Raw genomic sequence first — 56,381 nt, forward strand, 5'->3', positions numbered from 1 at the left:
CGCCTCGACCGTCCCCGGGATCGGGGTGCCGCTGTGCCTGATCTCCGCGGAGCTCGTGGCCAAGCGCCTCCTCGGCGCGGTGGACGCGGCCCCGCTGCCCACGCCCGCGCCGCCGGGCTTCCTCGCGCGCTCGCGCGACCGCGGCGTGCTGGGCAACCTCGCGCGGCGGGCCCGCGCGTGAGCGGATCCGCCTACCTGGCCGCGCTGCTGGTGTCCCTGGGCGGCCTCGGCATGATCGACCGGCGGTACCGGCTCGCAGTGTTCGACCGTCCGCGCGCCGCGCTCGTCACCGTCGCCGCCACCGTGGGGCTCCTGCTCCTGTGGGACCTGGTCGGCGTGGGGCTCGGCGTCTTCTTCGTCGGGCCGTCGGCGTGGCTCACCGGCATCCGCATCGCGCCCGAGGTGCCGCTCGAGGAGCCCGTGTTCCTCACGCTGCTCGCCTACCAGACGCTGCTGGTGTGGCGCTGGCTGGACCGACGGGAGCGCCCCGCGTGACCTACGTCGTCCTCTCCGTCGCGGTGCTCGCCGTGCTCGCCTCGGCGACCCTGCCCACGCTCCGCCGCCTCCCGCATCGTCCCCTCCTGCTGACGGCGCTCATCATCGTCGCGCTCACCGCGGTGTTCGACCCCCTGATCGTGGCGGCGGGCATCGTCGACTACGACGAGGCGCTGATCTCGGGCGTGCGTGTGGCCGGCGCACCGATCGAGGACGTCGCCTACGCGCTCGGCACGGTCATGCTGGTCCCGACCCTCTGGACCCTCCTCGCCGCCCCCGGTCGGGACGAGGAGGGCTGATGATCCGTTCCCTCCTCAAGGCCTCGCGCCCCGTCTCATGGATCAACACCGCCTTCCCCTTCGCCGCCGCGTACCTGCTCGCGACCCACGCGGTCGATGCGGTCCTGGTGGTCGGCACGCTCTTCTTCCTCATCCCGTACAACCTGCTGATGTACGGCATCAACGACGTCTTCGACCACGAGTCCGACCTCGCCAACCCCCGCAAGGGCGGCGTCGAGGGCGACGTGATCCGCGACCGCGACCAGGCCCGACGCGTGCATCGGGCGATCCTGTGGGCCTGCGCGGTCACGGTGATGCCGCCGGTCGTGTGGCTGCTCGCGCAGGGCTCGCTCGCGGCCGGCGTCACGCTCGTGCTGGTGCTGGCCGGCGTGCTCGCGTACTCGGTGCCGGGCCTGCGCTTCAAGGAGCGGCCCTTCCTCGACTCGCTCACGTCCGCGCTGCACTTCGCCGGCCCGCTGCTCTACGCGCTCGTGCTCGCCGACCAACCGCTGCTCGCGCGCACCACGTGGCCTGTCTGGGCCGCGTTCATCCTGTGGGGCATGGCCAGCCACGCGTTCGGCGCGGTGCAGGACGTGCGCGCGGACCGGATCGGCGGCATCGCGTCGGTCGCGACCGTCATCGGCGCTCGCGCGACCGTGTGGCTCTCGATCGGCCTCTATGGCGCATCGTCCCTGGTGCTGCTCGCGCTGCCGTGGCCCGCGACCACCGCCGCGCTGCTCCCGGTCGCCTATGTCGCGTCCGTCGCGAGGTTCGTCGGCGTCACCGACGAGACCTGCGAGGACGCGAACCGTGGCTGGCGCACGTTCCTCTGGCTCAACCAGCCGGTCGGCTTCGCGGTGACGATGCTGGTGATCGGCGCGTGGAAGGGCTGGGGCTAGCGCCGCATCCCCTCGTCGAGGCGCCCCAGCACCGCGGCCACGTCGGCCGCGGCCCCGACGTCTATGCCCATCGCGTCGCGGATCCGGGACGCCCAGAAGGCGCGCAGCCTCGCGATCCCCTCATCCGCGAGCGGCGTCGCGTGCAGGACGGCATGACGATGGTCGTCCGGATCAGGCTCCCGGCTCACCAGCCCCTTGCCCTCGAGGCTCCGCAGCGCGACCGAGAGGTTGGGCCGCTTGAGCCCCGTGGCCTCAGCCGCCGCGCTGGGCGAGGTTCCCGGGTTGCGGTGGATCCACCGCAGCACGGCAGTCTCCGTGCCGGTGAGGGGCACCACGTCGACGCCCGCGCCCGCGGCGTGCGGGTCGAGCTCGCGCGCGATCCGCAGGATGCACTCGGCGAGCTCCGCGAGGTCGCGATCCTCGAGGGACGTGTCGGGCATGCGATCGAGGCTACAACCGGGCGGTGCGATCGACGGAACCCCGCGCCATCGGTTATGATTTCATAATCACCCCGCCCCGAGAGGATCACCCATGCCCGCTGCGCCGGACACCGCCACCGTCGCGAACCCCACGACCGCCGCTCCTCGGCCCGCCTCGGCCGCCCCCGCATCGTCCGGCCTGTCGGCAGGCGAGGGGATCACCGCGGCCCTGCTCGGCGTGCTCGGGCTCCTCTCCGCGATCGCCCCGCTCGCGACGGACCTCTACCTGCCGGCGTTCCCGCAGATGGCACAGGACCTCACGACGGGCGCCACCTCCATCCAGCTCACGCTCACCGCCTTCCTGCTCGGCGTCACCGCAGGCCAGCTCGTCTTCGGGCCGCTCTCGGACCGGTTCGGCCGCATGCCCCCGCTCATCGCGGGCGCCGCCCTCATGGTGGTCGCAGGCATCGCGACGGTGGCCGCGCCGACCGTGGGGGTGCTCGTGGCCGCCCGCCTGCTCCAGGGCCTCGGCGGCGCCGCGGGCATGGTCATCGGTCGCGCGATCATCTCCGACCGGGCCACGGGCACGGCCGCGGCGAGCGCCTTCAGCCTCATGATGATCGTCGGCGGTGTCGCCCCGGTGATCGCGCCGGTCCTCGGCGGCGTGCTGGTGGAGCCGCTCGGCTGGCGGGGCATCCTGGGCATCGTGGTGGCGCTCTCCGTCGTCATGCTGGTCGCGATCCTCGCGGTCGTCCGCGAGTCCTACCCCGCGTCGCGTCGCGTCGCGGACCGCGCCGAGCGCCTCGCCTCGGGCTCGCCGTTGCGCGCGCTGCGCTCGCGCCGCTTCCTCGGCTACTCCGCGACCTTCGCGTTCTCCTTCGCCGTGATGATGGCCTACATCTCCGCCTCACCCTTCCTCTACCAGGACATGATGGGCCTCGACGAGACGGCCTACGGGCTCGCCTTCGGCGCCAACGCGCTCGGCCTCATGGTGGTGAGCGGCGCCTCCGCCAAGCTGGCCACGACGCACGACGTCCGACGGCTCCTGGCGATCGGCATCGGCCTCACCCTGGCCGCCTCGCTGGCGGTCGGCCTGCTGGTGGCGTTCGCCGCTCCGACGGGCTGGCTCGCGCTCCCGCTGTTCGTCGCGGTCTCGAGCCTGGGCCTGGTGTTCGGCAACGCGACGGCGCTGGCGCTCGGGGCCGTGCCCCTCGCCGCCGGCGTGGGCTCCGCCGTGCTCGGCGCCTTCCAGTTCGGCCTCGCGGCGCTCGTGTCCCCGCTCGTGAGCATCGGCGGCGCCACCGCCGCACCGCTGGCGATCACCATGGTGGCGTGCGCGGGGATCGCCGCGATCGCCTTGGCGCTCGCCCCGCGCGCAGCCGACGCGTCGCCGGCGCCGGCTAGCGTCGCACGAGCGGGCTGAGCCCCGCGGAGCGCCCCTCGGGATCGGGCATCCCGCACACCTCGAGCCAGTTGGCGAGCAGGCGGTGCCCGCCCTCCGTCAGCACGGACTCGGGATGGAACTGGACGCCGTGCAGCGGGAGCTCCTTGTGCTGGAGCCCCATGATGATGCCGTTGGCGGTCGAGGCCGTCACCTCGAGGTCGTCGGTCACCGTCGGGTTCTCGACCGCGAGCGAGTGGTAGCGCGTCGCCGTGAAGGGCGACGGCAGGCCGTCCATCACCGAGCCCCCGACATGCGTGACCGAGGACGTCTTGCCGTGCATGAGCTCCGGCGCGTGCGAGACCACGCCGCCGTAGACCTCTGCGAGCGCCTGATGGCCCAGGCAGATGCCCAGCATCGGCGTGCCCGTCTCGGCGCAGGTGCGGATGACGTCCATCGACGCGCCGGCCTCGGCCGGCGTCCCGGGCCCGGGGGAGATGAGCACGCCGTCGTAGGCGGAGATGTCCCCGGCCTCCGCCACCGCGTCGTTCCTCACCACCACGGTCTCCGCGCCCATCTGGCGCAGGTAGCCCACGATCGTGTAGACGAACGAGTCGTAGTTGTCGACCACAAGGATGCGGGTCACGGCACGGCCTCCACGTTCTGGTCCTGGATGTCGAAGGTCACCGAGAACCACGGGTAGACCCAGTGGAACAGCGCGGCGACGATCGCGAGGATGAGGGCGATCAGGAGGATCACCCGCAACCATGCGGGGCCGGGCAGGACGTTCCAGACGGCGGGGAAGATCATGGCTGCGGGATCTCCTCGAGGATCTCGGGCGGGACGCCGTTGCCGGTGGGCGCCCAGTACTCGAGCTCGCCGTGCACGATGTACCGCTCGGCTGCGGAGAACATCGGGTGGCACGTGGTGAGCGTGATGTACTGCGCGTCCGCTGCCGCCGTCGGGTCGTACGGGTTGGGCGCGATCACCTCGACCTGCGTCGGTTGGACGATCAGGTCGTCGGTCATGCGGTAGACGTACCAGGCCTCCTCCGTCTGCACCACGAGCGCGTCGCCGTCCTGCAGCTCCGCGATCCGGTTGAAGGGCTTGCCGTACGTGGTCCGGTGCGCGCTGATGGCGAAGTTGCCGACCGCTCCCGGCATGCCGGTGTCGGGATAGTGGCCGATCCCGAGCACGTCGAGGATCTCGGTGCGCGTGACGCCCTCGGAGATGGGCTTGACGTAGTCCGTGCCCCAGCGCGGGACGTAGAAGGTGGCGAACGTCTCCCCGAACGCGGGCTCGTCCATGACGGGCGCGGTGTCGGGGGACAGGTGCAGCTCGGCCGGGATGACCAGCGGGCCCTCGTCGGCGCCCTCGCCCGCGGTGATGGGACCGGTGTAGGCCCAGTCGAGGCCGTCGACCACCTCGGCCTGCTCACGGTCCGCGACGATGTCGGTGTAGAACAGCTGCCACAGCACGTACAGGCCGATGACCGCGCCCGCGATGATGCACAGCTCGCCGATGAGCGAGATCAGGCGCGTGCCGATGCTCGGCCGGCGCGGCGGCTCGGGTGCCGGCGCGCCCGGCTGCGTGGGGACCTCCACCGATGTGGGCATGATCGCCCAGCCTACGGGAGCGCGCATCGTGCGGGAATCCCGTGCTCGGCACAGCGCTCGGTACCCTTATGCCTGAGCACCGCGCGCGTGCGCGGTCACAGCAGAGCGACGGAGTGTGCAGTGGCAAGGTCGAAGAAGCGCGACGAGAACGTCTACAAGGCCCCCCGGAACCTGGGCAAGCCCCAGTCCGACAACCCCAAGTGGCTGCTGCCCACCGCGCTCACGCTGCTGGTGGCGGGTCCCGTGTGGATCGTCGTGTACTACACCGCCAAGGGTCAGTACCCGATCCCCGGCATCGGCGACATGAACCTCATCGTGGGCTTCGTGCTGATGGCGACGGGCATGGGCCTGCTCACCCGCTGGAAGTAGGAATCACACGCCTGTAGTTCTCCCCAGATTCCTCCACAGCGGTGGAGAAAAACACACCGGTGTAGTTATCCCCGGTTGTGGATTGAGGTGGGGATAACTACACGGATGTCATTCACATCTGTGGATGAGTGTGGGGAAACCGGGGGTTCGCGCCGTACTTCTCCACAGGTTCGGCCTGTGGATGGACTGGGGACGATGCGGGGTCCAGGCCTGTGGGGGAACCCGGGTGAGCCCCACGCCCACCCCTTCCCGAAGTGGTACGTCATGGTCGGTTCCTGAAGGTTCTCGCCTCACAGTGGTGGCTGATGGTCGCCGCCGGCCAGGCGCGCCGATGCGCCCGACAACCAGCAACCACTGCCGCGCGGCGATCTCTCAGATCCGACAACCAGCCACCATTTCCGCAGGCTGGGGACGCGCTCGGGTGGCGCGAGCCGGGACAGCACGAAGGCCCCGCCGCGGATGCGACGGGGCCTCGACGAGGGACGGCTACGCGGGCCTGCGCTCCACCCAGTGGAGCATCGCGAGCATCGTGAGCGCGCCGGCGACGGCGCCGCCCAGGTGCCCCTGCCACGAGATGTTGGGGATCACGAAGCCGAGCACCAGCCAGAGGCCCGCCGTGGTGAGCAGCGAACGGTAGTCGAGCCTGAGCTTCGAGAGCACCACGGCGTAGGCGGCGATGAGCCCGAAGATCGCGCCCGAGGCGCCGCCGTGCAGCGCGACGGACGGGGCGATCAGCGTCGCGACGAGCGAGCCGCCGAGCAGCGACGCGAGGTAGAGCGCCGCGAACCTCACGCGGCCGAGGATCGGCTCGAGCTGCGTGCCGAACTGGAACAGCACCAGCATGTTCATGCCGAGGTGGAGCAGTCCGAAGTGCACGAAGCCGGAGGAGATCCACCGGTACCACTCGTCGCCCACGTTGGAGTACATCGCGAGCTCCGCGGGGCTGAGGCCCGTCCACAGACCCCAGGCGTCCTGCCACGTCGCGGTGCCCATGGCGACCGTGCCGTAGACGTAGGCCAGCACGTTGAGCGCGATGAGCCCGTACGTGACGTAGGGCGTCCCGTAGGCGCTGGTGAACCCGAGCCGGTTGACGATCGGCCGGCGCTGCGACGCCGCCTCGCGCACGCAGTCGACGCACTGGATGCCGACCGATGCGGGGCGCTGGCACTCGGGGCAGGCGGGACGTCCGCAGCGCTGGCAGCGGACGTAGGACACCCGGTCCGGGTGGCGCGGGCACGTGGGCGCCGCGGCACCCGGATCGGATGTCATCGGGTCTTACTCGGCGATGGTGATGCCGGTGATCATGACGTCCTCGAGGGGACGGTCACGGCCATCGGTGGGCGTGGTCGCGATCTTGTCGACCACGGCGCGCGACGCGTCGTCGGCGACCTTGCCGAAGATCGTGTGCTTGCCGTTGAGCCAGCTCGGCTTGTCCACGGTGATGAAGAACTGCGAACCGTTGGTGCCGCCCGGGCGGCCGGTGATCGGGTTGAGACGCTGACCCGCGTTCGCCATCGCGAGCAGGTAGGGCTCGTCGAAGCGGAGCTCGGGGTGGATCTCGTCGTCGAAGTTGTAGCCCGGGCCGCCGGTGCCCGTGCCGAGCGGGCAGCCGCCCTGGATCATGAAGCCGTTGATGACGCGGTGGAACACCAGGCCGTCGTAGAACGGGTCGTTGGACTTCTCGCCGGTCGCGGGGTTCTTCCACTCCTTCTCGCCGGTGGCGAGGCCCACGAAGTTCTTCACTGTCACGGGCGCGTGGTCGGGGTACAGCTCGATGTTGATGTCCCCGGCGGTGGTCTGAAGAGTTGCGATCATGCCCGCTATTGTTCCATGCCCCTCGCCTCGACGCGCCTCAAGTGGCACGATGGACGGAACAGCCTTCTGCCTGGGGACGTTGCCCCCCGACAAGGGGGCGAAGTCCCCACGGACCAGGAGGAGCGCAGCATGAGCAAGGTGACTTTCCAGGGCTTCGACGCCGACAAGGCGCGCGATCAGGCGGCCGATGCGGCGAAGGCGGCGCAGGAGGCCGCCCGCGAGGCCTCGGTCGCCGCGCGGAAGGCCGCGAAGCGCGCCAAGGAGTGGGCGGGGCCGCAGATGGAGCACGCGAAGGAGTGGGCCGGGCCCAAGGTCCAGGAGGCCTACCACTCGGGTGCGCGCAAGGCGTCGCCCTACGTGAAGAAGGCCGGCTCCAAGGCCTCCGAGTGGACCGACGTCGCGCACGCCGCGATCGTCGGCGCGGCCATCCCGGCCGTGATCGCCGCGATCGAGGACGCCGCGCACGAGGAGCCGGAGCCCAAGTCGGGCCGCTCGTGGGGCAAGGTGCTGGTGCCGCTCGCGCTGGCCGCCGCGGCCGGCGCGGCCGTCGTCGTCTGGGCGCGTCGCGACCAGGGACGCGACGCCTGGGCCGGCGAGGACGAGGAGTGGGAGTTCGCCGCCGAGGGCGACCTCAAGGACCAGGTGCGCCGCAACGTCAACAAGGCCGTGGACGCCGCGGCCGATGCCGCGAAGAAGGCCGCGGACGCCGCGAGCGCTGCCGCCGCGGCCGCCGCCGAGGTCATCACCGAGAAGGCCGGTCCCGCGTTCACGCAGGTCAAGGACACCGCCGTCACCGAGGCCAAGAAGGTCGCCGAGGTGGCCGGTCCCGCGTTCACGCAGGTCAAGGACACCGCCGTCACCGAGGTCAAGAAGGTCAAGGAGGCGGCCGACGAGGCCCGCTCCCGCGCCGCGGACGGCGTCGTGTCGACCATCGACGACGCGGGCGACGTCTGGGAGGACGCCGTCGAGGAGCTCGGCGAGCAGATCGACGACCTCAAGGACGAGTACAAGGCCGACGACAAGTAGGCGCACGCGAAGCGGGGCCCGGCCGGATGGCCGGGCCCCGCTTCCATGTCGCGACGCGCGAGGCGGCGTCAGCCCGTCGCGGTCATGAGCGCGACCGCGGCCACGCCCGCCGTCGTCCCGCCCGGGCCCGCCTCGAAGCGCACCTCGATGCCGTCGGCCGGCGCGTCGACCTCGTAGAGCGACTCGATCACGTCCCCGTACAGCGGCACGTTGCGCGCCACGGTCGACGCGGGCGCGGCGACCTCGCCGCCCAACCGCACCACCGCATCGTCCCCGCCGGACGGCAGCCCGACCAGGGTGCGGATGCGCACCAGGTGCGGTCCCGCGACCTTCGGCTTGAGGACGTAGGAGAACCAGTCCTCCGCCATGCGCCAGCTGCGCGCGTTGGTCCACTCGATGCGCGACGCGTGTGACAGGTAGCCGTGGTCCATCTCGGACTGCTGCTCGCCCGGCGCGACCACGTCGACCACGGCGGCGTCCTCGAGCTCGTCGGCGTCGAGCTCGGCGAGCATCTCGCGGAGCTCCTCGGCGGAGCCGCCCACCGGGAGGTAGACCGTCGCCCGCTCGTCGTGGATCTCGTTGTACGGCTCGAGCTCCAGCGTGACCGGTCGGGGAGCGTCCCCGTCGAGCCGGGTGGCGGTGAGCATCGCGCGACGGCCGAGCACGCCGACGTCGAGGGCGGCGTCCTCGCCCGCGCCCACCACGGCCGGCGTCTCGATCATGCGCCGCCGTGGACCGAGCGCGATGTGCGGCGCGTCCTTGCCGGTCGCGACCAGGCCCTCGAGATCGTCGGCCCCGTCGCGGTGCGCGAGCACGAACGGTCCGAGACGGAACGATGCCCACGGCGAGCCGTCAGGAAGGGGCTCGAGAGCGAGGCGGGGGGACAGCTCGAGGACGATGCGTGAGGTCCCCTCCCACCGGCGGTCGAGCGCGACCTCGCGCGCGTCGGGCGCGACCTCGACGATCTCCCCGTCGACGTTCACCTCCGCGCCGTCGGACCAGTCGGGGATGCGCAGGCGCACGCTGCGCTCCTGCGGCTCCCCGACGCTCACCTCGATCGTGACGCTCCACGAGGCCTTGAGATCCGCGCGCACCTCGATCCGGATCCCGTCCCAGTCGAGCACCGCGGGCTCGTAGATCTCGACGCGCGGGCTGTCGCCGTCGCGCGAGAACAGGAAGCGGGCGTAGCGGCAGTGGCTCTCGAGGCCGCTGCCCACGCAGCACCACATGGACTCCCCGTGGCTCGAGTACACGCGATAGTGCGCGGGCCGCAGCGGGGAGAAGTACACGAAGCCGCCGTGCTCCGGGTGCTGGACCGTGAGCGCGTGGTTGTAGATCGCGCGCTCGGCGAAGTCGACCGGCCCGAGGTCGGACGAGGTCTGCCGGAAGAGGTCCGCGATGGTCAACATGTTGAACGTGTTGCACGACTCGGGGCCGAGCGCCTCGAGGATCATCGCGCGGAAGTCCTCCTTGGGATGGAAGTGCTCGCGCACCCCGTGGCCGCCGAGCGAGATGGTGCGCTCGTGGACCACCGCGTCCCAGAAGACGTGCGCGGCATCGACCAGGTCCGCGTCGCCCGAGCGCGCGTAGCCGATCACCTTGGGCACCTGCGTGTTCGCGTGCAGCCCGGTCAGCCGGTCCTCGCCCGCGAGCAGCGGGTCGAGCAGCAGATGATGCGACCACCGACGGCCCTCGACGGCGAGGTCCTCGCGTCCCGTGAGGGCGGCGAGCCGGAAGAAGGCGTCGTTCATGCCGCCGAACTCGGCGGTCAGGATCGACTCGATCTGCGCGTCGTCGAGCTCGGCGGAGATGCCCAGCCACCAGTCGGCCCATGCGACGGCCATCGCGAGCGCGTCGTCCTGGCCGGCCGCCTCGTACGCGTCGATGAGCCCGTTGAGCGTCTTGTGGAGGTTGTACATCGGGACCCAGCGGCCGTTGAGCGCGAACGGCTCGGCCTCGATCCGACCGGCACGCAGCTCCTCACCCAGCTCCACGCCCCGCGGCGCGCCGCCCAGGTAGCCCGTGCCCACGGCGTCCTGGCACTCGCGCCACCCGTCGAGCATGGTGCGCAGCCGCGCGAGGATGTCCTCGCGTCCCGTGGCCGCGTAGAGGTGGGACAGCGCGGAGACGTAGTGGCCGCCGATATGGCCCCCCATCCCGCGCGACTCCCAGTCGCCGTAGCTCTCGACGACGGCGGGCAGGCCCGCCTCGTGCCGGTAGGGCGCGAGGAGACGATGCGGGTCGTGCGCGAGCGCGGTCGCGACCGAGCGCTCGAGCGCGGCGAGCAGCGGACCGCCGGCGAGCGTGATGGAGCCCGCGGGGAAGGACCGCGGAGCGGGGTTATTACAACGTTGGAAATCGCCCATGGCTCGAGGATAGACCGGCGCCGCGACCGGGGGATCCCGGTCGCATCCGCACGAGGTGTGGCGAATCGCACACTTCCTGGCAAAACCTACATCTTGAGGGAAGTGTGAGCCTGCCGATAGGAGACGCAACAGGACATGGAGGTAGCGATGCCGCAGACCGCCGAGGCCCGGCCATGAGCCCGTGGCCGACCGCGACGCGCGGGCGCACGGCGACGCCGACCGTCCCGTCCCCGCTCGACGACGACCCGGCGCGGCACCGCGCCAGGCTCGACCGCCTGCTGAACGGACCTCTTCTCGACGCGCGGCCGCGCCAGCGTCGGATCCTGTGCGGCGCGGTCGTCCACGTCGACGAGCTCTCCGGCCGGGTCCTGCGCTGCACGCGCGATCACGGCCATGCGGGCACCGATCACGACAACCTCGGCGCGCAGGTGCTCACCGACTGGGCCGAGTCGGGCGGCGCCGAGCTGCTCACCTCGCGCGCCCCCGTCACCCCCACCGGCCAGGCGATCGCGACGATCATGGCCCACATCCGCTCGTACGAAGGCGTGCGCCAGTGGCGCCTCGAGCGCGGGCTCGAGGACGATGCGGCGGCCGCGTGGGAGCGTGCCGAGGCGCTGCGGCTGCTGGTGAGGACCCTCGGGCGCTGAGCCCGACCGCTTGCGCCGGGAGGCGTCAGCCGCTGCCGGCGACGGCGAGCGTGCCGCCGCAGCCCGGGACGGGATGCCACTGCCATCCCTCGCCGAGCCGGCGCGCCGGCGTGCCGGGCTCGACCGCGGCGTCGGTCGCGGCGATGACGCGTCCCGCGGCGGTCCCGACCACGGCCGGCACCGCCGCCGCATGGAGCACGCCGTCGGTGAGCCGTTCGAGGCGTGCGACGGACAGGTCCGCGCCGACCACGCCCGCGAGCCTGCCGTCGACCGTGACCGGCGCGGTGAGCGTGAGCGTGAGCTCGTCCGTGCAGAGGTAGTCGATGTACGGGCCCGTGAGGTAGGCCCCGCCTGACTCGACCGCGCCGCGCCACCACTCGAGCCGCGTGTAGTCGTGGAAGGACGCGTCGAGCGGGTTGTCCACCGAGGCGAGGCGCCGGAGCGTCCCGGGCCTGGAGCCGAGACCCACGCCGTTGGCCGCGCTCACCCACCACGCGAGGTGCCAGGGAGCGTCCTCGAGATACCCGGGCGCCGCGACGAAGCCCGCGCCGATCATGGGTCGCGCATCGTCGAGGGACGGCGCCACGAGCCACTCGACCGCCTCGTCGACCGAGGGCCCGGAGGCCGCACCCGAGGACAGCGCCCCCGCGAGGCGCTGGCGCCAGTCCGACACCTCGGCGAACACGGGCCCCAGCGCGGTGCCGAGCACGTCCGCGATCTCGAGGATCGCCTCGGCGATCATCGATCCGCCGCCTCGCGGATCGCGAGCAGCCGGTCGACCAGCCAGCCGACCTGCTCCGAGACGATCGCGCGTGCCTGCTCGGGGCTCTCGTCGTCGATCGCGGCGAGCAGGCGACGATGCCGGGCCGCGTTCCCGGTCACCACGCCGTGCTCCTGCAGGGCGATCCACAGCAGCGGACCGAACTCGGCCTGGAGCCGCACCTGCTCGGACACCAGGCGCGCGGAGCGCGACAGCGCCGCGACCTCGACCCGGATGCCGTTCTCGGCGCGGCGCGCGGCCACGCCGTTGGCGACGGCACCGTCCTCGATGAGCGTGCCGAGCATCGCGACCTCGTCGGGCGTCGCGAACAGCGCCGCGCGCTCGGCCGCGGCACCCGCGATGAGCCCGTAGTGGAGCCCCATGTCGCGCAGCTCGACGCGTGACAGCCCGGTGAGGCGCGTGGTGAGCGCGGCGCGAGCATCGTCCCCGCTGCCGCAGACGAAGCTGCCGCCCGCGCGGCCACGGCGCGTCTCGATCAGCCCCGCGGTGCGCAGCGACTCGAGCGCCTCGCGCGCCGTCACGGTCGCGACGCCGAACTGCCGTCCGAGGTCCTGCTCGGTGGGAAGGCGCTCGCCCTGCTCGAGCAGGCCCAGCTGGATGGCATCGGCGAGGCGCTGCGCGACGGCCTCGGCGCGGCCCACCGGAGCAAGCGGCGCGAAGATCGCGGCATGGGTGGCGGAGCGCGCGGCGTACGCGCCGGTGCCCCAGATCAGTCCCACCGCGCCATTGTGACGGGCGCTCGTCGCCCCGGAAAGGTCTGGAACCAGAGATTTAATCAACTCGTTACACGCGACGTCTTGCAAAAGACATCTGGAACCAGATGAATAAGGGGGCATGGACCCCGCCATCCGCCTCCGCGGCCTGCACAAGCGCTTCGGCGACACCATCGCGGTCGCCGACCTCGACCTCGACATCGCCGAGGGAGAGTTCTTCTCGATGCTCGGGCCCTCGGGCTCGGGCAAGACCACGGTGCTGCGCATCATCGCGGGCTTCGAGCAGCCGACGTCCGGATCGGTCGCGCTGTTCGGCCGCGACGTCACCGCCCTCGCCCCCTTCGCCAGGCCCGTCAACACGGTCTTCCAGGACTACGCGCTCTTCCCCCACCTCAGCGTCATCGCGAACGTCGAGTACGGCCTGCGGGTCGCCGGCGTCGCGCGCAAGGAGCGCCGCGCCAAGGCGGAGGAGGCGCTCGCCTCGGTCCGGCTCGCCGGGTTCGAGGACCGGCGCCCTCACGAGCTCTCGGGCGGCCAGCGCCAGCGCGTGGCCCTCGCCCGCGCGATCGTGCTACGCCCCCAGGCCCTCCTGCTCGACGAGCCGCTCGGCGCGCTCGACCTCAAGCTGCGCGAGCAGATGCAGGTCGAGCTCAAGGAGCTCCAGCGCTCACTCGGCATCACGTTCGTGTTCGTCACGCACGACCAGGACGAGGCGCTCACGCTGAGCGACCGCGTCGCCGTCTTCGACGCGGGCCGCGTGGTCCAGCTCGGCACCCCGCGCGAGGTCTACGACCACCCCCGCAACCCGTTCATCGCCTCGTTCGTGGGCTCGTCGACCCTCCTCGAGCCTGACGTCGCGGAGAGGTTCGGGCTGCCCGCGATCGCCACGGCCGTACGGCCCGAGAGGGTCACGCTCGACGCCCCCGACGGCGGCGTGGCCGGCACCATCGCCGAGGTCATCTACACCGGCCCCGAGCACCGCATCGTGATCGACCTCGACGGCGTCGGCGCGCGGATCACCGCGCTCGAGCCCAACATCGGCGCCGCACAGCGCCGCAGCCGCGGCGACCGCGTGACCGTGAGCATCGACCCCGCCGCCGCGGCACCCCTCGAGTCGGACGCGCCTGCGGCCTGACCCACCCACCGAGCCAGCACCACCGAGCAGCATCCAACGAAAGGAATCACCCGTGTCGAAGTCCCCGTCCCGCACGGCCCTCCGGGCCGGCCTCGCCGCGACCGCGGTCGTGTCCCTCGCCGCGTGCGGCACCTCCAGCTCCGACGGCGGCTCGGAGGCCGCCGCGTCGCTCGGTGCCACCGAAGGCTCCGTCTCGATCCTCGCGTGGCCCGGCTACGTCGAGGACGGCTCCAACGACGCCTCGGTGGACTGGGTGTCCGGCTTCGAGGAGGCGACCGGCTGCATGGTCGACGCCAAGACGTACGGCACCTCCGACGAGGCCTACCAGCTCATGCAGAGCGGCGGCTACGACGTGGTCGCGGCGTCCGGAGACCTGACCCTCCGCCTCATCGCCGCTGACCTCGTCGCCCCGGTCAACACGGACCTGCTCGAGAGCTACGACGGCATCTTCGACTTCCTCAAGGACAAGGAGTGGAACTCGGTCGACGGCGTCTCCTACGGAGTCCCGCACGGCTACGGCGCCAACCTCCTCATGTTCAACACCGACGAGGTCACGCCGGCCCCCACCAGCTGGGACGTCGTCTTCGACAAGGCCTCGGACTACTCGGGCAAGGTCACGGCGTACGACTCGCCCATCTACATCGCGGATGCCGCCGTCTACCTCATGACGCACAGCCCCGAGCTGGGCATCGAGAACCCGTACGCCCTCGACGAGGACCAGTTCGCAGCCGCCGTCGACCTGCTCAAGACCCAGAACGCGAGCATCGGCGAGTACTGGTCGGACTACCTCCTGGAGATCCAGGCCTTCGAGTCCGGCGACTCCGTGGTCGGCACCACGTGGCAGGTGATCCAGAACTCGATCTCGAGCGGCAACACCGATGTGGTCCTGCCCGACGAGGGCGCGACCGGCTGGTCCGACACCTGGATGATCGCGTCGGAGTCCGAGGCGACCAACTGCGCGTACGCGTGGCTCGACTACATCGCGAGCCCCGAGGTCAACGCCCAGGCGACCGCGTACTTCGGCGAGGCGCCGTCCTCCGAGGCCGCGTGCGACTTCCGCGACGACTGCGAGGCCTACCACGCGGGCGACGAGGACTACGCGTCGCAGATCTGGTACTGGACCACGCCGGTGAGCGACTGCGTCGACGGCCGTGAGGACGTCGAGTGCGTCGACTACTCCGAGTGGACCAAGGCCTGGCAGGAGATCAAGGGCTGATCCACCCCTGACCGGCGCCGGGCCCCGCCCCCTCGGGGCCCGGCGCCCCCATCCCCCGCATCGTCCCTCGAAGGAACCATGACCTCGCATCGCGTCTCCACCTACCTGGCCCCTCGCCGGCGCCTGCAGCTCGCGAGCCTGCTGACCGCGCCGGTGCTGTGGCTGGGCCTCGTCTACATCGTCGCCCTCGCGGCGCTGCTCGTGACCGCGTTCTGGACCGTCGACGAGCTCACCGGCCAGGTGCAGATCGAGTGGACCACCGAGAACGTCGTCGAGGTGTTCACCGAGGCGCTCTACCGGACGGTCACGCTGCGGACGCTCGGCATCGCGCTGCTGGTCACCCTGATCGACATCGCGGTCGCGGTGCCGGTCGCGTTCTTCATGGCGAAGGTCGCGAGCACCCGCCTGCGCCATCTGCTGGTGATCGCGGTGCTCGCCCCGCTGTGGGCGTCCTACCTGGTCAAGGTCTACGCGTGGCGCGCGCTGCTGTCCTCGGACGGGCTCATCGAGTGGGCCGCCTCCCCGTTCGGAGGCTCGACGCCTGGCTACGGGCTCGTGGGCGTGGTGCTCACGCTGTCCTACCTGTGGCTCCCCTACGTCATCATGCCCATCTACGCGGGCTTCGACCGCGTGCCGGACCGTCTGCTCGAGGCCTCGGCGGACCTGGGGGCCCAGGGCTGGCGCACGCTCGTGTCGGTGGTGCTCCCGATGATCCGGCCGGCGATCATCGCGGGCTCGATCTTCGCCTTCTCGCTCAGCCTGGGCGACTACATCTCCACCAAGATCGTCGGCGGCGCGACGCAGATGCTGGGAACGCTCGTGTACGACAACGTCGGCGCCGCCAACAACCTCCCGCTCGCCGCCGCGATCTCCTTCATCCCGATCGGGATCATCCTCGTCTACCTCGCCGCGGTCCGCCGGACCGGGGCGCTCAGGAGCCTCTGATGCAGCTCGGACGCGTCGCCCGCATCGTCCTCGGTGCCATCACCCTGGTGGTGCTCGCCCTCATCTACCTGCCGCTCGGGGTGGTGTTCCTCAACTCGATCAGCACCTCGGAGAGCCTGTCGTGGCCGCCGCCGGGCTTCACCCTCGAGTGGTGGGGGCGCGCGCTCCACAGCACGGGGGCGCTCGAGGCGCTCGGCACGTCCGTGGTCGTCGGGCTCATCGCCTCCGCGATCGCCCTCGTGCTGGGCACGCTCGCGGCGATGGCCCTCTCGCGCTACCGGTTCTTCGGCAAGGAGACCGTCAACCTCCTCATCGTGCTGCCGATCGCCCTCCCCGGCATCGTCACCGGTATCGCGCTCAACAACGCCTTCCGCACGCTCATGGGCGTCGACCTCGCGATGTGGACGCTCGTGGTCGCGCACGCGACGTTCTGCATCGTGACCGTGTACAACAACGCCTTCGCGCGCCTCAACGCGTCGGGCACGCGCCTCGAGGAGGCGTCGATGGACCTGGGCGCGGGGCTCTTCACCACGTTCCGGCTGGTGACCTTCCCGCACCTCAAGTCCGCGCTGATGGCCGGCGGCCTGCTCGCGTTCGCGCTCAGCTTCGACGAGATCATCGTCACCACCTTCACCGCGGGCACCGGGGTCACGACCCTGCCGCTGTGGATCCTGCAGAACATGTTCCGCCCGTCGCAGGCGCCGGTGGTCGCGGTCATCGCGGTGATCCTCGCGGTCGTGTCGGTGATCCCGCTCGCGATCGCGCAGCGCCTCACGGCCAAGGATGCCGAGGCCGTGTCGCGCTGACCCCGCCGCACCGTCCCGCGACACCCCGGGACCAAGGGTTGACCTTCCAGCCCAGGGGAAGGCTTACGGTCGTGCCATGAACGACACCACGCTCGCCGGCGGGACCGGCACCGTCATCGACCTCGTCGTCTCGGGGATGACCTGCGACGGCTGCTCCTCGAGCGTGCACGATGCGCTCGTCGCCCTGCCCGGCGTGCGGTCCGCCTCCGTGGACCACGCGACCGGACGCGCCGTCGTCCTCATCGCCCCGGGGGTCCTCGCGGAGGACTTCGCCTTCGAGGCCGATGCCGCGGTGCACGACGCGGGATACACGCTCGAGTCCGCCTCGATCGCCGCGCTGGCGGCCGTCGGCGACGACGCGGGCCTCGAGTCCTGCGGCGGCCACTGCGGCTGCGGCTCGGCGCAGGACGCTGCGCCCACCCAGGTCGACAAGGACGCCGGCTGCTGCGGCGGGGGAGCGGGCGGCAGCTGCTGCTGAGCCGCGCATCGTCCCCGGACACCGGACACGACGAAGACCCCCGCCATGCGGCGGGGGCCTTCCGTGTCTGGTGGAGCCTAGGGGACTCGAACCCCTAACCCCCTGCTTGCAAAGCAGGTGCGCTACCAATTGCGCCAAGGCCCCTCGTGGTCTGCTGGATCAGCGGACCGGGTGGTGGACATCGTCCCACACGTCTCGATCGGAGTTCTCGGTGATGAGGATGTACGCCACGGCGCCGGCCACGAAGGCGGCTGCCAGGATCAGCGTGCTCTTCATCGAATCACCTCGGTGGGCCCAGGAGGACTTGAACCTCCGACCTCTTCGTTATCAGCGAAGCGCTCTAACCGCCTGAGCTATGGGCCCCTCGCGGCATCACTGCCGCGGCGATAAACGATACCGGACGCCAGCCGCGAAACAAAATCGCGGCCGGCGCAGGCCGGATCAGTCGTCCGTGAGGGTGACGTAGACGCCGCCGACGACGGAGGAGACCACGTTGTAGAGGAACGCGCCGATGGTCGACAGGGCGGTCAGCAGCACCACGTTGATGACGGCCACGAGCGTCGCCGCCCCCATCACCTTGTTCTGCTGCACGAACTGCATGATGTCGACCTCGGAGTCGGTCGAGAACAGCTTGACGACCCACTCGTTGACGAGCGTGAAGACGCCCATCTGGTTGAGCACGGTCCACAGCACGAAGACCGCGACCACGAACATGATGCCCGCGGCGATCGAGAGCAGGAAGCCGAGCTTGAGCGCCGACCATGGGTCGATGCGCGAGAGCAGCACACGCGCCTTGCGCGGGCCGCCCTTGGCCGTGGGGGTGCCCAGGTCGTCGCCGGCCTTGAAGCTGTCGGCCGCGCGGCCTGCGAAGTCCTTGACCTTGGCCGCGCCGGCACCGAGCACCGCGGTGCCGGTGCCGATCGCGCCGTCGCGCCGCGCGGGGGCCTCCGCCGGGGCGGCCGGCGTGGCGGGAGCGGCGGGGGCGGCGGGAACGCCCGTGGGGGCGAAGGCCTGAGGCTGCGTCGGGCGCACGGTCTGCGGCGCGCTCTGGCGGGGGGCCTGCTGGGGCGCGGCCTGCGGTGCGGCCTGCGGCGCGGCGGGGCGCGCCGTCGGGATGCCCTCGGGAGCCGTCTGCGGGCGCAGCGCGGTGCGGGTGGGGATCGAGCCCGTCGACGTCGGGGCCGCCGCGGGAGCGGACTGCGAGGTCGGCGACTGGGTCGACACCGGCGCCTCGGCGCCCACCGGCATGAAGGCGCGGCGCGCCGGGACCTGTCCGGTGGTCGGCTCCGTCGGCCGCGGCGTGTAGAGGCCGCGGGCCGTCGAGGTGGTGCGGTCGTCCGCGTTCATCCATGCTCCCTGTGTTCTGACGCGCTTCCCAGCGGTCCGGTCCGCACGCTCACGCGTGCGGGCATCATCGTCAAGGGTAACCGAGGCGCGTGCGCAGGTCATTCCCCCTGGTGGTGTGCCGCAGATCCCCTGCCGCAAGCGCCCCAGGTCGGTTAGCGTGGCCGCATGGCGGCCGTGGCCTCGGATCCGGAGAGCATGTCGACCGCCGCGCGCGCCCTCGCGTTCGCGCGCCGCGTGCCGGGCACGATCGCGGTCACGGTCGTGATCCTCGCGGTGGGCGCGCTCACCGGCGCGCTGTGGACGTCCGCCGAGTCCAACGGTCTGGTCGACAGGTGGGGCTGGGGGGTCGACGAGTTCTCCGACGGCCGCTGGCTCAACCTGATCGCCGGGGCCGCGATCGCGCCCGAGCCGTGGATGTACGGCCTGATCCTCGCCGTGTTCTGCGTCGGGGGCGGCTACCTCGAGCTGCACTACGGCACGCTCCGGATGCTGCTCGCGGTCCTGGGGACCCATGTGGTCGCGGTGCTGGCGACCGCGGGGCTGCTGCTGGCGCTCGGCGCCGCGGGGGTCGACTGGGCCGAGGAGCTCGCGCACGTCCCCGACGTGGGCTTCAGCAACGGCGGCTTCGGAGCGCTCGGCGCGGCGACGGCAGGCTTCCCGTTGCTGTGGCGCCGGCGCGTCCGGCTCGTGGTGTCGCTGTACTGCATCGCGATGATCCTCTACGCCGCCGAGATCTGGGACTTCACCCACGCGACGGCCTTCCTCACCGGCGTGCTCATCGGCCCCTGGGTGGTGGGTCGCGCACGCGAGAGCGTCGACTGGCGGTTCGGCACGCAGGAGGTGCGCGATGCCGCAGCCATCGTCCTCGCGTTCGGGAGCCTCCATCAGCTCCTCACCCGCATCTGGCCCGGCTCGGGCGGGATCCTGGACTTCGGTGGCAGCACGGACGATGCCACCATCACCACGCTCGGCCTCGTGGGCAGCGCGGTGGTCTCGCTCGCGTTCGCGTACGCGCTGCACAAGGGCCGTCGGGGCGCGTGGTGGGTCATCGTCGTCCTCGCGTCCCTCGCCCTCATCGGCGGCTTCTTCGCGGAGCTGACCCCCTCGGTGGTGCTCGACCTGCTGCTCGACGCCGCGCTCGTGGTGCTGCTGGTGGGCTGGCGGCGCTGCTTCGCGGTGAAGGCGTCGAAGGCCAACCGGCGCCGCGTGTGGCGGCGGGGCCTCATGACCCTGGCGGGCCTCATGACGTTCACGGTCGTCGCGATCCTGGCGCTCGGCGATCAGATCTCCCCCGCGCCCACGCTCGGCCGTGCGGTCGGCGAGGCGGCCGCTCGCGTGGTCGGCGGCACCACGGGCCTCGAGGGCACCACCGACCTCGCGCGCACCCTGCTCAGCGCGATCGGGATCGTCTGGTTCATCGCCTTCGCGATCTTCCTGGCCTCGCTGCTGCTCGCGTCGCGCCAGCACAGCACCGAGGCCGCCGTGCGGGACCGCTACATCGCGCTCCAGCGGGACACACCCGCCATGACGAGCATCGGGTACATGACCCGGTGGGACGGCATCGACCACTGGATCACCGACGACGGACGCGGGGGCGTCGGCTTCAAGCAGGTCGGCAGCACCGTCATCGTCCTCTCCGATCCCGTGGGCGACGCGGGCGTCTCCGCGACGCACGCCGAGCTCGCGGACCACTGCCGCTCCCGCGGGTGGCGCCTCGCCTACTTCGCCGTGAGCGAGGACGCGCGGATCGCGCTCGAGGAGGCGGGCTGGAAGGGCATCCAGGTCGCCGAGGACACGGTCATCCACCTGCCGGAGCTTGCCTTCACCGGCAAGGCCTGGCAGGACGTGCGGTCCGCGATCAACCGCGCCAAGCGCGAGGGCGTGACGATGCGCACCGTGCGCTTCGCGGATGCGCCCCGCGGCATGAAGGACCAGCTCGAGGCGATCTCCGCGCAGTGGGCGGGGGACAAGTCGCTTCCCGAGATGGGCTTCACGCTGGGCGACCTTCACGAGGCGGACGACCCCAACGTCGAGATGCACGTGGCGGTCGACGCGGACGGCACCGTCCACGGCATGACCAGCTGGCTGCCGGTCTACCGGGACGGCGACGTGGTCGGCTGGACCATCGACATCATGAAGCGCCGGCTCGACGACGGCGTGATGAGCGGGGTGATGGAGTTCCTCATCGCGCAGTCCGCTGTCGAGTTCAAGGAGGCGGGCTACGAGTTCATCTCGCTGTCCGCCGCGCCGCTCAGCTACTCAGGCGAGGTCGAGGGGACCATCGAGCGCCTGCTCGACGTGCTCGCCGACAAGATGGAGCCGTACTACGGCTTCACGAGCCTCGAGCGGTTCAAGGCGAAGTTCAAGCCCGAGCACCGTCCGCTGTTCCTCATGTACCCGGACGAGGCTCAGCTGCCCGCGATCGCGGCCGCCATCCTGCGCGCCTACCTCCCGGACGCGACCGCCGCCGACCTGGTGCGCGCGGCGGTGACGCGCCCCGACTGAGGCCGTCCGGCATCGTGCTCGCGCCTAGTGCCCCGCACCGAGGTGCCCGGACATGCGGCCGTGGAACTCGCGCGACGCCTCGTTGAGGCCCACGATCTCCACCTCGATGCCGTGCGTCGCGTACTTGTGCTCGATCGCGTCGAGCGCCGCGACGGTCGACGCGTCCCACACGTGCGAGTGCGTCATGTCGATGACCACCTTCTCGGGGTCGCCCGCGTAGTCGAACTGGCTGTAGAGGTCGTTCGAGCTCGCGAAGAACAGCTCGCCGGCCACCGAGTAGCGACGGACCCCCTCCTCGATCGGGCCGCCCGTGACCTCCGCAAGGTGCGCGACGCGGCGCGCGAACAGCACGCTCGCGAGCAGGACGCCTGCCACCACGCCGTAGGCGAGGTTGTGGGTCACCACCACCACGGCGACGGTGAGCAGCATCACCGAGGTCTCCGAGCGCGGCATGCGGCGCAGCGTGGACGGGCGGATCGAGTGCCAGTCGAAGGTGGCCCACGAGACGAACAGCATGACCGCGACCAGCGCCGCCATGGGGATCACCGCGACCACGTCGCCCAGCAGCAGGATGAGGATCAGCAGGAACACGCCCGCGGACAGCGTCGACAGGCGCGTGCGCGCGCCGCCGGCCTTCACGTTGATCATGGTCTGGCCGATCATCGCGCAGCCGCCCATCCCGCCGAACATCCCGGTGATGACGTTGGCCGCGCCCTGGCCCCAGGCCTCGCGCGTCTTGTCGGAGTGGGTGTCGGTGACGTCGTCGACCAGCTTCGCGGTCATGAGCGACTCGAGCAGTCCCACGAGCGCGAGGCCGAGCGCGTAGGGGAGCACGATGCGCAGCGTCTCGAGCGTCCAGGGCACGTCGGGCACGAACAGCCCGGGCAGCCCCTCAGGCAGCGCCCCCTCGTCACCCACCGTCGGCACCGCGATGCCCGCCCACACGGTGACGATGGTGAGCACGATGATCGCGACCAGCGGCGCCGGCACGGCCTTGGTGAGGCGCGGCCACAGGAAGATGATCGCGAGACCCACCGCGACCAGGGCATACACGGTCCACGGCTTGTCCGTCAGATGGGGCAGCTGCGCCATCGCGATGAGGATCGCGAGCGAGTTCACGAACCCGACCATGACCGAGCGGGGGATGAAGCGCATGAGCTTCGCCACGCCCAGCAGCCCGAGCGCCACCTGGATGAGCCCGCCGAGCACCACCGCGAGCACCAGGTAGTCGAGCCCGTGCTCCTTCGCGAGCGGCGCCACCACGAGCGCGACCGCGGCGGTGGCCGCGGAGATCATCGCGGGACGGCCGCCCAGGAACGCGATCGACACGGCCATGGTGAACGAGGCGAACAGGCCCACGCGCGGGTCGACGCCCGCGATGATCGAGAAGGAGATCGCCTCGGGGATGAGCGCGAGCGCGACCATGAGGCCGGAGACGAGCTCGATGCGCAGCGTGCGCGGCTTGAGCGCTGCGCGCCAGGACGATGCGGCGGCGGCCTCGGGCACGCCGGTGGCGGTACGGGCGGCGGTGGGCATGGGGACTCCGTCCGGGCAGGTGCGGGCGCGCGGCGGCACCGCGTGCGAGGAAGGGGAGGCCGGCATCGGCCGCCACCAGGGTACCCGGCGCCCCTCGCGCGGCTCCGCCACACGGATTCGCGGCTCCGCCACACGCCGCTCGGCGTGTCGTCGGCGTGTCGGGTCGATCAAGGCCCGGATCGACCGGTCGGGCCGTCGCCTGTGTGGCGGAGCCGCGGGGCATGACGAAGGCCCGGACCCCGCGAGGGGATCCGGGCCTTCGGGGGACTGCTTAGACCGTCACGGGCTCCACGCCGGTGCCGGGCTCGCCGGCCTCCACGGGCGCCTCGCCCGAGAGGTTCGCGCGGAGCTTGGCGCCGAGGTCGGCGTCGACGTTGGTCCAGTACTGGATCGCACGCTCGCGGATCTCGTCCGACTTCACCGCGCCGACGTGGCCGGTGATCTGCTCGAGGATGTGCGCCTTGCCCGCGTCGTCGAAGACCTCGCGGTACATGGTGCCGGCCTGACCGAAGTCGTCGTCCTCGGCGTGCAGGGTCGCGGCGGCGCGGACCATCTCGCCGTCCGACTCCCAGTTGCCCGCGTCACCGGCACGGGCGGCGTCGGCGTGCGCGCCGCCCTTGCTGTTCGGCGCGTACACGGGGGTGTCGGGCGAGGCGAACGAGTAGCGCATCGCGCCGTCCTTGGCGTACGAGTGACCGTTCGCGTCCGCGGCGTGCGGGGAGTTGACCGGCAGGTCGGCGTGGTTGGTGCCCACGCGGTAGCGGTGCGCGTCCGCGTAGGAGAAGATGCGCGCCATCAGCATCTTGTCGGGCGACGCGCCGATGCCGGGGACGAAGTTCGAGGGGGCGAAGGTCGCCTGCTCGATCTGCGCGAAGTAGTTCTCGGGGTTCTTGTTGAGCTCCATGACGCCCACGGGGATGAGCGGGTAGTCGCCGTGCGGCCACACCTTGGTGAGGTCGAACGGGTTGAAGCGGTAGGTCTTGGCGTCCTCGTAGGGCATGACCTGCACGTAGAGGTCCCAGCGCGGGAAGTCGCCGGCCTCGATGTGCTCGTAGAGGTCGCGGATGTGGATGTCGCCGTCCGAGCCGGCGAGCTGGCCCGCCTCCTCGATGGTGAGACCGTGGACGCCCTGCTGGCTCTTGAAGTGGTACTTCACCCAGAAGCGCTCGCCCTCGGCGTTGATCCACTGGTACGTGTGCGAGCCGTAGCCCTGCATCTCGCGCCACGAGCGGGGGAGGCCGCGCTCACCCATGAGCCACGTGACCTGGTGCGCCGACTCGGGCTGAAGGGTCCAGAAGTCCCACTGCATGTCGTTGTCGCGCAGGTGCGAGCCGGGGAGGCGCTTCTGCGAACGGATGAAGTCGGGGAACTTGATGCCGTCGCGGATGAAGAACACCGGGGTGTTGTTGCCCACGAGGTCGTAGTTGCCCTCGGTCGTGTAGAACTTCAGCGCGAAGCCGCGGGGGTCGCGCCAGGTGTCGGGCGAGCCGTGCTCGCCGGCCACCGACGAGAAGCGCGCGAGCATCTCGGTCTGGACGCCGTCCTGGAAGAGCGCGGCACGCGTGTACTTCGCGATCTCCGGGTTGGTGGTGGTGAACGTGCCGAAGGCGCCGCCGCCCTTGGCGTGCACCACGCGCTCCGGGACCCGCTCACGGTTGAACTGCGCGAGCTTCTCGACCAGGTAGTGGTCGGTCAGCGCGGTGACGCCGTTGTTGCCCACGGTCAGCGAGTGCTGGTCCGAGGCGACGGGGGCGCCGGCGTTGGTGGTCGTGAACTTCTCCGACATGGAGGTCCTCCTAGGAAGTGGTGACGTTCAGGTGGTGACGGGGACGGGGTCCGACGCGGTGACCAGATCGGCCTGGCAGTCCGTGCAGAGGCCCCAGAAGGTGACCTCGGCCTCGCTGAGCACGAAGCCATGGTCGTCGTCCGGGGTCAGGCACGGGGCATGACCGATCACGCAGTCCACATCGGTGATCGCGCCGCAGCGCGTGCACACGAGGTGGTGGTGGTTGTCGCCCACACGGAGCTCGTACCGCGCCGGGTGGTCGCCCGGCTCGATCGAGCGGGTGAGCCCACTGCCGGTGAGATCGCGCAGGACGTTGTAAACGGTCTGGAGGGACACATCGGGCAGCGTCTGCGCCACCTTGGCGTGGATCGCGTCGGCCGAGGCGTGCGGCAGGCCCCTGAGGGCCTCGATGACCGCACGTCGCGGCTCGGTGACGCGCAGGCCTGCCCCACGGAGCAGGTCGGTGGCGTCGCTGAGGTTCATACGGGACAGCATACGGACTTTTTTTGAATGACTCAAATGAAAGTTCCTGTGCCGCACCCACACACCCCCAACGAGCGCGGCCCAGCCCGCGATCCCATGATGGAGGGGTGACCAAGTACCCCCAGGTGTGGATACCCCGGGGGATATCTTGGTGCACAGGATCAAGTACCCCGGGAGGTATGACATGAAGCTGGTCGTCGTCGGCGGAGTCGCCGCAGGAGCATCCACCGCCGCACGGGCGCGGCGTCTCGACGAGTCTGCCGAGATCATCGTCTTCGAGCGCGGCCACCACGTCTCCTTCGCCAACTGCGGTCTGCCGTACCACGTGGGCGAGGTCATCACGGATCGCTCGCGCCTGCTGCTCCAGACCCCCGAGAGCCTGCGCGAGTCGCTCAACCTCGACGTCCGCATCGCCACCGAGATCGTGTCGATCGACCGCGAGGCCAAGACGGTGACCGCGCGCGAGGTCGACAGCGGCCGCGAGTACACCGAGTCGTACGACAAGCTCGCGCTGTGCATGGGCGCCGAGGCTGTCCGGCCGCCCCTGCCCGGCATCGACCACCCCGCCGTCGAGGTGCTTCGCCGCATCGGCGACATGGACCGCATCAAGACGCGCCTCGACTACGCGATCGCCGAGCAGAAGGCCGGCCGGCGCGGCACCGTGACCGCGGTCGTCGTCGGCGCCGGCTACATCGGTCTCGAGATGGCGGAGAACCTCCACCACCGCGGCGTGCGCGTCGACGTGGTCGAGCTGTCCGACCAGATCCTGCCGCCCGTGGACCACGAGATCGCGATCCCGGTCGAGCAGCACCTCCGCATGCGCGGAGTGGGGCTCCACCTCTCGACCGCCGCCGCGGCCTTCCAGCCGCTGGACGATGCGGATGGCCAGGGCCGCGTGAGCGTCGAGCTCAACTCGGGCACCGTCCTCAAGGCCGACCTGGTGATCCTCGCCGCGGGCGTCAAGCCCGCCGTGCAGCTGGTGAAGGACGCCGGGATCGAGCTGGGCGAGCGCGGCGGCATCAAGGTCGACACGCACATGCAGACGTCGGACCCGGACATCTACGCCGCCGGCGACGCGGTCGAGACCCCTCACCCGGTGCTCCCGGGCCAGTACCTCGCGCCGCTCGCGGGCCCCGCGAACCGCCAGGCCCGCGTCGCCGCGGAGAACATCTGCGGCCGCGACACCGAGTACAAGAGCACCCAGGGCACCAGCATCGTCAAGGTCTTCGACATGACCGCGGGCGGCACCGGCGCCACCTCGCGCCAGCTCGACGCCGCGGGCGTCGAGTACCGCGTCGCCCACGTGCACCCGTCGGGCCACGCCGGCTACTACCCCGGCACCGCGATGATGCACATCAAGCTGCTGTTCTCCCCGACCGACGGTCGCGTGCTCGGCGCGCAGGCGTGCGGCTTCGACGGCGTCGACAAGCGGCTCGACCTCTTCGCGATGGCGGTCCGCTCCGGTCTCACGGTCTTCGACCTCGAGGAGCAGGAGCTCGCGTACGCCCCGCCGTTCGGCTCCGCGAAGGACCCCGTGAACATGGCCGGCTTCGTCGCCGCCAACACCATCCGCGGCGACTTCACGCTCTGGTACGCGCAGGAATGGCCGCTCGCGGACGGCGCGCGGCTCGTCGACGTGCGCACCCCCGAGGAGTACGGCATCCACCACCTGCCCGGCGCCGAGTCCGTGCCGCTGGCCACCTTCCGCGAGGCCATCAAGGGCTGGGAGGACAAGGACCAGCCGATCCGCCTGTACTGCGCGGTCGGGTTCCGCTCGTACCTGGCCCACCGCATCCTGGTGCAGAACGGCTTCACGGATGTGGCGACCCTGTCGGGCGGCTCGACCACGTTCGGCCACGTCCACGACAACCCGGCCGACCAGTACTCCGCGCGGCCCCCGATGGAGAACTACGCGGAGAAGGTCTCCGTCGCGTCGGCCGTCGCGGCCGCGACGGGTCAGATGACCGAGCTCGACTGCACGGGCCTCGCGTGCCCCGGCCCGATCATGCGCCTCGCCGACACCATGAAGAAGGCGAACGCCGGCGACGAGGTCCGCGTCACGGTGTCCGACCCGGGCTTCGCGCTCGACGGTCCCGCGTGGGCGTCGAAGAACGGCCACACGCTCGTGTCGCTCGACCCGAAGGGCCCCGGCTTCGTGGGCACCTTCCGCAAGGGCGGCGTGGAGCCCGTCGCGAGCGGGAAGGCGGTCGGGGGCAAGAACAAGACCTCGATGGTGGTCTTCAGCGGCGACCTCGACAAGGTGCTCGCGGCTTTCATCATCGCGAACGGCGCGGTCGCGATGGGCGACGAGGTCTCGATGTTCTTCACCTTCTGGGGCCTCAACGCCCTCCGCAAGGCCGAGCCGCCGAAGCGCGAGAAGAAGATGATGGACAAGATGTTCGGCGCGATGATGCCGCGTGGCGCGGAGAAGCTCACGCTGTCGCAGATGCACATGGCCGGCGCGGGCACCGCGATGATCAAGAACGTCATGAAGCAGAACGACGTGCCGTCGCTGCCCGAGCTCATCAAGTCGGCCCAGGACGGCGGCGCGCGCCTGCTGGGCTGCACGATGACGATGGACCTGCTGGGCATGGCTCAGTCGGACCTGCTCGACGGCGTCGAGCTCGCCGGTGTCGCGACGTTCCTGGGCGAGGCCAACGAGAGCGGCACCACGCTCTTCATCTAGGCCCCCACCAAGCCGACACGCCGCATCGTCCCCTCGAGGGGCGGTGCGGCGTCGTCATGTCACCCGGCGGTGACCGCCGTGTGCGAGGCGGGATTCTCGACCTGCTGCGGCTGGCCGATCCCGAAGATGCTCACGTAGCCGACCGCGCAACCGATCGCCACGAACGAGGCGAGCGTGGTGACGATGCCGACGGCCATCCCGGACCCGCTCCCACGGCGCACCCCGATCACCAGCGACGCGACCGCGAGACCCGCGGCGACGACCGCCACGATGATCCCCGCGAGGGGCGCCCAGAAGAGCACCAGCGCGATGATCGCCGCCACGATCGCTCCGACGCCCAGCCAGAAACCCGCACCCGTCACGCGATCCTCCGTCCACGTCCTGTTCGGAATCTAACAAGCGTGGCGCCGGCCCGCGCGGGCGGGCTACGCCCGGGCGACGCTCAGCGTGGTCGGATCCGGGAACCACACGCGGGCGGATCCGCCCTCGGAGGTGGGCACGATGAAGGCGTCGCCGTCGCGGGCCACACCGCCGAGCGCGTCGTAGTAGTCGGCGAGCTGCGGCTCGGAGAGGAATGCCCCCACCTCCCACTGCGTGTCGGTCTCGGCGGTCGCGAGCGCGGTCGTCGGATCGGCGACGGGCGGGAAGGGGATCTCGAACGATGCGCCGTGCCCGTCGGTCACCGTGAGCGTGTCCGAGCTGAGGATGTAGACGTCGTCGCCCTCGGCGGCGTCGTCGAGCCCGGTCCGAGCGACGCGATACCTCAACCCGTCGACGACCACGGTCCAGTCGTCCTCGACGATCCCACCCGGATAGGCCTGGAGGAGCTCCTCGACCAGCCGCTCCGATCCGTCGCCGTAGCGGAAGACGTACGTGGAGCCGTCGAAGGAGAGGCGCTCGTTGCGGATCTCCGCGGAGAACCCGACGCCCGACCCGTCGAGCGTGCTCGACTGCAGCAGCGGCTGCGTGTCGCGCGCGGCGATCGCCTCCCCCACAGAGGTGGCCGTGATACCGAGCGCGGCGGCGACGACGATGCCCACGCCGATCCCGAGCGCGCGGTGGCGGCGCGCCTCGACCGCGCGCATCACCGCGACGCCGACGAGCGCCGCGACGACCACCGCGCCCGCGTATGCCCAACCCTCCACGATGCCCCCTCGCTCCGCGTGATGATCGGAATCTAGCAGCGGCGACACTGGGCAACCACTGTGACGCGAGGACCTCCCGAGGCCGACCAGGTGCTACCACTTCGGTGGGAGGCGCGCGGGAGCGGACGCACGAGGGGCCGGTCGCGTGCGCCACCGGCCCCTCGGGTACAGCGTTGTCTACTCCCCGGCGGGAGCCTCCGGCGCCTCGGCCTCGGGAGCAGCGACGGACTCGGCCTCGACCGCGCCCTCCTCGGCGTCCTCGCCCTCGAGCGGCTCGTCGCCCTCGAGGTTGCGCTCGACGTTGCGGGCGATGCCGATGATGCGGTCGCCCTTGCCGGGCTTCGCGAAGATCACGCCCATCGAGTTCTTGCCCTTGACGGGGACCTCCGACACGGCGGAGCGGACGACCTTGCCGGACTCCATGATCACGAGCACCTCGTCGGTGTCCTCGACGAGCAGCGCGCCGACCAGGTCGCCGCGCTCCTCGGTGAGGGTCGCGACCTTCACGCCCAGGCCTCCGCGGTGCTTGGCGCTCCACGCGGATGCGCCGGTGCGCTTGGCGTAGCCGTGACGCGTCACCACGAACGAGTACGGGCCCTCGCCCGCCTGGACCTCGTCCTCCGACGCCTCCTCGGCCTCCGCATCGTCCGTCGCGACGGCGGTGCCGGCGAGGATGACGTCCATCGCGAGCAGCTCGTCGTCGCCGCGGAAGCTCATGCCCTTGACGCCCGAGGTGGCGCGGCCCATCGGGCGCAGCTCCTCGTCCTTGGCGTTGAAGCGCAGGGACTGACCCAGGCGCGACACCAGCATGAGGTCGTCCTCGGCGGACACCAGGCGCGCGGAGACGAGCTCGTCGGACTTGAGCTCGCCGTCCTCGGACTCGACCTCGCGCAGGTTGATCGCGATGAGGCCGCCCGTGCGGTTGGAGTCGTACGCCTTGAGCTCGGTTTTCTTCACCAGGCCGCGCTTGGTGGCGAGGACCAGGTAGTCCGCGTCCTCGTAGCTGCGCAGGTCGAGCACCTGGGCGATCTCCTCGCCCGGCTGGAACGCGAGCATATTCGCGACGTGCTGGCCCTTGGAGTCGCGGCCGCCCTCGGGCAGCTCGTACGCCTTGGCGCGGTACACGCGTCCCAGGTTGGTGAAGAACAGCAGCCAGTGGTGCGTGGTGGTGACGAAGAAGTGCTCCACCACATCGTCGTTGCGCAGCGTGGCGCCGCGGACACCCTTGCCGCCTCGCTTCTGCGCGCGGTACTGGTCCGAGCGCGTGCGCTTGACGTAGCCGCCGCGGGTGATGGTGACCACCATCTCCTCCTCGGCGATGAGGTCCTCGATCGAGACCTCGCCGTCGAAGGGGTGGATGACCGTGCGGCGGTCGTCGCCGTACTTGCGCACCACCTCGGCGAGCTCCTCCGAGATGATGGTGCGCTGACGCTGCTCGTTGGCGAGGATGTCGCGCAGGTCCGCGATCTCGACCATGAGGGCGTTGTAGTCGTCGGTGATCTTCTGGCGCTCCAGGGCCGCGAGGCGGCGCAGCTGGAGGTTGAGGATCGCGGTCGCCTGGACCTCGTCGACGTCGAGGAGCTGCATGAGGCCCTCGCGCGCCTCCTCCACCGTGGGGGAGCGGCGGATGAGGGCGATGACCTCGTCGAGCGCGTCGAGCGCCTTGAGGTAGCCCTGCAGGATGTGGGCCTCGCGCTCGGCCTCGCGCAGACGGTACGCGGTGCGACGCTGGATGACCTCGAGCTGGTGCGTGGTCCAGTGGCGGATGAAGCCGTCGAGCGACAGGGTGCGGGGCACGCCGTCGACGATGGCGAGCATGTTCGCGCCGAACGTCTCCTGAAGCTGCGTGTGCTTGTAGAGGTTGTTGAGCACCACCTTGGCCACGGCGTCGCGCTTGAGCACGATCTCGAGGCGCTGACCGGTGCGGCCCGACGTCTGGTCGCGGATGTCCGCGATGCCCGAGACCTTGCCGTCCTTGACGAGCTCCGCGATCTTGATCGCGAGGTTGTCGGGGTTGACCTGGTACGGCAGCTCGGTGATCACCAGGCACATGCGGCCCTGGATCTCCTCGATGTTCACCACCGCGCGCATCGTGATGAGGCCGCGGCCCGTGCGGTACGCGTCCTCGATGCCCTTGCGGCCCAGGATCGTCGCGCCGGTGGGGAAGTCCGGGCCCGGGATGCGGCGGATGAGCTCCTCGAGCAGCTCCTCGCGGCTCGCGTCCGGGTGGTCGAGGTGCCACTGCACGCCGTCCGCGAGCTCGCGGAGGTTGTGCGGCGGGATGTTGGTCGCCATGCCGACCGCGATGCCGGCGGAGCCGTTCGCGAGCAGGTTGGGGAAGCGCGCCGGCAGGATGGTGGGCTCCTGCTCGCGGCCGTCGTAGTTGTCCTCGAACTCGACGGTGTCCTTGTCGATGTCGCGGACCATCTCCATGGCCAGCGGCGCCATCTTGCACTCGGTGTATCGCGAGGCGGCGGCGCCGTCGTTGCCGGCCGAGCCGAAGTTGCCCTGGCCGGCGATCAGCGGGTAGCGCAGCGACCACGGCTGCACCATGCGCACGATCGCGTCGTAGATCGCGGAGTCACCGTGCGGGTGGTACTTGCCCATGACGTCGCCGACCACGCGGGAGCACTTAGAGAAGGCCCGGTCCGGGCGGTAGCCGCCGTCGAACATCGCGTAGAGCACGCGACGATGCACGGGCTTGAGGCCGTCACGCACGTCCGGCAGGGCGCGGCCGACGATGACCGACATCGCATAGTCCAGGTAGGACCGCTGCATCTCGGTGTTGAGGTCGACGGCCTCGATCTTCCCGTGGTCGAACTCGGGGGTCTCAGATGTCAAGGAACCTCACGTCCTTCGCGTTGCGCTGGATGAAGCTGCGGCGGGACTCGACGTCCTCGCCCATGAGCACGGAGAAGATCTCGTCCGCGGCGGCAGCATCGTCCATGGTGACCTGGAGCAGGGTGCGGGTCGCGGGGTCCATGGTGGTGACCCGCAGCTCCTCGTGGTTCATCTCTCCCAGACCCTTGTAGCGCTGGACCCCGTTCTCCTTGGGGATGCGCTTGCCGTTGGCCTGGCCGTCCCTGAGCACGGCGTCGCGCTCACGGTCGGAGTACACGTACTCGTGGTCCGCGTTGGTCCACTTGATCTTGAACAGCGGCGGCTGCGCCAGGTAGACGTAGCCGGCCTCGATCAGCGGGCGCATGTAGCGGAACAGCAGCGTGAGCAGGAGCGTGCGGATGTGCTGGCCGTCGACATCGGCATCGGCCATCAGCACGATCTTGTGATAGCGCGCCTTCTCGATGTCGAAGTCCTCGCCCATGCCGGCGCCGAACGCGGTGATGAGGCCCTGGACCTCCTGGTTCGAGAGGGCACGATCGAGGCGCACACGCTCGACGTTGAGGATCTTGCCGCGGATGGGCATGATCGCCTGGTTGTAGGGCTCGCGGCCAGCCTTGGCGGAGCCGCCGGCAGAGTCGCCCTCGACGATGAAGATCTCGCACTCGGCGGGCTTGCGGCTCTGGCAGTCCGAGAGCTTGCCGGGCATGCCGCCCGACTCCAGCAGGCCCTTGCGTCGGGTGGCCTCGCGCGCCTTGCGGGCGGCGATGCGGGCCTGCGAGGCCTGGATCGCCTTGCGGATGATGTCCTTCGCCTCGTTCGGGTGGGCGTCGAACCAGTCGGTGAGCTGCTCGTTGACCACGCGCTGCACGAAGGTCTTGGCCTCGGTGTTGCCCAGCTTGGTCTTGGTCTGGCCCTCGAACTGCGGCTCGCCCAGCTTGACCGAGATGACGGCGGTGAGGCCCTCGCGGACGTCGTCGCCCGTGAGGTTGTCGTCCTTGTCCTTGAGGATCGCCTTCTCGCGTGCGTACTTGTTCACCAGCGTGGTGAGCGCGGCACGGAAGCCCTCCTCGTGCGTTCCACCCTCGGTGGTCGAGATGGTGTTGGCATAGGTGAAGACGCCCTCGGAGTAGGCGGACGTCCACTGCATCGCCATCTCGAGCGAGATCTTCTTCTCGGTGTCCTCGGACTCGAGCGAGATGACCTCGGGGTGCACCAGCTCGGCCTTCTTGGCGGCGTTGAGGTGGGCGACGTAGTCGACCAGGCCGCCGTCGTACTTGTACGTCACCGTGCGGGACGTCGGCTGCTCCTCGGCCTCCGCATCGTCCTCGGCCGCGATGTGCTCGGGGCGCTCGTCGGTGAGCGTGATGCTGAGGCCCTTGTTGAGGAAGGCCATCTGCTGGAAGCGGGCGCGGAGCGTCTCGTAGTCGTAGTCGGTGGTCTCGAAGATCAACGGGTCCGCGTAGAACGTCTGCTGCGTACCCGTCTCCTCGGTGGCCTCACCCTGGACGAGCGTGCCCTGGGGCTTGCCGCCCTCGGCGAAGCTCTGACGCCAGACATGACCCTGGCGCTTGACCTCGGTCTCGACCTTGTAGGAGAGGGCGTTCACCACGGAGATGCCGACGCCGTGCAGACCGCCGGAGACGGCGTAGCCGCCCCCGCCGAACTTGCCGCCGGCGTGAAGGATGGTCATGACCACCTCGACGGTGGGCTTGCCCTCCGTCGGGTGCATGTCCACGGGGATGCCGCGCCCGTTGTCGGTCACCTTGACGCCGCCATCGGCCTGCAGCGTCACCGTGATGGTGTCGCAGTAGCCGGCCAGAGCCTCGTCGACAGAGTTGTCGACGACCTCGTAGACCAGGTGGTGGAGACCTCGCTCGCCCGTGGACCCGATGTACATGCCGGGACGCTTACGGACGGCTTCGAGGCCCTCCAGGACGGTGATGTTCTCGGCGCCGTAGGCAGGCTCGTTCGCCCGCTCTTCGCTATTCGCCACAGATTCGCCTTTCACGCCGTCGACGGGACCTGGTACAAGTCCCGTCGTATCTCCAGCCATTCTAGTGGCTCTGAGGGGCGAATTCGCGCGTTTGAGGGGCGATTGGGGACAAGTCGACGGCCCGCCGAAACGGGGAGCGCGGGAGGCGCACCCTCCCTGCGGCCCTCAGGCGGTCTCGCAGGCCGGGCGCTCCCGCGCCCCGTCGGCACTCGGATGGGGCGCGAGCGGGAGAGGAGTCCCGCGCGCCCCATCCGTCGCACCGGCGAGCAGCGGCGCCCATGAGGCGCTTGCGACACAACGTGCAATTAACACGGTACGCCACGCGGGAGGCGCTCCCTCAGACCTCGGTCCCGGGAGACGCGTCGGGGCCGCGGATCGATCATGATCCGCGGCCCCGACGGGACAGGCTGGTGTCAGCCGACCTTCTCGATGTCGACCAGGCCCTGGAAGCTCACCACGGAGCCGTCCTTGGCGACGACGTCGAAGATGACGTTGCCGGAGTCGCCCGTGTTGAGGTCGATGATGTCGTTCTTGGCGCTGTACTGCGAGATCATGCCGACGGCGATGAGCTGCTCCTCGTCGACGGTGCCACGGTAGCGGCCGGCCTCGATCTCGGTGCCGACCAGGTAGTAGCTGTTCTCGAGCTCGTCGACCATGGAGAGGTTGGCGTCGGCGGTCGTCGTGATGTCCTCGCAACCCGAGAACGAGACGATCGAGTCGGTCGCGTCCTTGATGGTCATGATGACGTGGCCCTCGGTGGTCGAGGCGATGTCGATGATGTCGCCGTCGGTGCCCTCCTGGGTGATCATGCAGACCTCGAACAGGCCGGCCTCGACGCCGGCGCGGTACTGGCCGGGCTCGATGTCGGTGCCGACGATGTAGTCGCCGTTCGCGAAGGCGGGCTCGGCCTCCTCCTCGACGACCTCCTCGGTCGGGGTCTCCTCGGGCGCCTCGGCCTCCTCGGTGGCGTCGGCGTCGGCCGACACCTCCTCCGTGGCCTCGACGGTGGCGTCCACGGCGACCTCGGTGCCCTCGGCCTCGACGGTGTCGGTGTCCTCGCCGCCGCCCATGTTCGCCGCGGCGGCGATCACGATCACGGCGCCCACGCCGGTCAGCACCTTGTGGCGCATGAACCAGTTCTGCTTCTTCTCGGGGGCCTCGGGGATGGGGGCGGGTGCCGGCTGCTCGGTCATGTTGCTTCTCCTTGGCGCGCTGCCGCGCCTGTCGCTGGACGTTCGGGGCACACAGCGTCCTTCTCATCGGGGGACGCGAACACCGCGCACGGCGGACGCGAACCCGCGGCCGTTAATTCGACACGGAATGCTGATATATGTGCGGCAGCAATCGTAGGCACGCCCACCGACACCTCCGGGCGGTTTCGGACGTGAGAAGGCCCACAGGTCACGACTCGGCAAAAGCCCTCACCATCGCGGCGCTCCGGACGACGGCCGCGCGTGCCTCAGGCCGCCCAGCGCTCCAGGATCGCCTCACGTTCGGCGCCCGGCGGGTTCTCATCGAGCCGCGCCGCGGCGATCACCCTGTCCCACCCCCGCGACTCGTCCACCAGCCCCGGTGCGAGCTCCTCGGTCCGCTCGATGAAGGCGTCGAGCACGTGCCCAAGCTCCTCGCGTGACTCGGGCGCGGAGAACACCGCATGCGCGAGCAGCGTCCGGGTGCGTGCGACGTCTGCCGCCGCGGGCGCCGCCATCGCGTTGTTCCAGTCGATGATCACCGGTCCGTCGGCCCACAGCACGTTGAGGTGGTGCAGGTCCATGTGGCACAGGACGCGCGGGTCCGCGGCGGAGAGCGCGTCGAGCCCAGCGAGCGCCTCCTCGCGCATCGTGCCTGGCATGTCGGCCTCTCGGACCTGGAAGCCGAGGAACTCCTCGGGGAGGATCAGCGCGGGCGCGGGCACCGCACGGATGCGGTGCTGCAGCTCGGCGAGCACCGTCCCCACCCCACGCGGCCCGATGATCTCCCCCTGCTCGGCGAGCGACCGGCCCTCGACATGCGCGAAGGTGAGCGTCGGCGGGTCTGCGTCAGGCGCGGCGTCCAGGATCGCCGGCACGGGGAGCCCGGCGTCCATCGCGACGCGAGAACCCGCGGCCTCGAGATGAGCGACGATGCTCGGGATGCCCGGGTTGAAGGTCTTCACCACGGCCCCGGGCGTACCGCGGCGCACCACGGCCGTCGCGCCTCGGGCGATCTCCTCGCCCTCGACCCAGGTCATCCGTACGTGTCCCGCGGCCCGCGACCCTTGACCGAACGCGGACCCTTGGTCCAGGAGCGCGCCGTGGGCCCGAGCACCTTGAGCTCGGTGACGATCTCACGCCCGAACTCCTCGTTGATCCGGTGACGGATCTGCCCCGACATGATCTGCAGCTGGGTCGCCCATGCGGTCGACGTCGCCTTCACCGTCAGCACACCCTCGTCGAAGCCGAGCGGCTCGCAGTTGTCCGCGATGCGGTCGCCGATCACCTCGCGCCACCTCGCGGTCACCGACGAGACCTCGATCTGCTCGGTCCACCCCATCCGGCGCAGCAGCGCCGCGACCGCGTCGCTCATGGACGCGGGATCGCGCCCGGTTCCGTACGGCACCGTGTCGCGCCGGGCCTGCTCGCGCTGCTTGCGGCCCTGGCGGGGAGTGGTGCGGGTCGCTCCGCGCATGCGCGCCGAGGCCCGCGCGCGCTCCAGGGCCTCGCGAGCGAGGCGCGCCGCATCGGCGGGAACCAGGGGCTCCGCCTGTCCGTGCTCATCCTTCTCACCGGGCGAGACGGCGGGCGGCTCCCCGACCGCATCGTCCTGCGGTGCGTCACTCATCGCCCACCCGGCCCTTCGTCACCGGGATCGTGCGGCCCTCGAGCACCGCAGGGACGTCCTCGGCGACCGCCGCCGTGATCAGCACCTGGCTGGCCCGCTCGAGCCGAGCGGCCAGCGCCGCGCGGCGCCCGGCGTCGAGCTCGGCGAAGACGTCGTCGAGGATGAGCACGGGCTCGCCGTCGTCGCCCGCATCGGGTCCGGTGTCCGATGTCAGCATGTCGTAGGTGCCGATGCGCAGCGCGAGAGCGCACGACCACGACTCCCCGTGGCTCGCGTAGCCCTTCGCGGGCATGCCCGCGAGACGGATGTCCAGATCGTCCCGTTGCGGTCCCGCAAGCGTGACGCCACGCTCGAGCTCCTTGGGCCGGACCTCGCGAAGCCTTTCCAACAGCAGCGCCGACAAGGCCGATGCCTCTTCCGGCATCTCCTCTGCCAGGGACGATGCGTATGCGATCGCGCAGTCGCCGCCGTCCGGGGCGACGTCCTGGTAGGCCGCCCACACGAAGGGCGCGAGCGTCCTCACCGCACGCAGGCGCGCGGCAACGATGCGGCCGCCCAGCTCCGCGAGCTTCTCGTCCCAGATGTCGAGCATGGTGAGATCTCCACGCGCGTGGCGCGAGGTCTTGAGCATCGAGGTGCGCTGGCGGAGCACCCGTTCATAGTCGCTCAGGTCGCCGGCCAAGGCCGGCTGCAGCGCGACGCAGAGCTCGTCCATGAACGCGCGACGTCCCGCCGGATCGCCCTTGACGAGCGCAAGGTCCTCCGGCGCGAACAGCACGGTGCGCAGGATGCCCAGCAGATCGCGAGGTCGCGCCGCGCCCCTGTTGAGGCGCGCCGTGTTCGCGCGACCCGCGTTGAGGGTGACCTCGAGCCCGAGCGAGCGCCCCGCCTTCTCCACCTTGGCGCGCACGATCGCCCGCTCGGCGCCGAAACGGATGAGCGGAGCATCCGACGCGACGCGGTGCGAGCCGAGAACCGACAGGTACCTGACCGCCTCGACGAGGTTGGTCTTGCCCTGCCCGTTGCGTCCCACGAAGGTGGTGACTCCCGGACCCAGCTCGACGTCTGCCTGCGTGTACGAGCGGAAGTCGGCGAGCTGGACGTGGGTGACGCGCACTACGAGGCGATACGGATGGGCACCAGGAGGTAGCGGAAGTCCGCCGAGACCTCGCCGCCCGGCTCCGACAGGCCCACGAACTCGACCGGCTTGGTCTCCTGCGTGAAGCCCAGCTGCACGAAGTCCGTGCCGAGCGCCGACAACCCGTCCAGCAGGTACTGGGGGTTGAAGGCGACGGTGATCGGGTCGCCGTGGAGGTGGGCGGTGAGCGCCTCCGATGCCTGCGCATCGTCGCTCTGGCCGGCGTCGAGCGTGACCTCGCCCTCGGCGAAGGCCAGTCGCACCGACGAGTTGCGCTCGGCGACGAGCGCGACGCGACGCGTCGCGTCGATGAGGTCCTGCGTCCGCACGGTCGCCGTGATGGGGCTCGACTCGGGGAACAGCCGGCGCACCTGGGGGTAGTCGCCGTCCATGAGGAGCGAGGTGGTGACCAGCCCGCCCGCCTCGAAGCCGATGAGGTCCATGCCCTGGCCGGAGCTGAGCGCGACGGTGACTTCGCCCGCTCCCAGGGACTTCGCGGTGTCGCCGAGCGTCTTCGCTCGCACCAGCGCGACGGCGCTGATGTCGGTCTTCGACGGCGTCCACTCGAGCTCTCGCAGCGCGAGACGGTAGCGGTCGGTCGCGAGCAGGGAGATGTGCGAGCCCTCGATCTCGACGCGGACGCCGGTGAGGATCGGGAGGGTCTCGTCACGCGACGCCGCGGAGGTGACCTGGGCGACGGCCTGCTGCAGGGTCGCACCGTCGATGGTGCCGGAGTGCTCGGGGAGCTCGGGCAGCGACGGGTACTGGTCGACCGGCATCGTGGCGAGCGTGAAACGAGAGGCGCCGCAGGTCACGGATACCTTGGTGCCCTCGAGCGACAGCTGCACCGGCTTGTGCGGAAGCGCGTTCGCGATCTCACGGAGGAGCCGGCCGCTCACGAGCACCTCACCGGGCTGCTCGACATCGGCGGGGAACTCGCCGCGCGCCGAGACCTCGTAGTCGAAGCTGGCGAGACGGACCAGGCCCTCCGCATCGGCGGTGATCCTGACGCCCGCAAGAACGGGAACGGGCGGACGCGCCGGGACGGCGCGCGACGTCCATGCGACGGCGTCTGCCAGAACGTCGCGCTCGACGGTGAACTTCATGCTTGCTCCTCTGATTCTGACCACAGACTATGCCACGGGTCCGACGATGCAGGTAGGCGTTTCGAGGCGTCGCCGGGCCCCGAGCGCGCGGGCCCTGATGAAGGCCATGTGGACAATCACAAGAAGGTGGTCTCATGGTCGTATTAGGCACCGTGGATTCTGTGGAGTTCGTGCGTCTGCGCTGGAAATCACAAGAATCTGGTTGTGAGCGGCCTGAGGGCGAATACCGCCGGAGCTGGGGATGACCCGGGGAAGGGCGTCGAGGCGGCCTCAGAATTCTTGTGATTCTTCACAGGTCGTCCCCTGTGGACTCAGCACGCCATCCACGGGTCTCCACAGAGTTTTCCACATTTGTGAGGGAAACGGCCCTGTGCGGGCCCTCAAGGCGCCTCCAGGGCGCGTGGGACCGGCCTCACCCGGGATCATCGCCCCTCGTCTGCTCGGCCGGCGACGCAATCCGGGCGACGGTTCGCACCGTCCCCCACCTCTCCCGAGGCGGGCTCGTGCGGGAGAATCGTTCCTGACGAACGATTTCGGGCAGTTCAGAGCCCGTGGGCGTGTCGGGGCGCCGGAAGGCCTCGAATCGTTCGTCAGGACAGCTCAGGACGGCCGCAGTCGGGAGTCGCGTTCGCGGGGCCTGCCCGACGCGGATGCCGGCCGCTCCCGTCCTCGCGCGTCCTGACGAACGATTCGACCCCTCGGCGCGAGGAGGAGGCGCATCGGTCGCGTGGAGCCCCGAATCGTTGTCCAGGACGGCTTCTGACGGAACGGCCGCGGGCAAGGGCTGCGGGAGGCGCCGCCCCAGCTGGATGCGCAGCCCGAGAATCCTGGCGCCCGCTGAAGGCCCGGGTGAGGACGCCGTTCAGCCACGAGGACGCGCGCCACGGGAGAACGGCGCCTGACGAACGATTCCGGCCTCTCCAGGGCAAGGGGGGCGTACGACGGCCGGGGAAGGGCATATTCGTGTCTCAGGCGCCGTCGAGACGGACGGACGACGAGCCGGGCCGTGGGCACGGCCGGCACCGCTGGAGCCTCCGCGGGCGGCCGCGCCCACGGGAGCGGCTCCTGACGAAGGAATCGGGGGTGTTCTGCGCTGAGAGCGTGCCCGGGCGCGCCGAGGCCCCCGAATCGTTCGTCAGGAACGATCGAGGGCGGGGCAGGGGTGGCTACGCGCGCGACTGCTTGATGCGCGCGTGGATCTCGTTCACCTGGTTGTACATCTGCCGGCGCTGCGCGATCTGGTCCTCGACCTTCTTGACCGCGTACATGACCGTCGTGTGGTCCTTGCCGCCGAAGTGCTCGCCGATCTTCGGAAGGGAGAGGTCGGTGAGCTGACGGCAGAGGTACATGGCGATCTGGCGCGCCGTCACGAACACACGCGACCGGCTGGTGCCCGTGAGCTCCTCGAGCGAGATGCCGAAGTACTCGGCGGTCTTGCCGATGATCGCTGCGGCCGTGATCTCCGAGTCGTCGTCGGAGATGAGGTCCTTGAGGACCACCTGGGCGAGAGACAGGTCCACCGGCTGGCGGTTGAGCGCCGCGAAGGCCGTGACACGGATGAGCGCGCCCTCGAGCTCGCGGATGTTGCTCGTGATGTTCGACGCGATGTACTCCAGCACGTCCGACGGCGCCTGGACCGCATCGGCCGCGGCCTTCTTGCGAAGGATCGCGACGCGGGTCTCGAGGTCCGGCGGCTGGACGTCTGTCATGAGGCCCCACTCGAAGCGGGTCCGCATGCGCTCCTCGATGCCGTCGAGGTAGCGAGGGCTCACATCCGAGGTGATGACCACATGCTTGCCCGCGTTGTGCAGCGCGTTGAAGGTGTGGAAGAACTCCTCGAGCGTCTGCTCCTTGCCCTGAAGGAACTGGATGTCGTCGATGAGGAGGACGTCCACCTCACGGTAGGTGCGCTTGAAGCTCAGGGAACGATCGTCACGGATCGAGTTGATGAAGTCGTTGGTGAACTCCTCCGAGTTCACGTACCGCACCCGCGTCTGGGGCTTGAGATGGCGCGTGTAGTGCCCGATCGCGTGGAGAAGGTGCGTCTTGCCCAGGCCCGAGCCGCCGTAGATGAACAGCGGGTTGTACGTCTTGCCAGGGGATTCGGCGACCGCGAGGGCGGCGGCGTGGGCGAATCGGTTGGAGGGGCCGATGACGAAGGTGTCGAAGGTGTACCGGGGGTTGAGATGCGGGTCCTCGACCACGAGCGGCGCCGGCGGCTCGGGCCGGCGGACCGGAGGCCGGGGCGCCTCGTCGCCGGTGGCGTCGCCGACGGCGGGCTCGGGCGGCGTGACCGACGAGTCGACCGTGACCGCGATGCGGACGTCGCGGCCGAGCACCTCGCTCAACGCCTCCGTGACCGGGCCGCGCAGCGTGGTCTCCACGTAGTTCTTGGTGAAGTCCTCGGCGACGGCGAGGAACACGTTGTCCTCGACCACTGCCAGGGGCTTCACGAGTCGAAGGAATGATCGCGCCTGGCCGCCGAGCGAACCGTCCTCCGAGAGGAAGTCGAGTGCTCCGCGCCAGATGGCGTCGATTGATTCAGGGGCAGGCTCTGCCGCCACTGGCGTCACCCCCAAGGTGTTTCCACAGGTTTGCTCACAGTCGGTGCATGGCCCGTCACCTGCGCGTTACCGCGTGTTAGCGTGTCGCTCACATGGTGCGTGGCCGTGATGGTGGAGCCTATCCTGTTCGGGTGGCGGGTCCCAAGGGCGCGCCGCGATTTGACCCTAGCCGTGGATCACGCGTAACGTAAGTGCGCTGATTTGACCATGCCCTGAAACTTGGAGTTACCCGTGAGCAAGCGGACTTTCCAGCCGAACAACCGCAAGCGCGCTAAGACGCACGGCTTCCGTCTGCGCATGCGCACCCGTGCCGGTCGCGCGATCCTGGCGACGCGTCGCCGCAAGGGCCGCGGCAAGCTCTCGGCCTAAGGTTGCTGCCGGCCGACGCGCGACTGCGATCGTCCGCGGAGTTCCGCTCCGCGATGCGATCGGGGATCCGCAGCGGCCGGCGCACCGTCGTGGTGCACGTGGCGCTGACCGGCGATGCTCGACGCATGGCCGGTTTCGCTGTTTCTAAGGCCGTAGGAGGTGCGGTGACCCGCAATCGCGTCAAGCGACGCCTTCGCGCGGTCATGCAGTCGCGTCTCTCGACGCTTCCCGAAGGCACCTCGGTGGTCCTTCGCGCGTTGCCGCCTGCCGCCGAGGCGTCCTTCGCGACCCTCGAGACGGACGTTGACGGCGCCTTGCGACACGCGATGTCAAAGGCAGGACGATGAGCATCGCGGGCAAAGCGCTGACCGGGGCGATCCGTGGCTACCAGCTCGCGATCTCTCCGTTGACCGGCCCGCGCTGCAAGTACCACCCGACGTGCTCGCACTTCGCGATCGAGGCGATCCAGGTCCACGGTGCCGTCGTCGGCACCGGACTCGCCGGATGGCGCCTGCTGCGATGCAACCCCTGGAGCCACGGCGGCGTCGACGACGTGCCGGCCAAGGGCGAACGACTCTTCCGGATGACGCGCAATAATGCCGCGATGCTGCCGGACCCGACCCCTGCACGCCCGATCTAAGGACAACAGTGGACACTCTGCTCTTCCCGCTCGAGTGGGTCGTCGCCAATGTGATGGTGATCTGGCACTGGATCTGGTCGGCCATCGGCCTCGATCCCGCCGCCGGCATCACCTGGGCGCTCTCGATCGTCGGCCTGGTCATCACCATCCGCGCCGCCCTCATCCCGCTCTTCGTCAAGCAGATCAACGCGTCCCGCGCGATGCAGGTGATCGCGCCCGATCTCAAGAAGATCCAGGACAAGTACAAGGGCAAGAAGGACCAGGCGTCCCGTGAGGCCATGAGCCGCGAGACCATGGAGCTGTACTCCAAGCACAAGACGAACCCGTTCGCCTCGTGCCTCCCGATGCTGATCCAGGCACCGATCTTCTTCGCGCTGTTCCGCGTGCTCAACGGGCTCGAGGGCAACGCCACGCCCGGTGCACCCACGGAGGGCATCGGCATGCTTTCCGACACCCTCATGGAGCAGGCGCAGAGCGCCACGCTGTTCGGCGCCCAGCTGTCGGAGACGTTCCTTCGAGGCGCGAGCGTCGAGGGCAAGATCCTCTCTGCCGTCCTCATCGTCGCGATGGTCGCGACCACCTTCCTGACGCAGCACCAGCTCACGCGACGGAACCTGCCGGCGTCGGCCCTCGAGGGCCCGATGGCTCAGCAGCAGAAGATCCTCATGTACGTGCTGCCGTTCATCTTCGTGATCTCGGGACCGAACTTCCCGGTCGGTGTCCTCATCTACTGGACCACCACCAACGTGTGGACCTTCGGGCAGCAGTGGTACGTCATCCGGAACAACCCGACGCCGGGGTCGGACGCGTACCGCGCCTACCAGGAGCGCATGGCGGCGAAGGCCGCGAAGAAGGCCGCGCACGGCGGTGCCGAGGCAGGCACCGAGGTGATCGAGGCCGAGGCTGCCGAGGAGACCGGCCCCAAGCGGTCCGGCCAGCGTCAGCAGCCCAAGCGCAAGAACCGTGGCGGAGCCAAGCCTCAGCAGCTCCCCGCCGCCGACGACCTCCCCGCCACCGATGACAAGGACCCGTCATGACCGACAACATCAAGAAGCTCGACGCCGAGGGCGACGTCGCAGCGGACTTCCTCGAGGAGCTGCTCGACATCCTCGACATGGACGGTGACATCGACATTTCCGTCGAGGCCGGTCGCGCCAAGGTCGCGATCGTCGCGGACGGCCCGAGCCAGGACCTCAAGCGCCTGGTCGGCCCTGAGGGCGAGGTGCTCGAGGCGCTCCAGGACCTCACGCGCCTCGCGGTCCAGTCCGAAACGGGTGAGGTGAGCCGTCTCATGCTCGACATCGCCGACTTCCGTGCCGGCCGTCGCGAGCGTCTTGCCGAGCAGGCACGCGAGGCTGTCGCTCAGGTACGCGAGTCCGGGGCACGGGTCGCCCTGCCCGCGATGAACGCGTTCGAGCGCAAGGTGGTGCACGACGTGGTGCTCGAGGCGGGCCTGTCCTCCGAGTCGGAGGGGGAGGACCCCCAGCGTTACGTCGTCGTGCTTCCCGCCTGACGTTTCACGTGAAACAGCGATGACGGAGCAGAGCCTGCGGGATGACCCGCTGCACGGTAGCGACGCGGTGCGCGAGTACTTCGGCGACGTCTACCCGCGCGTCCTCGCCTTCGCGGAGATGCTCGCGGAACAGGGTGTCGAGCGAGGCCTCATCGGCCCTCGCGAGGTGACCCGCCTGTGGGAGCGGCACATCCTCAACTCCGCGGCCCTCATGCCGTTCATCGGCGAGGGAAGGGTGGCGGACGTCGGCTCCGGCGCCGGGCTTCCTGGGCTGGTGCTGGCGGCGATGGATCCGGATCGCGACTACGTCCTTGTCGAGCCGATGGAGCGCCGGACGCAGTGGCTGCTCGAGGCCGCGCGGGAGTGCGGGATCAGCAACGTGTCCGTGGTGCGAGGCCGTGCCGAGGAGGTCACCGAGTCCGTTGAGGTCGAGGTCGTGACTGCCCGCGCCGTCGCGGCGATCGACAAGCTCGTGAAGTGGTGCAGCCCGCTGCTCACCCCGGATGGGCGCATGGTCCTGCTCAAGGGTCGCAGTGCGTCGGACGAGCTCGAGCGAGCCAAGTACACCCTGCGGAAGCAGCGCTTCGTGGGCGAGGTCCATCGCGCCGGGACCGTGCCCGGCGTCGAGGCGACCACCGTGGTGGTGCTGACCCGCGCATGATCTCCACAGGACGTCTCCACAGCGATATGCACAGCGATTCGTACGGGAATCGGCCCGTCCTGGGGCGTTTCTCCACAGGTTCACGGCGGCGCTGTCAGACGTCGCAGGCAGGCTTGTGACGGCAACGAGGGCTTGCGAGCGGCACCTGCCGCTGGGGTAGAGTCGGAGACTCTGGCGCCATCGCGACGCGTCGGGACAGGGTCCCTCACACGAGGGACCGCGCCTTGTTTCACGTGAAACGATGACGACGGGGTCCGGCGTGAAGATCGGCTTGAGGAAGGGAACTGGGTGTCCAGCGACAAGACACATGACTCGATCGTGTCGGACGACTCTCGGCGTGGCGCCACCACCGCTGTTTCACGTGAAACACGTGACCCGTTCGATCGCCTCGCTGAGGACGCCGGCAGCCCGCTGGCCGCGGAGATGATGGCCATGGAGCGCCAGCGTCGCGCACTCGAGTCGGCGGACTTCCCCAAGCCGCCGAGCACGCGGGTCATCGCAGTGTCCAATCAGAAGGGCGGGGTCGGCAAGACCACCACCTCGGTCAACGTCGCAGCGGCCCTCGCCAAGCGTGGCGCCAACGTGCTCGTGATCGATGCGGATCCGCAGGGCAACGCCTCGACGGCGCTGGGCGTGGATCACCGATCCGGCACGCCGTCGATCTACGACGTCCTTCTGGACGAGACCCCGATGGCCAAGGTCGCCCAGCGGTGCCCGGACATCGACACCTTGTGGTGCGTGCCCGCGACGATCGACCTTGCCGGCGCGGACATCGAGCTCGTGTCCGTGGTGCGTCGAGAGTTCCGGCTCCACGACGCTCTCCGGGATCTGCTTGAAGGTCCGGGGAAGGACCTCGACTACGTCTTCATCGACTGTCCGCCGAGCCTGGGCCTGCTCACGCTCAACGCGATGGTCGTGGCCACCGAGGTCCTGATCCCGATCCAGTGCGAGTATTACGCGCTCGAGGGGCTCACCCAGCTCATGAAGACCGTCGAGATGGTGCGCAAGCACCTCAATCAGGGCATCCACGTCTCGACGATCGTGCTGACGATGTACGACGGCCGCACCAACCTCGCGCGCGAGGTGGCGCACGAGGTGCGCTCGCACTTCCCGTCGCAGACGCTCGAGCAGACGGTGCCGCGGTCGGTCCGGGTCTCCGAGGCCCCGGGCTTCGCGCAGACGGTCATCACGCACGACCCCCATTCCTCAGGCGCGGTCGCCTACACGGCCATCGCTCGTGACATCGCGGTGCGAGGCGCCGCAGGATCGGAGAACAGGTGAGCAAGGCGAAGCGTGGGCTTGGCAGGGGGCTCGGTGCGCTGATCCCTACCGAGCCCGAGGCGGAGAGCACGGCGGTCGAGACCCGGGAGCGCCCGCGGGACGTGTTCTTCTCGGATACCTCCACCGCGACGATCCCCACGATCACGCAGGTCTCGGAGGACGGCGAGCTCGTCCCGGTGCCTGGCGCATCCTTCGCGCACATCGACCCGAACGCCGTGGTGCCGAATCCCCGTCAGCCCCGGTCGGTGTTCGACGAGGACGCGCTCGCCGAGCTGGTCGCCTCCATCAAGGAGATCGGCGTCCTGCAGCCCATCGTGGTGCGGCCCAACCCCGCGGGGGAGGGCTACGAGCTCATCATGGGCGAGCGGCGTCTTCGCGCGACCAAGGAAGCCGGACTTGCCGAGATCCCCGCGATCATCCGGTCGACCGATGACACCGACATGCTGCGCGACGCGCTCGTGGAGAACCTGCACCGCAGCCAGCTCAACCCGCTCGAGGAGGCGGCGGCGTATCAGCAGCTGCTCGAGGACTTCGGCATCACGCATGAGGAGCTCGCGACGCGCATCGCACGCTCACGTCCGCAGATCTCGAACACCCTGCGTCTGCTGAAGCTGCCGGCGACGGTGCAGCGACGCGTCGCCGCCGGCGTGCTGAGCGCGGGGCATGCGCGTGCGCTGCTCGGCTTGGACTCGCACGAGGCGATGGAGCACCTCGCGAACCGCATCGTCGCGGAAGGGCTGTCGGTCCGTGCCACCGAGGAGGCCGTCGCCCTCGGAGTGGACACGCCCAAGCAGCGCCGCGGCACCACGCGCGCCGGCGGACGCACGGAGGCCCTCGACGAGCTCGGGGGACGGCTCGGCGACCGCTTCGACACGCGCGTGAAGATCAAGCTCGGTCGCTCCAAGGGCTCGATCACCATCGATTTCGCGACCGTCGACGACCTCAACCGGATCGTCGCGCTCATCGATCCCCAGGAACCGGGTGTGCTCGCGCAGCAGTAGCACCGCTCGCCGACACGTACGAAGGCCCCGGTCCATGGCGGACCGGGGCCTTCGTACGTCAGGAGTGGCCGTCAGCCGCGCGCGGCCGCCGTCTCCACCACCTCGCGATACACCGCGCCGAGATCGAGGCCCGCAGCCTCCGCCGCCTGAGGGAAGAGAGAAGTCTCGGTCATACCAGGGGCGATGTTGATATCGATCACCTGCGGATGACCCTCGGCATCGAGGATGAGATCGATGCGCGACAGGTCGCGCAGGTCCATCGAGCGATGCACCTGCAAGGCGGTGGCGGCGGCGGACTCGGCCTGGGCGTCGGACAGGCGTGCAGGGGCGAAGTACTCGACCCGGCCCGGGTTGTACCGCGCGTCGTAGTCGTAGGCGCCATCGGTGACGGTCTCGACCGCCGGCAGGACGCGGGCGGAGTCCCCGGTGCCGAGCACGCTCATGGCGAGCTCGGTCCCCTCGACGAAGCGCTCCACCAGCGCCGTGTCGCCGTAGGCGAAGCAGTGGACCATGGCGCGGGCAAGGTCGTCGCGATCACGCACGATCGAGACGCCCAGCGCCGAGCCGCCTCGCACTGGCTTGACCACCACGGGCAGCCCGAACCGAGCCACCACGGTGTCGAGCACCTGCTCGGCTCCGACCTCGCGGAAGAGCGACTGGGGGAGCGTGACGTAGTCCGGGGTCGCGATGCCGTTGCGCAGCATCACGGCCTTGGACACGGCCTTGTTCCAGGCGACGCGCGCCGAGTGCGAGCCCGTCCCGACGAAGGGGAGACCCACCAGCTCGAGAAGCGCTTGAAGCGAACCGTCCTCGCCGGTGGCCCCATGAACGAGGGGCCAGACCACGTCGACAGCGCTGTGGCGGAGGGTGGGGATGAGCTCGGTGTCCACGTCGACGAGCGTGACCTTGTCCACGGCGCCCCGGAGAGCGTCGGACACGCGCCGTCCGGAACGGATGGACACGTCGCGCTCATGGGAGAGGCCCCCGGCGAGGATCAGGGCATGCATGAAGGTCCCTTCATTCAGAAGAGGTCGGGTGAGGGGAAGTCGACGGTGTCTCCGCCCCCGCCGCCGGCCGTGCCGAAGATGCGGACGGTCTCGAGCTCCGCGTCGACCACGGTGGCGAGCCGCCGCACCCCCTCCCGGATCCGGTCCGGGGTGGGGAAGCAGTAGGACAGGCGCAGATGGTCGGTGCCCGAGCCGTCGATGTAGAACGCGCTGCCCGAGACGTACGCGACGCGCGCGGTGATCGCGCGCGGCAGCATCGACTTGGCATCCAGCCCGTCGGGCAGCTTCACCCACACGTAGAAGCCGCCGTCGGGAACGTTCCAGGAGGCCTCGGGGATGTGCTCGCTGAGAGAGGAGATCATGGCGTCGCGACGCTCGCGGTACTGCTCGCGGAACTTCTTGATCTGGCCCTGCCAGTCGAAGTGCTCGAGGTAGGTCGCGATCGCCATCTGGGACGCATTGGAGGGCGAGAGGATCGCGGCCTCCGAGGCGAGCACCAGCTTCTCACGCACCGCATGGGGGGCGACGGCCCATCCGACTCGGTACCCGGGAGCGAAGGTCTTGGAGAAAGACCCCAGGTAGATGACGCCTTCGGGGCTCATGGAGCGCATCGCGGGGAGCGGCTCCTGATCGAAGCCCAGAAGGCCGTACGGGTTGTCCTCGAGCACCAGCACCCCGTGGCGCTGGCAGATCTCCAGCACGCGGGGCCGCCGCTCGAGCGACAGGGTCACGCCGCCGGGGTTGTGGAAGTTCGGGACCGTGTACAGGAACTTCACGCGCCGCCCGGCGGCGGCGAGCCGCGTCAGCGTTTGCTCGAGCGCCTCGGGGATCAGACCGTGGGCGTCCATCGGGACGTGGACCACCTCGGCCTCGTGCGCCCGGAACACGCCGAGGGCTCCCACATACGAGGGCGCCTCGGCCACGATCACGTCGCCGGGATCGATGAAGATCTTGGTGACCAGGTCCAGCGCCTGCTGCGAGCCGGTGGTGACCACCACATCGTCCGGATGCGCGGAGATGCCCTCGAGCGCCATCACGTCGAGGATCTTCTCCCGCAGCGCGGGGTCTCCCTGGCCCGATCCGTACTGGAGCGCGACCTCGCCCTGCTCGACGATGAGCCGCCGGCTCATCTCGCCCAGCTCCTCGAGCGGGAGGCCGCCGATGAAAGGCATCCCACCGGCGAGCGAGACCACCTCGGGGCGGCTCGCGACGGCGAAGAGCGCGCGGATCTCCGAGGCGCGCATCTGGTGCGCGCGCTGCGCATAGGACCCGTACCAGGGGTCGAGGCGCGTTCCTTCGCGAGGAGTGGGAGTGCCGTCGCTCATGGCCCAAGTCTGGCACGTGAGCCGGGGTCCAGCGGTCAGCCTCGTGGACCCCGGCTCACGCGGGGGTCAGGGGGCGACGGGCGCGCCGATGACCTCGTCGAACAGCTGGACAAGGGCGGGCTTGGGGCGGGCGCCGACGACCGACTTCACCACCTGGCCGTCCTTGAAGAAGCTCATGGTGGGGATGGAGGTGACCCCGTAGGCCATCGCGAGGTCGGGGTTGGCGTCGGTGTCCACCTTGACCACCTTGAGGCGGCCCGCGTACTCCTCGGCGAGCTCGTCGAGGAGCGGGGCGACGGCGCGGCACGGCCCGCACCACGTCGCCCAGAAGTCGACCACCACGGGGACCTCCGACTGGAGCACCTCGGCAGGGAAGGAGTCGACGGTGGCGTTCACCGGCACGGCGGGAAGCTCGGCCGCCGGCGCCGATGCGGCGGTCTCGGTGGACGATGCGGCGGGCTCCTCGACGTCGGCGAGGCTGTCGAGGAAGTGCTGGGCGTCGAGGGCGGCGGCGCAGCCGGAGCCGGCGGCGGTGATGGCCTGGCGGTAGCGGTTGTCGACCAGGTCGCCGCACGCGAACACCCCGTCGACGTTGGTCGCGGTAGTCCGGCCGATGACCTGCACGTAGCCCTCGGCGTCGGTGTCGACCACGCCCTTGACCAGCTCGGAGCGCGGCTCGTGGCCGATCGCGACGAACAGGCCTGTCGCGGCCAGGGTCGACTCGTCACCGGTGACGCGGTTGCGGACCCGCACGCCCTCGAGCCTGGCGTCGCCGTCCAGGCCGATGACCTCGGAGTTCCACACGAACTCGATCTTCGGGTCGGCCTTGGCGCGGTCGGCCATGATCTTGGACGCCCGGAGCTCGTCGCGACGGTGCACCAGGTACACCTTCGAGGCGAAGCGGGTGAGGAACGTGGCCTCCTCGACGGCGGAGTCGCCGCCGCCGACCACCACGACCGTCTGGTCGCGGAAGAAGAAGCCGTCGCACGTCGCGCACCAGGACACACCCTTGCCCGACAGGCGCTTCTCGTCGTCCAGCCCGAGCTCGCGGTAGGCGGAGCCGGTCGCGAGGATCACGGCCTTCGCGGTGTACGTGCCGGACATGCCGGTGACCACCGTCTTGACCGGGCCCTCGAGGTCCAGCGACGTCGCATCGTCGAAGAGGACCTCGGCGCCGAAGCGCTCGGCCTGCGCCTGCAGGGTCTCCATGAGCTCCGGACCCTGCACGCCCTCGACGAACCCGGGGAAGTTCTCCACCTCGGTCGTGTTCATCAGCGCGCCGCCCGCGGTGATCGAGCCCGCGACCACCAGAGGGGCGAAGCCTGCGCGCGCGGCATAGATGGCGGCGGTGTACCCGGCAGGACCGGATCCGACGATGATGAGGTTGCGGGTCTCGCTCACGATGGTTCCTTGAGGTTGGGACGACCCGCCGGACGCGGCGGGGACGGCGTTTCCAGAACAGATGGTACGGGGACGATGTTCCCGTTCCCAGCGGCGTTCGCCGCCGGTGATCAGCCGGATGGGTCGGGCACGGGCTCGAGCGTCGCGGTGACGCCCGGGTTGGGGATGGACGTCGGGTCCTGCTCGATCACGATGTCGGGGTCGAGGGGCGAGTCGAGCCACCCGAGCGCGAGCATGACCGCGAACGCCACGCCGACGATCGCGACGACCAGCACCACGCGCGCGCCGTTGAGCGGGCCTCCATGGATCGCACGCTCACGCGCGCGCCGGTGGCTCCGCGCGATGGTCGCGGATCCCGGGAAACGCCGGTGCAGCGAGGCGAGGATCATCTCCCACGTCCCGGGCTCACGGACGCGGTTCTGGTCGGCGACCATGATCTCGAGCGTGTCGAAGGCCGCCTCGTGGCGGTCGGCGGGCCTGTCGACCGCGGGGATGGACTCGGTGATGCTCTCGGGCTCGGGGGCCGGCGGGGTCTCCTGCACGGCCGGCTCGGCGAGGATCGCCAGGACGGAGGCGTGGAGGCCGGGCTCCGAACGCTCCTCGGCGAGCGCCGCGTCGGCGGTCCGCTGCGCCGACGCCAGGGTGTCGAGCTTGACCAGTGCACGCGCGGCGGCGCGCGCCTCGGACTCGCGGCGAGCGGCCTCCTGGGCCTCACGCAGGGCTCGTTCCGACGCCTCCTGCTCGAGGCGGGGTGTCAGCGGGAGCTCGTCCACCGTCGCTGCGAAGTCGACGAGCGCGCGCGAGTCGGCGGCCACGAGCGCGGCGACCACCTGCGCGACCGTGGTGGGTCCCGCGCCCCTCAACGACGCGAGCACGAGCGACCGTGCCTGGTCGGGAAGCCCGTCGGGGAGGTCGTCGGCGGTCGCCTCGGCCGGGTCGATCCCGGTGAGCGCGCGCACGAGCAGCTGGGTGAGCGCCCGCGCATCGGCCGCCTCGGCTGGAGCAGCGTTGAGGCCCGCGGCCGCCGCGGTCTCGCCGTCGACGCCGAGGCCGGCGACCACCACGCGTCCGCGCGGGGAGACCGTGATGCAGGACGGGCGGACGAAGCCATGGGACATGCCATGCGCCCGCGCGACGGCGAGGGCGCGCGCCGTCCCGGCCGTGATCGCGAGGGCGCGGCGCGGGTCGATGCGGTGCGTCGCGAGGACATCGGCGAGCACCGCGCCGGGCACGTGCTCGATCGCGACGTAGGTGACGGGGCCCTGCTCCGTGTCCTCCTGGCCGGTGGCGATGATGCGCGCGAGGCGGGGGTCGCGCAGCCGCGAGGCACGGGTGGCGTCGCTGCGGACCTGGGCGGCGCACTCGCGAGGGATCACGTCGACCACGGTGCGTCGGCCCAGGCGGGAGTCCTGCGCGAGGAAGCGGCTCACCCCGGGGATGTCATGGTCGATCTGCTCGAGCAGGGTGAACCGCGCACCCAGGACCGTGCCCGATCTCACCTGTTCTGTACCCCCGTGCTCTCTCCGCGACTATCGTACGGTGCGCCGCAGACGGCGGAGGATCGGGCCGAAGACGTCGCCCGCCTCGGGCACCCGGAGCACGCGCAGCAGCAGGAAGTAGACCGCCCCCATCAGCGGGATGAGGACCGCCAGCGCGCCGAAGGCGACCAGCAGTGCGTTCATCTTGTCGTCGAGGTCGGGCTCGGGGATGAACCTCAGCAGCGACCATCCCACGACCCCGGTCACGGCCGCCGCGAGCGTGGCGCGCAGCATCACCGGGACGGTCCTGCGCCCGTCGAGCCCGCCGAGGCGCTTGCGCACGCCGGCCGCGCGCAGCACCACGCCCACCACGTTCGACAGGCTGAGGCTGAGGGCGACCCCCGCGGTCCACCACTCCCGGGGGAGCGCGTCCTGGGCGAGCACCATGCCCACGAGCCACGCGATGGTCACCGGGATCTGGATGTAGAACACCGCGCGCCCGTCCTCGAGAGCGAAGAACACCCGCTTGAACACGAGCAGCAGGGCGAGCGGCACGGCGCCGAGCGAGAGCGCCATGAGCACGTGCGCGACGGACATGACCTCGTCGTTGGGCTGCACGGGGAGGGAGACGCGCACGATCGCCGGGGCGAGCGCGAACAGCACGGCGGTGGACCAGAGCGAGAACACGGTCACGATGCGCAGGCCGCGGACCGTGGTCTCCCGCAGCGCGGCGGTGTCCTTCGCCGCCGCGAAGCGGGCCATCGGCGTGCCCAGCGCGGTGACGAGCGACACCGTGACGAGCGAGTGCGGCACCAGGTACAGCATGAGGGCGTTGAAGTATGCGGCGTTCCCGGCGATCGAGAGGTCGATCTCGCCGTTGAGACCGACGTTCGCGGACGATGCGATGCGCGTCGCGACCAGCACGCCCACCTGATCGAGCAGGATGGCGCCGAGCGCCCAGCCCGCGACCGAGGTCACGCCCCGCAGCTCTCCCTTGGGTCCGCCCCACACCGGCCGCCAGCGATAGCCGCCGCTGCGCAGCGGCCAGATGAGGATGAGCGCCTGCGCCGCGATGCCGAGCGTCGCGGTGCCGGCGATGAGCCACGTGGGCCCCGCCGTCCACCAGCTGGGATCGTCGTACGCGGCACCGTTCGCGTTGTAGGTGCCGTACATGGCGAGGAACGCGCCGAGGCCCGCGATCGACACGATGTTGTTGAGCACAGGCGCCCACATGTAGGGGCCGAACTGCTCGCGTGCGTTGAGCACCTGGCCCAGGATCGTGTAGACGCTGTAGAACAGCAGCTGGGGGATGACCCAGTACGCGAAGGCGATCGCGAGCCCGCGCTGCTCCGCGCTCCAGCCCTGCGTGTACAGCTGGACGAACACGGGCGCCGCGAGCGTGAGCAGCACCGTGAGGCCGAGCGAGCCGAACACGCCCAGCGTGACCAGCCGGTCGACCGTGCGCTTACCGTCGGGCTGGCGGAATGCGCGGACGATCTGTGGGACCAGCACCGCGTTGAGCACGCCGGCGGCCACGATCGCGTAGAGGGCGTTGGGGATCTTGTTCGCGACGTCGTACGAGTTGCCCGCGATCGTGTTGACGCCGATCGCGGCCGCGAGCATCGCGTTGCGCACGAACCCGAGTCCTCGCGAGACGAACGTGCCGGAGGCCATCACGAGCGTGTTGCGCCCCAACGATGCGGGCTTGCGCGCGGCCTCCTCCGAGCCCGGCGCGAGCGAGTCCTCCTCGGTCATGTCAGCCTCGCTCCCCGGTTCCGGCGTGATCGGTGCGCGTGTCCTTGCGGCCGCGACGCACCGTGCGGATCACGCCCATGACGAGCATCGCGATGAGCCCGACCGTGAACACCGCGGTCACGGCCGTGCCCCAATCCGCGCGCACGCGCACGGACATGCTCACGGGCGACGCGATGCTGCGGCCGTCGGTGTTGCGCAGCACCGTCCGCGCCTGCACGTTCGCGGAGGACACCGCGGAGACCTCGACCGGCACGGTGGTGCTCGAGCGAGGCGGCACGGTCACCGTCGGCGAGTCGCGGATCTGGAGGTTGGCCGAGAAGGACGTCATGTCGACCACCACGGTGGCCGCCACGTCCAGGTCGTTCACCACCGTGACGGGGAGCGCGCCCTGGTCCGCGATGAAGTTGATATCGGAGCCCGCCGCGACGTGGAGGGCTCCGAGCGTCGCGTCGACGGTGGTCTGCGCATCGGTGAGCAGCAGCTCGCGGGCGAGCTCGTCACCGCGCACCGTGCGCGCGAGCGGGGCCAGCAGCGCCGCGCCGCCCGGCACGGTGATGTCCTCCGGGTCCTCCGCGACCACACCCAGGTCCGCGAGCCGTTCGAGGCGCGTCGCGATCCCGGTGATCGCCGCCTTGCCCAGGTCGTCCTCCTCGCCGAGCAGCTCCTCGAGGCTCGCGCCACGGTCCGCCGGCGCGTCAAGCAGGTCCCCGACGCTCACCGCGGATACGAAGGACGCGCTGAGGAGCGCCGAGAGCGTGGTGGTCGCGCTCGCGGTCGTCGGGCTCCAGTCGTCGCCCGTCCAGACCAGCACGGGGCCGTCGTGCTGGGCCGCGGTGAGCGCCGCGGCCGCGGTCGCCATGCCTGCGGCGCCCGGGGTCGAGGACGCATCGGCCATCGCCAGCTCCGAGAGGAGGGGGTCCGGCTGGAGCAGGGTCATCCGCCACTCGCCGGCGCCCACGAGGCGCGTGGCCGACACGGGCCGGGTGTCCGGCGCATCGTCCGCATCCGGCGTGACCAGCAGCGTGCCCGCGCCGTTCTCGACCGCGTAGCGGACCGTGGCCTTGTCGAGGCTGCCGACGATGCCGAGCCAGGGGAGCCCCGCGAGCTCGCCGTCGCCCGCACCGGAGCTGAGACCGAGGGAGTAGTCGAGGACCTCGGTGCTCTCGGCATGGGCGAGCGACACGAGGTCGGGGTCCTGGGCGGGCAGGCGCAGCGTCGAGCCCTCGTCGATGTCCGCGGAGCCGCCGTCGAGCGCGGACCACGCGTTGCCGTCGACCGCGAGCGTCACGCCGTCGAGGCCCGCCGCCTCCGCGACCGCGTCCACGCGATCGGTGATGCCGGTCGCGGTCGCGAGCGTCGCGAGTGAGAGCGCAGGGATGTCGGCATCGTCCCAGGTCACCGCGCCGTTCATGAGCGTGGTCGTCTCGCCGTCGGCCCGGAGCACCACGCGGATCCCGTGCACGCCCCACGTGTCCGCCTCGAAGGGGAGGCGGTCGTCGACCGACGTGACGGTGACGGTGGAGGACGTGCCCGCGGCCAGCCGGGTGAAGGTGTCGGGTTGCTCGGGCTCCGCGGCGCCGTCGGGCCCCTGGGTCGCGTCGGGGGTCGGCACCGGGCTGGGCGTCGGCTCGGTCATGGTCACGCCGACGTCGGTGCCGCCGACGCTCACCAGGCGTGCGTCGCCGCCGTCGAGGAACGCGGCCAGCGCCTTGCGGTTCTCGAGCGGCTTGCGCGTGATCTGGAGGATCACGCGCGCATCGTCCACCGCGGTGGTGGAGAGGTTGGAGACCGCGACGGTCACGTTCATCGCGTCGCCGGGCTCCACCACGGGAGCCGGGGCGGACACCACGTCCGCGTCGAGCTGCGGATCCTCGCTGTCGGTGGGGGCGGCCGCGGCCGGCAGGCCGATCGCGAGCGTCGCCAGCACCCCGGCGCCGGCAAGCGCCCGCCGCGCCGCGCGCGGGGCGCGCGGGGCGCCGCGCATCGTCCCCCGGATCACGGCGCGATCGCGAGCAGGCGCGCGGCCGCCTGCGCCATCTTCCGCTCGTTGGGGTACGCGAGCTCGCGCGTGAGGTCCGCGACCGCGATCCAGCGGGCGACCTCGGCCTCGTGGTCGGGATCGTTCTCCGTGGTGATGATGCCGCCCTTGGCCTCGAGCAGGTAGTGGTGCACCACCTTGTGCACGCGGCGGTCGTCGCCCGTGAACCAGTAGTCGATGATCCCGAGCGGCTGGATGATCTCCGCGGTGATGCCCGTCTCCTCCGCGACCTCGCGGACGGCCGCGATCTCGGGGGTCTCGCCTTCCTCGATGTGACCCTTGGGGAGGCACCACTCGAGGCGGCCCGCGCGGTTGCGGCGGCCGATGCACGCGGCGTACGCGATGCCCTCCTCGACGCGCACGGCGATCCCGCCCGCGGAGGTCTCGTTGCTCACGGGAAGGTGGGGCGCACGATGCGCCACCCCCTCGCGTCGAGGCCGGACGCCGGCGCCCTGCGGGGGCATCGGCATGGGGCCGGGACGCGGGACGGGGGGCGTGGGCATGGCCCAACTCTAACGACCTCGCGGGGGCGCGAAGGGAGGCAGGACCGGGGGCGCGGCGGTCGTGGCGGCCCCCC

At 70.5% G+C, this 56,381-nt stretch carries 53 protein-coding genes and 2 tRNA genes (1 of these 55 cut by a window edge); 23 read left to right on the forward strand and 32 right to left on the reverse strand.

Features of this window, described 5'->3' with window-relative positions; translation table 11 throughout:
* The 4 genes in view from crtI to AOM06_RS09945 are tightly spaced (each overlapping or abutting the next) and all read left to right on the forward strand, a layout consistent with a single transcriptional unit that may run on beyond the window.
* Positions 1-181, forward strand: the end of a protein-coding gene (crtI, locus tag AOM06_RS09930) for a phytoene desaturase family protein (protein WP_062305349.1). 1,436 nt of this gene lie to the left of the window's left edge; the window shows 181 of its 1,617 coding nt (coding positions 1,437-1,617); its start codon lies beyond the left edge, outside the window; the stop codon is at positions 179-181.
* Positions 178-495 (forward strand): lycopene cyclase domain-containing protein, encoded by a 318-nt coding sequence (locus AOM06_RS09935; protein WP_082105488.1) that lies wholly within the window; start codon positions 178-180, stop codon positions 493-495. Before crtI ends, AOM06_RS09935 begins: the two co-directional genes overlap by 4 nt.
* The gene (locus AOM06_RS09940) at positions 492-794 is read left to right on the forward strand and encodes a lycopene cyclase domain-containing protein (protein ID WP_062305351.1); all 303 of its coding nucleotides are present in this window, start codon (positions 492-494) and stop codon (positions 792-794) included. Before AOM06_RS09935 ends, AOM06_RS09940 begins: the two co-directional genes overlap by 4 nt.
* Complete coding sequence (locus AOM06_RS09945; protein ID WP_062305354.1) at positions 794-1,672, forward strand: prenyltransferase; 879 nt, start codon at positions 794-796, stop codon at positions 1,670-1,672. Before AOM06_RS09940 ends, AOM06_RS09945 begins: the two co-directional genes overlap by 1 nt.
* Here the strand turns inward: AOM06_RS09945 and AOM06_RS09950 are convergent.
* On the reverse strand, positions 1,669-2,112 hold the full coding sequence (locus AOM06_RS09950) for a MarR family winged helix-turn-helix transcriptional regulator (protein WP_062305357.1): 444 nt from the start codon (positions 2,110-2,112) through the stop codon (positions 1,669-1,671). The two genes, AOM06_RS09945 and AOM06_RS09950, sit on opposite strands and share 4 nt — an antisense overlap.
* Before the next feature lie 91 nt (positions 2,113-2,203).
* Between AOM06_RS09950 and AOM06_RS09955 the strand changes: the two genes are divergently transcribed.
* Positions 2,204-3,514 carry a multidrug effflux MFS transporter gene (locus AOM06_RS09955; protein WP_082105489.1) on the forward strand — a complete coding sequence of 437 codons (1,311 nt, stop codon included), beginning with the start codon at positions 2,204-2,206 and terminating at the stop codon, positions 3,512-3,514.
* Here the strand turns inward: AOM06_RS09955 and AOM06_RS09960 are convergent.
* From AOM06_RS09960 to AOM06_RS09965, 3 genes are read right to left on the reverse strand one after another with little or no spacing between them, the layout of a single operon-like run.
* Positions 3,492-4,118 (reverse strand): aminodeoxychorismate/anthranilate synthase component II, encoded by a 627-nt coding sequence (locus AOM06_RS09960; RefSeq protein WP_062305359.1) that lies wholly within the window; start codon positions 4,116-4,118, stop codon positions 3,492-3,494. The two genes, AOM06_RS09955 and AOM06_RS09960, sit on opposite strands and share 23 nt — an antisense overlap.
* Positions 4,115-4,282, reverse strand: coding sequence for a hypothetical protein (locus AOM06_RS14775; RefSeq protein WP_156163670.1), 168 nt, complete (start codon positions 4,280-4,282; stop codon positions 4,115-4,117). The genes AOM06_RS09960 and AOM06_RS14775 overlap by 4 nt, the downstream gene beginning before the upstream one ends.
* Positions 4,279-5,088, reverse strand: a complete 810-nt coding sequence (locus AOM06_RS09965; protein WP_062306006.1) for a class E sortase — start codon at positions 5,086-5,088, stop codon at positions 4,279-4,281. The genes AOM06_RS14775 and AOM06_RS09965 overlap by 4 nt, the downstream gene beginning before the upstream one ends.
* A gap of 120 nt (positions 5,089-5,208) precedes the next feature.
* Here AOM06_RS09965 and AOM06_RS09970 point away from each other — a divergent pair, with 120 nt between their 5' ends.
* Positions 5,209-5,457 carry a cell division protein CrgA gene (locus tag AOM06_RS09970; protein ID WP_082096848.1) on the forward strand — a complete coding sequence of 83 codons (249 nt, stop codon included), beginning with the start codon at positions 5,209-5,211 and terminating at the stop codon, positions 5,455-5,457.
* A 486-nt stretch (positions 5,458-5,943) separates the two neighbouring features.
* Here the strand turns inward: AOM06_RS09970 and AOM06_RS09975 are convergent, their stop codons facing one another.
* Positions 5,944-6,726: a rhomboid family intramembrane serine protease gene (locus tag AOM06_RS09975; RefSeq protein ID WP_062305361.1), complete on the reverse strand. Its 783-nt coding sequence runs from the start codon at positions 6,724-6,726 to the stop codon at positions 5,944-5,946.
* A 6-nt stretch (positions 6,727-6,732) separates the two neighbouring features.
* On the reverse strand, positions 6,733-7,272 hold the full coding sequence (locus AOM06_RS09980; RefSeq protein WP_062305364.1) for a peptidylprolyl isomerase: 540 nt from the start codon (positions 7,270-7,272) through the stop codon (positions 6,733-6,735).
* Between the two features lie 129 nt (positions 7,273-7,401).
* Between AOM06_RS09980 and AOM06_RS09985 the strand changes: the two genes are divergently transcribed.
* Entirely contained in the window at positions 7,402-8,298 is an 897-nt protein-coding gene (locus tag AOM06_RS09985) for a hypothetical protein (RefSeq protein ID WP_062305366.1), read from the forward strand.
* Between the two features lie 68 nt (positions 8,299-8,366).
* On the opposite strand, the gene AOM06_RS09990 is transcribed toward AOM06_RS09985, so the two are convergent.
* Positions 8,367-10,664: a beta-L-arabinofuranosidase domain-containing protein gene (locus AOM06_RS09990; RefSeq protein ID WP_062305369.1), complete on the reverse strand. Its 2,298-nt coding sequence runs from the start codon at positions 10,662-10,664 to the stop codon at positions 8,367-8,369.
* Between the two features lie 173 nt (positions 10,665-10,837).
* Here AOM06_RS09990 and AOM06_RS09995 point away from each other — a divergent pair, with 173 nt between their 5' ends.
* On the forward strand, positions 10,838-11,311 hold the full coding sequence (locus tag AOM06_RS09995) for a hypothetical protein (RefSeq protein WP_062305372.1): 474 nt from the start codon (positions 10,838-10,840) through the stop codon (positions 11,309-11,311).
* A gap of 25 nt (positions 11,312-11,336) precedes the next feature.
* Here AOM06_RS09995 and AOM06_RS10000 read toward each other — a convergent pair whose 3' ends face one another.
* Together AOM06_RS10000 and AOM06_RS10005 are read right to left on the reverse strand one after the other, a co-directional pair.
* Positions 11,337-12,053: a cache domain-containing protein gene (locus tag AOM06_RS10000; RefSeq protein ID WP_062305375.1), complete on the reverse strand. Its 717-nt coding sequence runs from the start codon at positions 12,051-12,053 to the stop codon at positions 11,337-11,339.
* Entirely contained in the window at positions 12,050-12,811 is a 762-nt protein-coding gene (locus AOM06_RS10005) for a FadR/GntR family transcriptional regulator (RefSeq protein ID WP_169747757.1), read from the reverse strand. Before AOM06_RS10005 ends, AOM06_RS10000 begins: the two co-directional genes overlap by 4 nt.
* A 115-nt stretch (positions 12,812-12,926) precedes the next feature.
* On the opposite strand from AOM06_RS10005, the gene AOM06_RS10010 reads away from it, so the two are divergent.
* The 5 genes from AOM06_RS10010 (at position 12,927) to AOM06_RS10030 (ending at position 17,385) form a co-directional block, all read left to right on the forward strand.
* Entirely contained in the window at positions 12,927-13,940 is a 1,014-nt protein-coding gene (locus AOM06_RS10010; protein ID WP_062305377.1) for an ABC transporter ATP-binding protein, read from the forward strand.
* A gap of 52 nt (positions 13,941-13,992) precedes the next feature.
* Positions 13,993-15,156 (forward strand): extracellular solute-binding protein, encoded by a 1,164-nt coding sequence (locus AOM06_RS10015; RefSeq protein ID WP_062305381.1) that lies wholly within the window; start codon positions 13,993-13,995, stop codon positions 15,154-15,156.
* A 78-nt stretch (positions 15,157-15,234) separates the two neighbouring features.
* Positions 15,235-16,101, forward strand: a complete 867-nt coding sequence (locus AOM06_RS10020) for an ABC transporter permease (protein WP_062305384.1) — start codon at positions 15,235-15,237, stop codon at positions 16,099-16,101.
* On the forward strand, positions 16,101-16,907 hold the full coding sequence (locus tag AOM06_RS10025; protein WP_062305386.1) for an ABC transporter permease: 807 nt from the start codon (positions 16,101-16,103) through the stop codon (positions 16,905-16,907). Before AOM06_RS10020 ends, AOM06_RS10025 begins: the two co-directional genes overlap by 1 nt.
* A 76-nt stretch (positions 16,908-16,983) precedes the next feature.
* Positions 16,984-17,385 (forward strand): heavy-metal-associated domain-containing protein, encoded by a 402-nt coding sequence (locus AOM06_RS10030; RefSeq protein WP_062305388.1) that lies wholly within the window; start codon positions 16,984-16,986, stop codon positions 17,383-17,385.
* A gap of 68 nt (positions 17,386-17,453) precedes the next feature.
* Here AOM06_RS10030 and AOM06_RS10035 read toward each other — a convergent pair.
* The 3 genes from AOM06_RS10035 to AOM06_RS15095 form a co-directional block, all read right to left on the reverse strand.
* Positions 17,454-17,529 (reverse strand) — tRNA-Ala (locus AOM06_RS10035).
* A gap of 145 nt (positions 17,530-17,674) precedes the next feature.
* Positions 17,675-17,748, reverse strand: a tRNA-Ile gene (locus AOM06_RS10040).
* A gap of 78 nt (positions 17,749-17,826) precedes the next feature.
* A complete protein-coding gene (locus AOM06_RS15095) occupies positions 17,827-18,732 on the reverse strand; it encodes a DUF3566 domain-containing protein (protein ID WP_228372923.1) in 906 nt (301 codons plus the stop codon).
* Positions 18,733-18,897: 165 nt separating this feature from the next.
* On the opposite strand from AOM06_RS15095, the gene AOM06_RS10050 reads away from it, so the two are divergent.
* The gene (locus tag AOM06_RS10050) at positions 18,898-21,237 is read left to right on the forward strand and encodes a bifunctional lysylphosphatidylglycerol flippase/synthetase MprF (protein ID WP_062305390.1); all 2,340 of its coding nucleotides are present in this window, start codon (positions 18,898-18,900) and stop codon (positions 21,235-21,237) included.
* 24 nt (positions 21,238-21,261) lie between these two features.
* Here the strand turns inward: AOM06_RS10050 and AOM06_RS10055 are convergent, their stop codons facing one another.
* The 3 genes from AOM06_RS10055 to AOM06_RS10065 form a co-directional block, all read right to left on the reverse strand.
* Positions 21,262-22,773 (reverse strand): SulP family inorganic anion transporter, encoded by a 1,512-nt coding sequence (locus AOM06_RS10055; protein WP_062305392.1) that lies wholly within the window; start codon positions 22,771-22,773, stop codon positions 21,262-21,264.
* Between the two features lie 271 nt (positions 22,774-23,044).
* Positions 23,045-24,559 (reverse strand): catalase, encoded by a 1,515-nt coding sequence (locus AOM06_RS10060; RefSeq protein WP_062305395.1) that lies wholly within the window; start codon positions 24,557-24,559, stop codon positions 23,045-23,047.
* Between the two features lie 27 nt (positions 24,560-24,586).
* The gene (locus AOM06_RS10065) at positions 24,587-25,042 is read right to left on the reverse strand and encodes a Fur family transcriptional regulator (RefSeq protein ID WP_062305398.1); all 456 of its coding nucleotides are present in this window, start codon (positions 25,040-25,042) and stop codon (positions 24,587-24,589) included.
* A 184-nt stretch (positions 25,043-25,226) separates the two neighbouring features.
* Between AOM06_RS10065 and AOM06_RS10070 the strand changes: the two genes are divergently transcribed.
* Entirely contained in the window at positions 25,227-27,728 is a 2,502-nt protein-coding gene (locus AOM06_RS10070; protein ID WP_062305401.1) for an FAD-dependent oxidoreductase, read from the forward strand.
* A 59-nt stretch (positions 27,729-27,787) separates the two neighbouring features.
* Here AOM06_RS10070 and AOM06_RS10075 read toward each other — a convergent pair whose 3' ends face one another.
* From AOM06_RS10075 to dnaA, 10 genes are all read right to left on the reverse strand, one after another.
* Positions 27,788-28,090 (reverse strand): hypothetical protein, encoded by a 303-nt coding sequence (locus tag AOM06_RS10075; protein ID WP_062305404.1) that lies wholly within the window; start codon positions 28,088-28,090, stop codon positions 27,788-27,790.
* Between the two features lie 63 nt (positions 28,091-28,153).
* The gene (locus AOM06_RS10080; RefSeq protein WP_062305407.1) at positions 28,154-28,873 is read right to left on the reverse strand and encodes a hypothetical protein; all 720 of its coding nucleotides are present in this window, start codon (positions 28,871-28,873) and stop codon (positions 28,154-28,156) included.
* Positions 28,874-29,050: 177 nt separating this feature from the next.
* Complete coding sequence (gyrA, locus tag AOM06_RS10085; RefSeq protein WP_082105521.1) at positions 29,051-31,651, reverse strand: DNA gyrase subunit A; 2,601 nt, start codon at positions 31,649-31,651, stop codon at positions 29,051-29,053.
* A gap of 52 nt (positions 31,652-31,703) precedes the next feature.
* Positions 31,704-33,767 (reverse strand): DNA topoisomerase (ATP-hydrolyzing) subunit B, encoded by a 2,064-nt coding sequence (gene gyrB / locus AOM06_RS10090; RefSeq protein WP_082105494.1) that lies wholly within the window; start codon positions 33,765-33,767, stop codon positions 31,704-31,706.
* A 353-nt stretch (positions 33,768-34,120) separates the two neighbouring features.
* The gene (locus AOM06_RS10095) at positions 34,121-34,900 is read right to left on the reverse strand and encodes an Rv1352/Rv1906c domain-containing protein (RefSeq protein WP_062305415.1); all 780 of its coding nucleotides are present in this window, start codon (positions 34,898-34,900) and stop codon (positions 34,121-34,123) included.
* 266 nt (positions 34,901-35,166) lie between these two features.
* Positions 35,167-35,937, reverse strand: a complete 771-nt coding sequence (locus AOM06_RS10100) for a phosphotransferase (protein ID WP_062305417.1) — start codon at positions 35,935-35,937, stop codon at positions 35,167-35,169.
* The gene (locus AOM06_RS10105) at positions 35,934-36,527 is read right to left on the reverse strand and encodes a DciA family protein (protein WP_062305420.1); all 594 of its coding nucleotides are present in this window, start codon (positions 36,525-36,527) and stop codon (positions 35,934-35,936) included. Before AOM06_RS10105 ends, AOM06_RS10100 begins: the two co-directional genes overlap by 4 nt.
* A complete protein-coding gene (gene recF, locus AOM06_RS10110; RefSeq protein ID WP_062305423.1) occupies positions 36,520-37,644 on the reverse strand; it encodes a DNA replication/repair protein RecF in 1,125 nt (374 codons plus the stop codon). The genes AOM06_RS10105 and recF overlap by 8 nt, the downstream gene beginning before the upstream one ends.
* The gene (gene dnaN, locus AOM06_RS10115) at positions 37,644-38,771 is read right to left on the reverse strand and encodes a DNA polymerase III subunit beta (RefSeq protein ID WP_062305425.1); all 1,128 of its coding nucleotides are present in this window, start codon (positions 38,769-38,771) and stop codon (positions 37,644-37,646) included. The genes recF and dnaN overlap by 1 nt, the downstream gene beginning before the upstream one ends.
* Before the next feature lie 1,166 nt (positions 38,772-39,937).
* The gene (gene dnaA / locus AOM06_RS10120; protein WP_082105522.1) at positions 39,938-41,308 is read right to left on the reverse strand and encodes a chromosomal replication initiator protein DnaA; all 1,371 of its coding nucleotides are present in this window, start codon (positions 41,306-41,308) and stop codon (positions 39,938-39,940) included.
* A gap of 258 nt (positions 41,309-41,566) precedes the next feature.
* Between dnaA and rpmH the strand changes: the two genes are divergently transcribed.
* The 8 genes from rpmH (at position 41,567) to AOM06_RS10155 (ending at position 46,800) form a co-directional block, all read left to right on the forward strand.
* Positions 41,567-41,704, forward strand: a complete 138-nt coding sequence (gene rpmH / locus AOM06_RS10125; RefSeq protein WP_062305430.1) for a 50S ribosomal protein L34 — start codon at positions 41,567-41,569, stop codon at positions 41,702-41,704.
* A 2-nt stretch (positions 41,705-41,706) separates the two neighbouring features.
* Positions 41,707-42,051 carry a ribonuclease P protein component gene (rnpA, locus tag AOM06_RS14535; protein ID WP_082105495.1) on the forward strand — a complete coding sequence of 115 codons (345 nt, stop codon included), beginning with the start codon at positions 41,707-41,709 and terminating at the stop codon, positions 42,049-42,051.
* On the forward strand, positions 42,048-42,344 hold the full coding sequence (gene yidD, locus AOM06_RS10130; RefSeq protein WP_062305432.1) for a membrane protein insertion efficiency factor YidD: 297 nt from the start codon (positions 42,048-42,050) through the stop codon (positions 42,342-42,344). Before rnpA ends, yidD begins: the two co-directional genes overlap by 4 nt.
* 8 nt (positions 42,345-42,352) lie before the next feature.
* The gene (gene yidC, locus AOM06_RS10135) at positions 42,353-43,381 is read left to right on the forward strand and encodes a membrane protein insertase YidC (protein WP_082105496.1); all 1,029 of its coding nucleotides are present in this window, start codon (positions 42,353-42,355) and stop codon (positions 43,379-43,381) included.
* A complete protein-coding gene (locus AOM06_RS10140) occupies positions 43,378-43,857 on the forward strand; it encodes a Jag family protein (protein ID WP_062305434.1) in 480 nt (159 codons plus the stop codon). The genes yidC and AOM06_RS10140 overlap by 4 nt, the downstream gene beginning before the upstream one ends.
* Positions 43,858-43,876: 19 nt before the next feature.
* Positions 43,877-44,518: a 16S rRNA (guanine(527)-N(7))-methyltransferase RsmG gene (rsmG, locus tag AOM06_RS10145; protein WP_062305437.1), complete on the forward strand. Its 642-nt coding sequence runs from the start codon at positions 43,877-43,879 to the stop codon at positions 44,516-44,518.
* 432 nt (positions 44,519-44,950) lie between these two features.
* Entirely contained in the window at positions 44,951-45,799 is an 849-nt protein-coding gene (locus AOM06_RS10150; RefSeq protein WP_062305439.1) for a ParA family protein, read from the forward strand.
* Complete coding sequence (locus AOM06_RS10155) at positions 45,796-46,800, forward strand: ParB/RepB/Spo0J family partition protein (RefSeq protein WP_062305442.1); 1,005 nt, start codon at positions 45,796-45,798, stop codon at positions 46,798-46,800. Before AOM06_RS10150 ends, AOM06_RS10155 begins: the two co-directional genes overlap by 4 nt.
* A 71-nt stretch (positions 46,801-46,871) precedes the next feature.
* On the opposite strand, the gene AOM06_RS10160 is transcribed toward AOM06_RS10155, so the two are convergent.
* The 7 genes from AOM06_RS10160 to AOM06_RS10190 form a co-directional block, all read right to left on the reverse strand.
* Entirely contained in the window at positions 46,872-47,807 is a 936-nt protein-coding gene (locus AOM06_RS10160; protein WP_062305443.1) for a D-alanine--D-alanine ligase family protein, read from the reverse strand.
* A gap of 14 nt (positions 47,808-47,821) precedes the next feature.
* Positions 47,822-49,132 carry an aminotransferase-like domain-containing protein gene (locus AOM06_RS10165; RefSeq protein ID WP_062305444.1) on the reverse strand — a complete coding sequence of 437 codons (1,311 nt, stop codon included), beginning with the start codon at positions 49,130-49,132 and terminating at the stop codon, positions 47,822-47,824.
* A gap of 66 nt (positions 49,133-49,198) precedes the next feature.
* The gene (trxB, locus tag AOM06_RS10170) at positions 49,199-50,533 is read right to left on the reverse strand and encodes a thioredoxin-disulfide reductase (protein WP_062305445.1); all 1,335 of its coding nucleotides are present in this window, start codon (positions 50,531-50,533) and stop codon (positions 49,199-49,201) included.
* Between the two features lie 110 nt (positions 50,534-50,643).
* On the reverse strand, positions 50,644-52,032 hold the full coding sequence (locus AOM06_RS10175; RefSeq protein WP_062305446.1) for a protein kinase family protein: 1,389 nt from the start codon (positions 52,030-52,032) through the stop codon (positions 50,644-50,646).
* Positions 52,033-52,062: 30 nt separating this feature from the next.
* Complete coding sequence (gene murJ, locus AOM06_RS10180; protein WP_062305448.1) at positions 52,063-53,766, reverse strand: murein biosynthesis integral membrane protein MurJ; 1,704 nt, start codon at positions 53,764-53,766, stop codon at positions 52,063-52,065.
* A gap of 1 nt (position 53,767) precedes the next feature.
* Complete coding sequence (locus AOM06_RS10185) at positions 53,768-55,765, reverse strand: DUF6049 family protein (RefSeq protein ID WP_062305451.1); 1,998 nt, start codon at positions 55,763-55,765, stop codon at positions 53,768-53,770.
* Positions 55,762-56,307, reverse strand: a complete 546-nt coding sequence (locus AOM06_RS10190) for an NUDIX hydrolase (protein WP_228372924.1) — start codon at positions 56,305-56,307, stop codon at positions 55,762-55,764. The genes AOM06_RS10185 and AOM06_RS10190 overlap by 4 nt, the downstream gene beginning before the upstream one ends.
* Positions 56,308-56,381 lie beyond the last annotated feature (74 nt).

It is taken from the genome of Demequina subtropica (genome assembly GCF_000971235.1).
Lineage (GTDB): Bacteria > Actinomycetota > Actinomycetes > Actinomycetales > Demequinaceae > Demequina > Demequina subtropica.

Excerpts from the sequence above, each read along its gene's own strand:
- AOM06_RS09945 (WP_062305354.1), top strand. The coding sequence starts at position 794 with ATGATCCGTTCCCTCCTCAAGGCCTCGCGCCCCGTCTCATGGATCAAC.
- AOM06_RS09950 (WP_062305357.1), bottom strand. The coding sequence starts at position 2,112 with ATGCCCGACACGTCCCTCGAGGATCGCGACCTCGCGGAGCTCGCCGAG.
- AOM06_RS09955 (WP_082105489.1), top strand. The coding sequence starts at position 2,204 with ATGCCCGCTGCGCCGGACACCGCCACCGTCGCGAACCCCACGACCGCC.
- AOM06_RS14775 (WP_156163670.1), bottom strand. The coding sequence starts at position 4,282 with ATGATCTTCCCCGCCGTCTGGAACGTCCTGCCCGGCCCCGCATGGTTG.
- AOM06_RS09965 (WP_062306006.1), bottom strand. The coding sequence starts at position 5,088 with ATGCCCACATCGGTGGAGGTCCCCACGCAGCCGGGCGCGCCGGCACCC.
- AOM06_RS09975 (WP_062305361.1), bottom strand. The coding sequence starts at position 6,726 with ATGACATCCGATCCGGGTGCCGCGGCGCCCACGTGCCCGCGCCACCCG.
- AOM06_RS09980 (WP_062305364.1), bottom strand. The coding sequence starts at position 7,272 with ATGATCGCAACTCTTCAGACCACCGCCGGGGACATCAACATCGAGCTG.
- AOM06_RS09985 (WP_062305366.1), top strand. The coding sequence starts at position 7,402 with ATGAGCAAGGTGACTTTCCAGGGCTTCGACGCCGACAAGGCGCGCGAT.
- AOM06_RS09990 (WP_062305369.1), bottom strand. The coding sequence starts at position 10,664 with ATGGGCGATTTCCAACGTTGTAATAACCCCGCTCCGCGGTCCTTCCCC.
- AOM06_RS09995 (WP_062305372.1), top strand. The coding sequence starts at position 10,838 with ATGAGCCCGTGGCCGACCGCGACGCGCGGGCGCACGGCGACGCCGACC.
- AOM06_RS10000 (WP_062305375.1), bottom strand. The coding sequence starts at position 12,053 with ATGATCGCCGAGGCGATCCTCGAGATCGCGGACGTGCTCGGCACCGCG.
- AOM06_RS10010 (WP_062305377.1), top strand. The coding sequence starts at position 12,927 with ATGGACCCCGCCATCCGCCTCCGCGGCCTGCACAAGCGCTTCGGCGAC.
- AOM06_RS10020 (WP_062305384.1), top strand. The coding sequence starts at position 15,235 with ATGACCTCGCATCGCGTCTCCACCTACCTGGCCCCTCGCCGGCGCCTG.
- AOM06_RS10025 (WP_062305386.1), top strand. The coding sequence starts at position 16,101 with ATGCAGCTCGGACGCGTCGCCCGCATCGTCCTCGGTGCCATCACCCTG.
- AOM06_RS10030 (WP_062305388.1), top strand. The coding sequence starts at position 16,984 with ATGAACGACACCACGCTCGCCGGCGGGACCGGCACCGTCATCGACCTC.
- AOM06_RS15095 (WP_228372923.1), bottom strand. The coding sequence starts at position 18,732 with ATGAACGCGGACGACCGCACCACCTCGACGGCCCGCGGCCTCTACACG.
- AOM06_RS10050 (WP_062305390.1), top strand. The coding sequence starts at position 18,898 with ATGGCGGCCGTGGCCTCGGATCCGGAGAGCATGTCGACCGCCGCGCGC.
- AOM06_RS10055 (WP_062305392.1), bottom strand. The coding sequence starts at position 22,773 with ATGCCCACCGCCGCCCGTACCGCCACCGGCGTGCCCGAGGCCGCCGCC.
- AOM06_RS10060 (WP_062305395.1), bottom strand. The coding sequence starts at position 24,559 with ATGTCGGAGAAGTTCACGACCACCAACGCCGGCGCCCCCGTCGCCTCG.
- AOM06_RS10065 (WP_062305398.1), bottom strand. The coding sequence starts at position 25,042 with ATGAACCTCAGCGACGCCACCGACCTGCTCCGTGGGGCAGGCCTGCGC.
- AOM06_RS10070 (WP_062305401.1), top strand. The coding sequence starts at position 25,227 with ATGAAGCTGGTCGTCGTCGGCGGAGTCGCCGCAGGAGCATCCACCGCC.
- gyrA (WP_082105521.1), bottom strand. The coding sequence starts at position 31,651 with ATGCAGCGGTCCTACCTGGACTATGCGATGTCGGTCATCGTCGGCCGC.
- gyrB (WP_082105494.1), bottom strand. The coding sequence starts at position 33,767 with ATGGCTGGAGATACGACGGGACTTGTACCAGGTCCCGTCGACGGCGTG.
- AOM06_RS10095 (WP_062305415.1), bottom strand. The coding sequence starts at position 34,900 with ATGACCGAGCAGCCGGCACCCGCCCCCATCCCCGAGGCCCCCGAGAAG.
- AOM06_RS10100 (WP_062305417.1), bottom strand. The coding sequence starts at position 35,937 with ATGACCTGGGTCGAGGGCGAGGAGATCGCCCGAGGCGCGACGGCCGTG.
- AOM06_RS10105 (WP_062305420.1), bottom strand. The coding sequence starts at position 36,527 with ATGAGTGACGCACCGCAGGACGATGCGGTCGGGGAGCCGCCCGCCGTC.
- dnaN (WP_062305425.1), bottom strand. The coding sequence starts at position 38,771 with ATGAAGTTCACCGTCGAGCGCGACGTTCTGGCAGACGCCGTCGCATGG.
- yidD (WP_062305432.1), top strand. The coding sequence starts at position 42,048 with ATGAGCATCGCGGGCAAAGCGCTGACCGGGGCGATCCGTGGCTACCAG.
- AOM06_RS10140 (WP_062305434.1), top strand. The coding sequence starts at position 43,378 with ATGACCGACAACATCAAGAAGCTCGACGCCGAGGGCGACGTCGCAGCG.
- rsmG (WP_062305437.1), top strand. The coding sequence starts at position 43,877 with ATGACGGAGCAGAGCCTGCGGGATGACCCGCTGCACGGTAGCGACGCG.
- AOM06_RS10150 (WP_062305439.1), top strand. The coding sequence starts at position 44,951 with ATGGAGCGCCAGCGTCGCGCACTCGAGTCGGCGGACTTCCCCAAGCCG.
- AOM06_RS10160 (WP_062305443.1), bottom strand. The coding sequence starts at position 47,807 with ATGCATGCCCTGATCCTCGCCGGGGGCCTCTCCCATGAGCGCGACGTG.
- AOM06_RS10165 (WP_062305444.1), bottom strand. The coding sequence starts at position 49,132 with ATGAGCGACGGCACTCCCACTCCTCGCGAAGGAACGCGCCTCGACCCC.
- murJ (WP_062305448.1), bottom strand. The coding sequence starts at position 53,766 with ATGACCGAGGAGGACTCGCTCGCGCCGGGCTCGGAGGAGGCCGCGCGC.
- AOM06_RS10190 (WP_228372924.1), bottom strand. The coding sequence starts at position 56,307 with ATGCCCACGCCCCCCGTCCCGCGTCCCGGCCCCATGCCGATGCCCCCG.